Annotated in this window: 56 protein-coding genes and 6 pseudogenes (1 of these 62 running past the window's edge); 18 read left to right on the forward strand and 44 right to left on the reverse strand. The window is 48.7% G+C overall.

What is annotated here, in order from left to right; all coding sequences use genetic code 11:
• The 3 genes from IQ268_RS33425 to IQ268_RS16220 all read left to right on the forward strand — a co-directional run.
• The coding region (locus IQ268_RS33425; protein ID WP_193881049.1) for a PEP-CTERM sorting domain-containing protein at window positions 1-95 on the forward strand (95 nt) is incomplete at its 5' end.
• Window positions 96-277: 182 nt separating this feature from the next.
• On the forward strand, window positions 278-1,072 hold the full coding sequence (locus IQ268_RS16215) for an SDR family oxidoreductase (RefSeq protein WP_193881052.1): 795 nt from the start codon (window positions 278-280) through the stop codon (window positions 1,070-1,072).
• Between the two features lie 100 nt (window positions 1,073-1,172).
• The gene (locus tag IQ268_RS16220) at window positions 1,173-1,940 is read left to right on the forward strand and encodes an SDR family oxidoreductase (RefSeq protein ID WP_193881055.1); all 768 of its coding nucleotides are present in this window, start codon (window positions 1,173-1,175) and stop codon (window positions 1,938-1,940) included.
• Window positions 1,941-2,725: 785 nt separating this feature from the next.
• On the opposite strand, the gene IQ268_RS16225 is transcribed toward IQ268_RS16220, so the two are convergent.
• The 3 genes from IQ268_RS16225 to IQ268_RS16235 all read right to left on the reverse strand — a co-directional run bounded on the left by IQ268_RS16225 (window position 2,726) and on the right by IQ268_RS16235 (window position 4,485).
• A complete protein-coding gene (locus IQ268_RS16225) occupies window positions 2,726-3,148 on the reverse strand; it encodes a nuclear transport factor 2 family protein (RefSeq protein WP_193881237.1) in 423 nt (140 codons plus the stop codon).
• An 84-nt stretch (window positions 3,149-3,232) separates the two neighbouring features.
• Window positions 3,233-3,838 carry a pyridoxamine 5'-phosphate oxidase family protein gene (locus IQ268_RS16230; protein WP_193881058.1) on the reverse strand — a complete coding sequence of 202 codons (606 nt, stop codon included), beginning with the start codon at window positions 3,836-3,838 and terminating at the stop codon, window positions 3,233-3,235.
• A 44-nt stretch (window positions 3,839-3,882) separates the two neighbouring features.
• Window positions 3,883-4,485 (reverse strand): glutathione S-transferase family protein, encoded by a 603-nt coding sequence (locus IQ268_RS16235; protein ID WP_193881061.1) that lies wholly within the window; start codon window positions 4,483-4,485, stop codon window positions 3,883-3,885.
• Window positions 4,486-4,602: 117 nt separating this feature from the next.
• On the opposite strand from IQ268_RS16235, the gene IQ268_RS16240 reads away from it, so the two are divergent.
• Both IQ268_RS16240 and IQ268_RS16245 read left to right on the forward strand, forming a co-directional pair.
• Entirely contained in the window at window positions 4,603-5,199 is a 597-nt protein-coding gene (locus IQ268_RS16240) for a TetR/AcrR family transcriptional regulator (RefSeq protein WP_228035431.1), read from the forward strand.
• Window positions 5,200-6,239: 1,040 nt separating this feature from the next.
• Window positions 6,240-6,701, forward strand: coding sequence for a hypothetical protein (locus tag IQ268_RS16245; RefSeq protein ID WP_193881066.1), 462 nt, complete (start codon window positions 6,240-6,242; stop codon window positions 6,699-6,701).
• Between the two features lie 243 nt (window positions 6,702-6,944).
• On the opposite strand, the gene IQ268_RS16250 is transcribed toward IQ268_RS16245, so the two are convergent.
• Together IQ268_RS16250 and IQ268_RS16255 are read right to left on the reverse strand one after the other, a co-directional pair.
• Entirely contained in the window at window positions 6,945-8,378 is a 1,434-nt protein-coding gene (locus tag IQ268_RS16250; RefSeq protein WP_193881069.1) for a PepSY domain-containing protein, read from the reverse strand.
• A gap of 236 nt (window positions 8,379-8,614) precedes the next feature.
• Window positions 8,615-9,004, reverse strand: coding sequence for a hypothetical protein (locus IQ268_RS16255; protein ID WP_193881072.1), 390 nt, complete (start codon window positions 9,002-9,004; stop codon window positions 8,615-8,617).
• Window positions 9,005-9,216: 212 nt separating this feature from the next.
• On the opposite strand from IQ268_RS16255, the gene IQ268_RS16260 reads away from it, so the two are divergent.
• Window positions 9,217-11,148 (forward strand): heavy metal translocating P-type ATPase, encoded by a 1,932-nt coding sequence (locus IQ268_RS16260; RefSeq protein ID WP_193881075.1) that lies wholly within the window; start codon window positions 9,217-9,219, stop codon window positions 11,146-11,148.
• Window positions 11,149-12,142: 994 nt separating this feature from the next.
• Window positions 12,143-12,964 carry an SDR family oxidoreductase gene (locus IQ268_RS16265; protein WP_193881078.1) on the forward strand — a complete coding sequence of 274 codons (822 nt, stop codon included), beginning with the start codon at window positions 12,143-12,145 and terminating at the stop codon, window positions 12,962-12,964.
• Between the two features lie 140 nt (window positions 12,965-13,104).
• On the opposite strand, the gene gorA is transcribed toward IQ268_RS16265, so the two are convergent.
• On the reverse strand, window positions 13,105-14,451 hold the full coding sequence (gene gorA / locus IQ268_RS16270; protein WP_193881080.1) for a glutathione-disulfide reductase: 1,347 nt from the start codon (window positions 14,449-14,451) through the stop codon (window positions 13,105-13,107).
• Window positions 14,452-14,931: 480 nt separating this feature from the next.
• Here gorA and IQ268_RS16275 point away from each other — a divergent pair, with 480 nt between their 5' ends.
• Window positions 14,932-15,285, forward strand: coding sequence for a DUF3140 domain-containing protein (locus IQ268_RS16275; protein WP_228035432.1), 354 nt, complete (start codon window positions 14,932-14,934; stop codon window positions 15,283-15,285).
• Window positions 15,286-15,696: 411 nt separating this feature from the next.
• On the opposite strand, the pseudogene IQ268_RS32315 reads toward IQ268_RS16275, so the two are convergent.
• Window positions 15,697-15,906, reverse strand: a pseudogene (locus tag IQ268_RS32315) (ISKra4 family transposase); the annotation flags it as partial.
• A gap of 499 nt (window positions 15,907-16,405) precedes the next feature.
• Window positions 16,406-17,554: a sterol desaturase family protein gene (locus IQ268_RS16280; RefSeq protein WP_193881083.1), complete on the reverse strand. Its 1,149-nt coding sequence runs from the start codon at window positions 17,552-17,554 to the stop codon at window positions 16,406-16,408.
• Between the two features lie 743 nt (window positions 17,555-18,297).
• Here IQ268_RS16280 and IQ268_RS16285 point away from each other — a divergent pair.
• The 7 genes and pseudogenes from IQ268_RS16285 to IQ268_RS16315 form a co-directional block, all read left to right on the forward strand.
• Window positions 18,298-18,576 (forward strand): annotated as a pseudogene (locus tag IQ268_RS16285) (DUF4194 domain-containing protein); the annotation flags it as partial.
• Window positions 18,554-19,807, forward strand: a complete 1,254-nt coding sequence (locus tag IQ268_RS16290) for an ATP-binding protein (RefSeq protein ID WP_193881086.1) — start codon at window positions 18,554-18,556, stop codon at window positions 19,805-19,807. The pseudogene IQ268_RS16285 and the gene IQ268_RS16290, both read left to right, overlap by 23 nt.
• Entirely contained in the window at window positions 19,804-20,487 is a 684-nt protein-coding gene (locus IQ268_RS16295) for an adenylate/guanylate cyclase domain-containing protein (RefSeq protein ID WP_193881089.1), read from the forward strand. The genes IQ268_RS16290 and IQ268_RS16295 overlap by 4 nt, the downstream gene beginning before the upstream one ends.
• Before the next feature lie 464 nt (window positions 20,488-20,951).
• Window positions 20,952-21,191 (forward strand): hypothetical protein, encoded by a 240-nt coding sequence (locus IQ268_RS16300; protein ID WP_193881092.1) that lies wholly within the window; start codon window positions 20,952-20,954, stop codon window positions 21,189-21,191.
• Between the two features lie 79 nt (window positions 21,192-21,270).
• On the forward strand, window positions 21,271-22,326 hold the full coding sequence (locus tag IQ268_RS16305) for an SDR family oxidoreductase (protein WP_228035434.1): 1,056 nt from the start codon (window positions 21,271-21,273) through the stop codon (window positions 22,324-22,326).
• A 27-nt stretch (window positions 22,327-22,353) separates the two neighbouring features.
• Entirely contained in the window at window positions 22,354-22,542 is a 189-nt protein-coding gene (locus tag IQ268_RS16310; RefSeq protein ID WP_193881095.1) for a hypothetical protein, read from the forward strand.
• A gap of 127 nt (window positions 22,543-22,669) precedes the next feature.
• Window positions 22,670-23,407, forward strand: coding sequence for an SDR family oxidoreductase (locus IQ268_RS16315; protein WP_193881098.1), 738 nt, complete (start codon window positions 22,670-22,672; stop codon window positions 23,405-23,407).
• A 432-nt stretch (window positions 23,408-23,839) separates the two neighbouring features.
• On the opposite strand, the gene IQ268_RS16320 is transcribed toward IQ268_RS16315, so the two are convergent.
• A complete protein-coding gene (locus IQ268_RS16320) occupies window positions 23,840-26,113 on the reverse strand; it encodes an EAL domain-containing protein (protein ID WP_228035435.1) in 2,274 nt (757 codons plus the stop codon).
• Between the two features lie 257 nt (window positions 26,114-26,370).
• A pseudogene (locus IQ268_RS32320) lies at window positions 26,371-26,645 on the reverse strand (ISKra4 family transposase); the annotation flags it as partial.
• A gap of 87 nt (window positions 26,646-26,732) precedes the next feature.
• Here IQ268_RS32320 and IQ268_RS33430 point away from each other — a divergent pair.
• Both IQ268_RS33430 and IQ268_RS16335 read left to right on the forward strand, forming a co-directional pair.
• A pseudogene (locus IQ268_RS33430) lies at window positions 26,733-26,789 on the forward strand (hypothetical protein); the annotation flags it as partial.
• 30 nt (window positions 26,790-26,819) lie between these two features.
• Entirely contained in the window at window positions 26,820-27,233 is a 414-nt protein-coding gene (locus IQ268_RS16335) for a hypothetical protein (protein ID WP_193881101.1), read from the forward strand.
• Window positions 27,234-27,476: 243 nt separating this feature from the next.
• Here IQ268_RS16335 and IQ268_RS16340 read toward each other — a convergent pair whose 3' ends face one another.
• From IQ268_RS16340 to IQ268_RS16385, 10 genes and pseudogenes are all read right to left on the reverse strand, one after another.
• Window positions 27,477-27,767, reverse strand: a complete 291-nt coding sequence (locus IQ268_RS16340; RefSeq protein WP_193881104.1) for a hypothetical protein — start codon at window positions 27,765-27,767, stop codon at window positions 27,477-27,479.
• A 391-nt stretch (window positions 27,768-28,158) separates the two neighbouring features.
• On the reverse strand, window positions 28,159-30,306 hold the full coding sequence (locus IQ268_RS16345; protein WP_193881251.1) for a prolyl oligopeptidase family serine peptidase: 2,148 nt from the start codon (window positions 30,304-30,306) through the stop codon (window positions 28,159-28,161).
• A 538-nt stretch (window positions 30,307-30,844) separates the two neighbouring features.
• A complete protein-coding gene (locus IQ268_RS16350; RefSeq protein WP_193881107.1) occupies window positions 30,845-31,114 on the reverse strand; it encodes a hypothetical protein in 270 nt (89 codons plus the stop codon).
• Between the two features lie 8 nt (window positions 31,115-31,122).
• Window positions 31,123-31,314 (reverse strand): annotated as a pseudogene (locus IQ268_RS16355) (response regulator transcription factor); the annotation flags it as partial.
• A gap of 41 nt (window positions 31,315-31,355) precedes the next feature.
• Window positions 31,356-31,718, reverse strand: coding sequence for a nuclear transport factor 2 family protein (locus IQ268_RS16360; protein WP_193881113.1), 363 nt, complete (start codon window positions 31,716-31,718; stop codon window positions 31,356-31,358).
• An 81-nt stretch (window positions 31,719-31,799) separates the two neighbouring features.
• Window positions 31,800-32,219: a peptidoglycan-binding protein gene (locus IQ268_RS16365; RefSeq protein ID WP_193881116.1), complete on the reverse strand. Its 420-nt coding sequence runs from the start codon at window positions 32,217-32,219 to the stop codon at window positions 31,800-31,802.
• Between the two features lie 107 nt (window positions 32,220-32,326).
• Entirely contained in the window at window positions 32,327-32,728 is a 402-nt protein-coding gene (locus tag IQ268_RS16370) for a RidA family protein (RefSeq protein ID WP_193881119.1), read from the reverse strand.
• A gap of 96 nt (window positions 32,729-32,824) precedes the next feature.
• Entirely contained in the window at window positions 32,825-33,202 is a 378-nt protein-coding gene (locus IQ268_RS16375) for a hypothetical protein (protein WP_193881122.1), read from the reverse strand.
• Window positions 33,203-33,222: 20 nt separating this feature from the next.
• The gene (locus IQ268_RS16380) at window positions 33,223-33,510 is read right to left on the reverse strand and encodes a hypothetical protein (protein WP_193881124.1); all 288 of its coding nucleotides are present in this window, start codon (window positions 33,508-33,510) and stop codon (window positions 33,223-33,225) included.
• A 12-nt stretch (window positions 33,511-33,522) separates the two neighbouring features.
• Window positions 33,523-34,560, reverse strand: a complete 1,038-nt coding sequence (locus tag IQ268_RS16385; RefSeq protein ID WP_193881126.1) for a hypothetical protein — start codon at window positions 34,558-34,560, stop codon at window positions 33,523-33,525.
• A 129-nt stretch (window positions 34,561-34,689) separates the two neighbouring features.
• On the opposite strand from IQ268_RS16385, the gene IQ268_RS16390 reads away from it, so the two are divergent.
• Entirely contained in the window at window positions 34,690-35,022 is a 333-nt protein-coding gene (locus tag IQ268_RS16390) for a transposase (protein ID WP_193881128.1), read from the forward strand.
• A gap of 49 nt (window positions 35,023-35,071) precedes the next feature.
• On the opposite strand, the gene IQ268_RS16395 is transcribed toward IQ268_RS16390, so the two are convergent.
• From IQ268_RS16395 to IQ268_RS16510, 24 genes and pseudogenes are all read right to left on the reverse strand, one after another.
• Window positions 35,072-36,004: a zinc-binding dehydrogenase gene (locus IQ268_RS16395; protein WP_193881130.1), complete on the reverse strand. Its 933-nt coding sequence runs from the start codon at window positions 36,002-36,004 to the stop codon at window positions 35,072-35,074.
• Window positions 36,005-36,227: 223 nt separating this feature from the next.
• On the reverse strand, window positions 36,228-37,214 hold the full coding sequence (locus tag IQ268_RS16400) for an aldo/keto reductase (protein ID WP_193881132.1): 987 nt from the start codon (window positions 37,212-37,214) through the stop codon (window positions 36,228-36,230).
• Window positions 37,215-37,401: 187 nt separating this feature from the next.
• Window positions 37,402-37,587: pseudogene (locus IQ268_RS16405) on the reverse strand (oxidoreductase); the annotation flags it as partial.
• A 67-nt stretch (window positions 37,588-37,654) separates the two neighbouring features.
• Window positions 37,655-38,419: an SDR family NAD(P)-dependent oxidoreductase gene (locus IQ268_RS16410; protein ID WP_193881134.1), complete on the reverse strand. Its 765-nt coding sequence runs from the start codon at window positions 38,417-38,419 to the stop codon at window positions 37,655-37,657.
• Between the two features lie 60 nt (window positions 38,420-38,479).
• Entirely contained in the window at window positions 38,480-39,118 is a 639-nt protein-coding gene (locus IQ268_RS16415; RefSeq protein ID WP_193881137.1) for a nuclear transport factor 2 family protein, read from the reverse strand.
• Between the two features lie 60 nt (window positions 39,119-39,178).
• Window positions 39,179-39,451: an Atu4866 domain-containing protein gene (locus IQ268_RS33435; RefSeq protein ID WP_193881254.1), complete on the reverse strand. Its 273-nt coding sequence runs from the start codon at window positions 39,449-39,451 to the stop codon at window positions 39,179-39,181.
• Between the two features lie 477 nt (window positions 39,452-39,928).
• On the reverse strand, window positions 39,929-40,456 hold the full coding sequence (locus tag IQ268_RS16425; protein WP_228035439.1) for a nuclear transport factor 2 family protein: 528 nt from the start codon (window positions 40,454-40,456) through the stop codon (window positions 39,929-39,931).
• Between the two features lie 30 nt (window positions 40,457-40,486).
• On the reverse strand, window positions 40,487-41,389 hold the full coding sequence (locus tag IQ268_RS16435; protein WP_339383358.1) for a glucose 1-dehydrogenase: 903 nt from the start codon (window positions 41,387-41,389) through the stop codon (window positions 40,487-40,489).
• Window positions 41,390-41,547: 158 nt separating this feature from the next.
• Window positions 41,548-41,988 carry an RDD family protein gene (locus IQ268_RS16440; protein WP_193881140.1) on the reverse strand — a complete coding sequence of 147 codons (441 nt, stop codon included), beginning with the start codon at window positions 41,986-41,988 and terminating at the stop codon, window positions 41,548-41,550.
• 48 nt (window positions 41,989-42,036) lie between these two features.
• Window positions 42,037-42,996: a CPBP family intramembrane glutamic endopeptidase gene (locus IQ268_RS16445; RefSeq protein ID WP_193881143.1), complete on the reverse strand. Its 960-nt coding sequence runs from the start codon at window positions 42,994-42,996 to the stop codon at window positions 42,037-42,039.
• Window positions 42,997-43,081: 85 nt separating this feature from the next.
• Entirely contained in the window at window positions 43,082-43,882 is an 801-nt protein-coding gene (locus tag IQ268_RS16450; RefSeq protein WP_228035440.1) for a CPBP family intramembrane glutamic endopeptidase, read from the reverse strand.
• Window positions 43,883-44,089: 207 nt separating this feature from the next.
• Complete coding sequence (locus IQ268_RS16455) at window positions 44,090-44,755, reverse strand: hydrolase (protein WP_193881145.1); 666 nt, start codon at window positions 44,753-44,755, stop codon at window positions 44,090-44,092.
• Window positions 44,756-44,870: 115 nt separating this feature from the next.
• Window positions 44,871-45,707, reverse strand: a complete 837-nt coding sequence (locus IQ268_RS16460; RefSeq protein WP_193881148.1) for an alpha/beta fold hydrolase — start codon at window positions 45,705-45,707, stop codon at window positions 44,871-44,873.
• 39 nt (window positions 45,708-45,746) lie between these two features.
• Complete coding sequence (locus IQ268_RS32960) at window positions 45,747-45,869, reverse strand: hypothetical protein (RefSeq protein ID WP_255527211.1); 123 nt, start codon at window positions 45,867-45,869, stop codon at window positions 45,747-45,749.
• 85 nt (window positions 45,870-45,954) lie between these two features.
• Complete coding sequence (locus tag IQ268_RS16465; RefSeq protein WP_193881151.1) at window positions 45,955-46,923, reverse strand: zinc-dependent alcohol dehydrogenase family protein; 969 nt, start codon at window positions 46,921-46,923, stop codon at window positions 45,955-45,957.
• A gap of 77 nt (window positions 46,924-47,000) precedes the next feature.
• A complete protein-coding gene (locus tag IQ268_RS16470; protein WP_193881153.1) occupies window positions 47,001-47,387 on the reverse strand; it encodes a nuclear transport factor 2 family protein in 387 nt (128 codons plus the stop codon).
• A gap of 130 nt (window positions 47,388-47,517) precedes the next feature.
• Window positions 47,518-48,270, reverse strand: coding sequence for a glucose 1-dehydrogenase (locus IQ268_RS16475; protein ID WP_193881157.1), 753 nt, complete (start codon window positions 48,268-48,270; stop codon window positions 47,518-47,520).
• Between the two features lie 132 nt (window positions 48,271-48,402).
• Window positions 48,403-48,807 carry an ester cyclase gene (locus IQ268_RS16480; RefSeq protein WP_193881160.1) on the reverse strand — a complete coding sequence of 135 codons (405 nt, stop codon included), beginning with the start codon at window positions 48,805-48,807 and terminating at the stop codon, window positions 48,403-48,405.
• A 17-nt stretch (window positions 48,808-48,824) separates the two neighbouring features.
• Window positions 48,825-49,271 carry a nuclear transport factor 2 family protein gene (locus IQ268_RS16485; RefSeq protein ID WP_193881163.1) on the reverse strand — a complete coding sequence of 149 codons (447 nt, stop codon included), beginning with the start codon at window positions 49,269-49,271 and terminating at the stop codon, window positions 48,825-48,827.
• Window positions 49,272-49,414: 143 nt separating this feature from the next.
• Window positions 49,415-50,194, reverse strand: a complete 780-nt coding sequence (locus IQ268_RS16490; RefSeq protein WP_193881165.1) for an SDR family oxidoreductase — start codon at window positions 50,192-50,194, stop codon at window positions 49,415-49,417.
• The gene (locus IQ268_RS16495) at window positions 50,191-50,373 is read right to left on the reverse strand and encodes a hypothetical protein (protein ID WP_193881168.1); all 183 of its coding nucleotides are present in this window, start codon (window positions 50,371-50,373) and stop codon (window positions 50,191-50,193) included. Before IQ268_RS16495 ends, IQ268_RS16490 begins: the two co-directional genes overlap by 4 nt.
• Before the next feature lie 318 nt (window positions 50,374-50,691).
• A complete protein-coding gene (locus tag IQ268_RS16500) occupies window positions 50,692-51,249 on the reverse strand; it encodes a DsbA family protein (RefSeq protein WP_193881171.1) in 558 nt (185 codons plus the stop codon).
• Window positions 51,250-51,469: 220 nt separating this feature from the next.
• Window positions 51,470-52,099, reverse strand: a complete 630-nt coding sequence (locus tag IQ268_RS16505) for a response regulator transcription factor (RefSeq protein ID WP_193881174.1) — start codon at window positions 52,097-52,099, stop codon at window positions 51,470-51,472.
• A 12-nt stretch (window positions 52,100-52,111) separates the two neighbouring features.
• Window positions 52,112-57,671, reverse strand: partial view of a PAS domain S-box protein gene (locus tag IQ268_RS16510; RefSeq protein WP_193881177.1) — the 3' portion only. 1,070 nt of this gene lie beyond the right edge of the window; 5,560 of the gene's 6,630 nt are visible here — the last part of the coding sequence; the start codon falls outside the window, past its right edge; the stop codon is at window positions 52,112-52,114.

Consider the following 57,671-nt stretch of genomic DNA (forward strand, 5'->3'; position numbering starts at 1 on the left):
CACCCACTCCCACCCCTGAAGCCGTACCCGAACCTGCTACCGTTTTGGGCTTGGCTCTAATTGGAGGCGTATTTGCGCTGCGCCGCCGCGCCTAACGGCTTACTCTACAATTTCAAAGCGAGCGATACAAAGAGCGCCTCTTTAGAATAGAAGGGGCGCTCTTTGTGTTGTTGTACTGTGAGCGTTGCTGAATGATGTGTACATCGTTGGGCGGTCATAGCTCCGATCGCCCCTATGCTGGTTTAGCTAGCAATTTACTCACAAGGAGATTGGAACAGTGGATTTACAGCTAAGTGATAAAACAGCGTTTGTCAGTGGTTCTACGGCTGGAATTGGGTTGGCAATCGCCTCCGCCCTCGCCCAAGAAGGAGCTACGGTCATTGTCAATGGGCGCAGCCAGGAGCGAGTAGCATCCGCCATCGAAACCATCCAAAAAGCGGTTCCTGCGGCAAACCTTCAGGGAATCGTGGCTGACCTTTCTACCCGTACTGGTACAACAGAAGCCTTTCAACAAGCACCTCGAGTCGATATTCTTGTCAACAATTTAGGAATGTATGAACCAAAATCGTTCGCTGAAATTACCGATGAAGATTGGCAGAACATTTTTGAGGTCAACGTTTTAAGCGGCATTCGGCTATCGCGTCACTATCTACCGCTGATGTTTGAGAAAGACTGGGGACGGATCATTTTTATCTCAAGTGAATCAGCCGTCAACATTCCTGCCGAGATGATTCATTATGGCGTCACCAAAACCGCGCAGGTGGCGATCGCCCGTGGTTTAGCAGAAACAACCGTGGGAACCGGTGTAACGGTTAACTCAATATTGCCTGGGCCTACCCGTTCTGAAGGGGTAGAAACATTTGTGCAAAATCTGGCGGCCTCTCAGGGTACTGGAGTGAGTGAGGTTGAGAAAGAATTTTTTGAAAAGACACGCCCCTCTTCATTAATCAAACGGTTTGCGACACCCGCAGAAGTAGCGGCGATGGTCGCCTTCGTAGCCAGCCCCCTATCTTCTGCCACGAACGGTGCAGCGCTGCGAGTTGAAGGCGGTTTGGTACGATCGATTTTGTAGCACCCGTTTTCTCCCACCTTGCTTGATCGTCCGTTTCCCATTCATGCCCTTTCCCGTTCAAAATGGCTGTAGCCGTTAATGATGGTAGTCAATAGAACCAATGAGCGATCGCTGGACATTACTGGACAAGAAAGCCCTCATTAGTGGAGCCACCAGGGGCATTGGCCTTGCCATTGCCCAAGAGTTCCTGTCTTTGGGGGCAGAGGTGATGATTGTGGCTCGCAATGCAGAGGCAGTGCAGCACCAAGTGGCAATCTGGCAAGCGCAGGGATTGCAGGCGCATGGGCTGGCAGCCGATCTGGCAACGGCTGAAGGGCAGCAGAGGGTAATAGAGTCCGTGGCTCACACTCTGGGTGGCCTGGATCTGTTGGTGAACAATGTGGGAACCAACATTCGCAAGCCAGCCATTGAGTACACCGAGGCAGAATACACTTCTATCTTGCAAACCAACCTGGTCTCTATTTTTGAACTGTGCCGCATGGCTCACCCGCTGCTGAAAGGACGCGAGAACAGCAGTGTGGTGAATATTAGTTCTGTTGCAGGGTTGACTGCTGTGCGAACGGGGGCACCTTACGCCATGACGAAATCAGCACTGATACAGTTAACGCGATCGCTGGCTATTGAATGGGCAAGCGATCGCATTCGGGTCAATGCCGTTGCGCCGTGGTATATTCGCACACCATTAACAGAGCCAGTGTTAAGTCAACCAGAGATCATGAGTGCAGTATTGGCACGCACTCCAATGGGGCGAGTTGGTGAACCTGAAGAGGTGGCAGGATTGGTTGCCTTTCTCTGTATGCCTGCCGCCACCTACATTACAGGACAATGCATTGCGGTGGACGGTGGTTTTGTGTCGTTTGGATATTGATAGGAATCAAGCAGTTAACTGGAGCAAACCCGGTTATGGGCGATCGCTATCAATTTCCCGTTCTTTGGGAAGCGAGGGCAGCAGAGTAAACAGAACTAGCCAAAGTGTCAAAGCGATAACACTAAACATAGAAGCACTCTACAGCGTAAGGAAGTAATTTGACTGTACTTTAACCGAGGACGACTTTGTTGTATAGGGAGAGAGACCCCACCAAAGCAACAGTTGAAATAGTCAGCAAGAGGAAAAGCGTCATAAGAATAAACCTGAGTGTCATGGCTATGAGGTTTCCTTATAATTGCTCTAGCTCAAGCTAAACTCCTCTGCCAGGGTAAACATTCAACGGGGAGGTAAGTTCAACCTTCCGGTGGACAGCAAGATATGGCGTTCTCCTCCTTTGGGTCACTAAACGGCGACGGGCAAACAACTGCTACCCTTCAAAACCAGACGAGCGAACAGCGCAGGCGCAGGGCTGCTCTCACTCTGGGACAGAGTGTTGATAAATCATGAAGTCTGCCTCTGGACACAAAAACTTTAGGGTTTAGCTCAGCGCCGCGTGCAGTAATGAAACGATAAGTAACAGTTCATTACAGCTTGTTTCGAATAATTGTTTACTGTTCTTTTTGGTGAATCCAATGAGTATTCCTCTATAGGCTCCGTCCAATTTGCTGATTCTAGATGTACGAGATTTGACCTCAGGCAGAACCTCGATTGTAAACCAGACTGCTAACACTCTGGCGCTTGTGGGTTGAGACCATGGTATTGCTTTTGATTTAGCTTAATTAGGCTTAATTGGACGTGCCGTTACTGCCAAAATATTCCCGGTAACCGCAGATTTGATTGTCGCGCACGTCAAACGAGACCGCTACTCGATTTTTGTAAACTTCGCCTCGCATTTTTCCTTCGTCACGAAATTCAAACACAACCGTTGTTTCATTGCTAGTTACCCGATCGAGGGTAATAGATAGCCCTTCATTGAACGTGTCAGATACATAGTTAAAGAACGCGATCGCTCTTTCTTTGCCTACATTCATGCCGTGAAAAGCTCCCGTTGGAAACCAAAACGTGAAGTCATCGGTGAGCATCTCGATAAATTCGTCCCAGTTTCCAGTAGCTAGCCCCTGTGAGAAGTGTGCAAACCCTTGTAGCGCTACCGTCAGAGTGTGGTGGGATGCTTCTCTACCGCTGGAATAGGATGGGAAGGGTTCCATATCATTGGTTCGAGTGATGTAGTCCATTAAACCCTAAATTGGGGAGGGCGATCGCCCTCCCCAGATCTCAGCAAACAATCCTTACTAGGGCTGGCGTAAATGCGCCACCAGTTGTTCTAATTCTGCAATTCTGGTGTGTAAAGGAGCGGCGATCGCAGCCACCTCTGCTTCGGTGTAACGAACCGGAATGTGCTGCGGACAGTTCCAGTTCCATGCTTCGATGTGAAATAGAATGACATGTTCTACCTCTGCTGGATAGTCAGGCATTTTGAGACGTTCAACCCAATCGGGATCGGGATCTATCGCTACCGCCCGACCCCACACTTTCAATCGTCTTCGGTTGCGGTAATCCATTAAAAACAGGAACGCTTTGTCGTTCTCTGTTAAATTACCAACCGTGACATACTGCACGTTGCCTTTAAAGTCTGCAAAACCAAGCGTTTGCTCATCTAGCACCTTCAAAAAACCCGGCGAACCACCCCGAAACTGGATATAAGGGTAGCCGTTGGAACTCACCGTACCGAGATAAAACCCATCACGTTCAGCAATGAATTGAGCAATGTCTGGAGTGATGGTGTCGTTGGATGGCCCACTTTCTTCGAAGCGAGCATAGGTTTGGCGTGAGCCATATTTCTCTTGAATTGCTTTTACCGCTGGAGTAAAAGCAAGCTGTGTAAATTTGCGTGGCATGCTGCTGCGCTCCATTGCAACGGTTAAAGATAAACCAACTTTATTTATAAGCCAGGCATTCCTACAAAACCAGGAAGCTGTTTAATGCGGTCGATCCATGCCTGAATGTAAGGATAGGGTTCTAAGGAAATATCGCCATCTGTAGCCAGAGCAACATAGGGAAAACAGGCAATGTCTGCAATGGTTGGGCGCTCCAGTTCTAGCCACTTCCGGTCTGCTAAATGGGTGTTTAACACCTGAAGGACTTCAGCCGATCGCTGCTTTGCCAGATCAATGTTGACAGTGGGGCTTTTGAATAGATGGTGCAGCCTCGCTGCTTCAGGCCCCCATCGAATATCAGAAGCGGCAGAAGAGAGCCATTGAACGATCGCCGCTTGAGCGGCTGGATCTGAAGGCAACCAGGTTTCACCCCCATATTGCCGCGCCAGGTATACCAAAATGGCGTGCGAATCTCGCAGGATAACTTCACCATCCGTCAAGACGGGAACGGTAGCAAACTCGTTTAAGGTTTGGCGAAATTCGGGCGTTTTATGCTCTCCCGCTCTTAAGTTAACAGCCACCAACTCATGCTCTAACCCCAACAACGACAGCATGAGTCGAACTTTGTAGCAATTTCCCGACAGCTTGAAATCGTGAAGCTTCAGCATTGGTTTCTGTGTAGTGAATGGGGACAGGGTGCTATAGCTATTTTCCAGGGCTACTGGAAACGTGAGCTACTGTACCGAACGTTTGGTACACTCCAACTGTACCGATTGTTCAGTACAATGTCAATTGATTCAGTTCACATGAACGTGATGCTCAAAACAGAAGCGATCGCTCGTCTGGTAGATGTATTTCGGCAGTATGGCTACGACGGGACGAGCATGGCAAAAATTGCGGAAGCAACGGGGCTAGGAAAATCCAGTTTGTATCACCACTTTCCCGGTGGAAAAGAGGAGATGGCAACAGCCGTACTAGATTATTTAAGCCAATGTTTAAATACTGGACTGTTAGCGCCTCTCCAGCAGAGTGGAGAGCCGCTCGATCGACTTCGTGCCATGAACCGAAATATCGATCAGTATTACAATCACGGCCAGAAAGCGTGTCTGTTAGCCATGCTAGCGATGGGCGAATCGAGCGATCGCTTTCGGACACAGGTGAGCCACATCCTTAACAGTTGGATCGAGGCTATTGCCGAGGTTTTAATTGAAGCTGATTTTGAACCTGAACTGGCAAGGCAAAGAGCCGAAGATGCAATTATTCAAATTCAAGGCGCAATTATCTTAACGCAGGGTTTATCGACGACGGCTCCATTCAAACGAATTCTGAACCATCTGCCCGAAACGTTACTCCAACCAGTGATCCCCTCTGGTCTGTTGTAGCGCCAGATGAAGTTGTTTCCTGTCCTACTGGATTGTTTACATGGATGTTGGCATGTAAACAATTGAGCAACAGTGGAGCAATGAGGGTGGATAGCCACCACTGAAAGATGGGTACACTACTACAAGCAAGGGTAAAGCCTAACCGCTGTCCGTGCGTTAATGAGTGAACTAGCTCACAGGGACAGTTGTTTGAGATCACAACTTTTTTCTCGGAAACCTGCTGTGAACCTTTGAATCATTTTATGGAAACTGCAAACGTAATTTAAGGTGGCAATGATGGCTATTGAAATGACAATTGAATGGATGACTGCTGTTCAATCTATCTTAATTGCTGCTACTGGCAGCGTAGTGTTGTGTTACAGCCTGTTCTGCATGGTGCCTACCAAAAGAGCGTAGCGTTTATTTCAGGTTTTTTGAATAAGAGGATGGTTTAAGAGTGCTGAACGGTCACTCGAACTGCCCCCTTGTATAGTTTGCCGCAAGCGCAAAGCCCTCAACTCTGGCTTCGACGTGAGCGCTCAGCCGAACGGAGACTTTGACACAGTAATTGGCTCGGAAGTCCCCAATGTTGGAGATTTAAGAGGCGAATGTCGCCCATTGGATACGTTTTAAACTGCCTTCAAGGTTTTCTGGGTGTTCAACCAAACAGCCCCACTTTCTGTTTTGAGCGAAGCGATCGGCCCAACGTGTAAAACGACACTATATAAACCAATGAGTTCCTTACGTCATTCCATTGAAGCCTGGACATTAAAGCATTTGCCCCTGTTGCCCAAATTCAGGAGAGAGCGTCACATCCAACACTTAGAGCGTTGCATCATGATGCCATCTAAAGAAGAATACCATTGTTGAATAACGCACGGTGAGGTGTTCAGCACCTCGCTTTAACTCGAGCTGTGCTTGAAGTATTACTATGGCGATCGTTCGTTATCTCAGTTACTCTCAACATATAGCTACACCCTCCTATCCAATAGGTGTATCAAATGGCCAAGTCGAGCTATGATTGGGCATCGGTGTTTTAGTCAAGCTGAGGAGTATTCCTAATGCAGTCTAAAATTTTGTTGAGCCTGATTGCTATTCCTACCCTCGCTGGTTCAATGATAACTCTTGCTTTACTGCCGGGTCTGGCATCTGCGGCTGAGGCAATGCGTGCAAGCATACAGGCTAGCGCTTTAACTACTGATTCAGCTTCATGTGTGCCTATACCTGCCAGAATGGAGACATCTGGGTTCCGTCACTCTGATCCAGGAATCCTCATTGCTTCTTCAACGGATGGTTTAAGTGAGTATCCAATTCTAGACTTCAGTGCCGCTGAGAGTGATGCGGCGGCAACTCTTTTTGGTTGCGATTGTCCTGCCTGTATCAATTCATTGCGTCAGTTGCGTACTCAACCCGTCAACAATAGTGGTGAAGGACACTGTTGGTCGTCTTTACTGCGACGGCAGATATCTCCACAACAGATACAAGAGGCACTGCAACTATTAGATGCTGAAGAAGCCAATTAGAAAGCAATTGGCCGATGAATGTTGGGCATTGCTGAATTGGATGGATGAGTCGCTGAGCGGTCATAGCTCTGTTTGCTCCCCCTAAAACCCTCAGTTCTGAGGGACAAGGTTCGGACGTTCCCCAGCATTAGGGACGGGGGCACCCTCATATTATGATTTAGCAATGCCCAATTTTGATGACAGCCGATGAGCCAATCCACGACAGCAAGGGCAAGCCTGAAGGCTTGCCCTTTTGCTTTTGTATCAGTTTAATAGGCGCTGAAGTGCCGGAACCCGCGAGATGATGAGGTAATCCAGCAGCAGCACCGTTACTAGCGAGAACCCAACTAGCGGAAACGCCACTCCTAAAACGGCAACGATCGCCATTGGTATTTTCCATCCCTGCACATGAGTTGGCATTGCTGGTGTACCCAATCGACCTGCTGGGCGACGCTGCCACCACATGACTAAACCACTGACAGACAGCAGAATCACAACCAGGCAGGCAAACAGCATGAGCAGTTGGTTGGCTAATCCAAAATACTTGCCCATGTGAATCGCTACGCCCATTTCTACTGCCCTGGGTACCAGCCCATAATCCTGCCAGCGCACGTCGGCCAGCACATTTCCGCTGTATTGATCGATGTGCATAGTGACTTCCTGAGCTGGGTCATTGGGAAAGGCTGATACAGTGTAAACCCCTGTCTCACCTTCTGGGAAACTGACGCTAAAACCGGGAGGTGCTCCCTGCGCCCGCGCCAGTGTAATGACTGAATCTAAATCGACTGGGGTTTGGGGCGATGTTGCTTCACTGCCCACGGCAGCTCCGCCAGAAGCATGATTATGCCCTGACGCGACCGATTGGGGCATCGGTAGCTTTTCTACTGCCCACGGCACAACATGATCGCCATGTTGGTTTAGTGTTCCAGTTAACACGGTGGATTGGGGGACATCATCCCACATTTGCGCCGGGAACTGGCTCCATACCCGAGCAAAGCTATCGCCCCAAAAGCCCGACCACGGCAGTCCCGTGAGAATTAAAAAGCCGATCAACACCACGCCATAAAAGCCTGGTACTGCATGTAAGTCTCGCCAGAATACCCGCTTATTTTTGCTCCAAAAACGGGGGATCAGCGTGCCCCCAATGCGAAACCGCTGACGAGGCCACCACAGGTATAACCCGGTTATTAGTAACACCAGTGCCCAACAGGCAGCCAGTTCTACCAGGTAATCGCCCCAGCGACCGATTAGCAACTCTCCGTGAATTTTGCGGGCGATCGCCTGTAAGTTATTGTCTTCATCCCGATCGCCCAACACTTGAGCAGTGTAGGGATTGATAAACACCATGACGTTGCGCTCATCCGCCGTGGTTATTTGAATTTCAGTGCTGCGGTCGGGTGCAATGTTAGGCACCACCTTAGCAATGGTGGCATTAGGGTAGGCCGTTTCAACTGCATCCACCTGCTGAGTGTATGAGGCGATCGCCGCAGTGGGTTGCACCACCATTAAGTTGCGATACATCAGTACATCTAGCTGTGGTTTAAACAGGTAAATGATGCCCGTTGTTGCTAGCACCAGCATGAATGGAGTCACAAACAATCCGGCGTAGAAATGCCAGCGCCAGACGGTGCGATAGAATCGGTTAACTGGTGAACCAATAGAAGTGGGAGTATTGATCGTGTCAGTTGCGTTAGACATTGGAACCAGGCATGAATCACAGATCAGCCCAGACTATGACGCAGACCCAAAAAAATGTCAAAAGACAGGCTGTCATACTTAACCTGCACAAAGACCCTAATTTACCTGTTCAACCCTGTCGATTAGGAGCGATCGTTGTGCGGTGTGTTGCCAGACTTTTTCATTGTCATTTCTCGAATGATACAATCCCTGGTATTTATACTTCTTGAAGATGCAGCTACTGATTGGCAATCAAATCAATTATTTATTGGCTGCACGCAAACCCAGCGGACAGTATCATCCGATGCTCTTACATTGACTGTGACTAGTATCTGGTGTGAAGCGTAAATGTGATAGGTGTAAGGATGCGCTGTCGCTGTAAACCTGGCTCCTGGATCGCGCTGACGCATATAATCTCGAACGTCGTCTATCGGGTTATCCGCGATCGACTGCCAGTTCAACAGACGCGGATTGGTTGAGTCAGGATTACCTGTACACGCTCGCCAGTCATCCCCACCACGGTCGTAGCTATTCAAATCCCACACAGGAGGAGCATAGGGCAACTCATCAGCATCAGCAAAGGGCGCAGCCAAGGCGATCGCCGCAATTGAAAGCAAGCCAACAGCTACCGTCTTGAGTGGGTGCATTAGCGTCACCAATCCCAACCAATCAAGCTGAAACAATCTCTATTATAAAGAGCCGTTTGGCTGAGCAGCACGCTTGGAACCAGGTTCCGGTTTTGTGCAATTCACCATCCTGGGACATCGGTTTTTCCTGCTGCTGCCTGGTAGACCGCTGACGCTTGACCTTAACATCAATGTCAAGGTTTAGGGTGGAGACGTTATCTCGTAGAATCTCCATGTCCCTGAGTCTGCCAAAATCGCTACTAACATCGCATCCTATTCGTTTTTTATCGGCTAATCCAGAACTGCTGGCCGCGATCGCCTGTGCCATCCTTGTCTTTTTGGGTTGGCTAGCCCTGAACCTGAACTGGCTTGGGTTGGGGATCGCCATCCTGGTGGCTGCCTATGTCGTTGGCGGCTATGAAAGTGCCCGTGAAGGCATTTCAACATTAGTTATAGAAAGAGAGTTAGACGTTGATCTGTTAATGATTGTGGCAGCGCTAGGCGCAGCAGCACTGGGGCTATGGCAGCAAGACTATTACTTAATGGTTGACGGTGCTGTGTTGATTTTGATCTTTGCCATCAGCGGCGCATTGGAAGGGGTTGCCATGCGGCGGACAGAACGCAGCATTCGCGGTTTAATGAGCCTTGCCGCCGATACCGCCAGAGTGATTCGAGAGGGACACGAGCAAATCGTTTCAGTAGAACAGCTTCAGGTTGGCGATCGCCTGTTAGTGAAGCCAGGAGAGCTGATCCCAACCGATAGCCGGGTGTTAGAAGGGGAAAGTGCGATCAACGAAGCGCCCATCACTGGAGAATCATTACCCGTGGAGAAAAGTCCCGGTAGCGAGGTTTACGCCGGAACATTAAACGGTAGCGGCGCGTTAGTGGTAGAGGTTCATCAAGCACCAGAAAGCAGTCTGATCCAACGTGTGATTCGTCTAGTTCAACAGGCTCAAACCGAAGCGCCACCCTCTCAACAATTTATTGAACGCTTTGAGCGAGGGTATGCACGGGTCATTGTTGTGACAGGGCTGGTGTTGTCTATCCTTCCCCCTTTCCTCTGGCAGTGGGATTGGGAAACCACTATTTATCGAGCTTTGATTTTCTTAGTGGTTGCCTCTCCCTGTGCGCTGATGGCCTCAATTATGCCAACCTTGCTATCGGGTATTGCCACTGGTGCCAGACAAGGAATTTTGTTCAAAACAGGTGCCCAGCTTGAAGCGATCGGGCAAGTAAGGGCGATCGCCTTTGACAAAACCGGGACACTTACCACGGGGAACCTACAGGTTACCGATGTGATTGCGGCGGAAGGACAATCCAATACCACTGTATTAAGGATCGCTGCCGCACTAGAAACCTATTCAGAGCATCCAATCGGCGCGGCGATCGTGCTTCAAGCCCAGCAGCAGGGTGTGCAATGGACAGAAGTTAATGCGGTGCAAGCCGAAGCGGGGCAGGGTATTCGAGGCTTAATGAATCATCAGCCTGTTTGGGTGGGTAAAGCGGATGGTATAACCGATTGCCACTTGCCGCCTGAACTCGTCCGGCAAAGTCAACGTCTTGAAGCCTCAAGCTGTACTGTCGTATGGGTCGTGCAGGATCACACTGTCCTTGGCTTGATTGGGGTGGCCGATAGCCTTCGCCCCGGTGCCCAACAACTGATTCAAAACTTACGGCAGCTTGGTGTGGAATCGATTGTGATGCTTACAGGGGATAATCAGCGCACAGCCGACACCATTGCTCAAGCGATAGGCATCGATCAGGTTTATGCCAATCTGTTACCAGAAGACAAAATTCATATCTTGAAACAGTTACAGCAACGTTATCGCTCGGTGGCAATGGTGGGGGATGGGATCAACGATGCTCCAGCACTGGCACAAGCGTCTGTGGGGATCACGATGGGCATTACTGGCACAGACATAGCCCTGGAAACAGCAGATGTGGTGCTAATGGCCGATCGCCTCGACAAACTAGAACAGGCAATTCGGCTGGGGCGGCGATCGCAACGCATTGTCAAACAAAATATTGGGTTTGCGATCGCGTTTATTGCGCTGTTAATGGCAGCCAACTTTAGCGGCCAAATCAGTTTGCCCATAGGGGTGCTGGGTCACGAAGGGTCAACGTTGATTGTAACGTTGAGCGGTTTGCGGCTGTTGCAAGCATAGCGTTATCGATCGTTGTACTTTCAATCAATACAGCGGTTATTACGGATGTAACAACCCTAATTTTTCATCAATTGGTAATGCTCCATATCATCTGATGCGGCAGCAATTCAATACTGTGCGTTGCGGGATCACGCTTGTCGCCCCGTATTCACGGTTCATAGGGTCAATTGCAGGAGAGCCTGAGTTAATTCACGACAGTGTAAAACGCACGCTTCAGCCTCTACGTGAATGTCCTTACTTTGTATAGAAATGCAAACTTCGTTGGCGCTAAATTAAAAATTCTCAGTTTTGGTGCATCTCGTTGCTTGTTCTTATTTCGGGCTGAACCAGATCAAAAGGTCAATATCAAGTCTTGAAGCCGATAACAGCAGACAACAGCCGCAGCCGCCAAAGTTCTTAACACACAAGATTAAATGAATTACTAGTTAAGAAATGTAAAAATGTCCTCTTTCCATTAATAAATGTTGCAGGTCTCAAATCCAGGTGCTAACGTTTTGGACATGTAGGTTCTGGTTAATTACTCGTTGTCCGGGAGGCTGATCGCCATATGTTTCATTTACCCCCTGTTGCTACAACAGTCTGCTAAACCCCAGAATGCTTCGAACGGATGTTGGTTATCAGCTTCATTGATTTAGATTCCATACGATCGTTACAGCGATCACCGTTCTGCGAGATGTGTCTCTATTAGCCCTCAGTCTTTACCAGAGCACGATCGCAAGCTCCAGAATTACTAGCTATCTTCACCTGTTTGTCTGTTGTCCAGCATTGCATTGACTGGTCTTAGCAGCCAGCTTGACTCCGGCCTAGTGTGATTGATGATGTGTTCCCCCCATGTTGATCACGCCTGTCGTCAGGCTAGGTAGACTCATCATTTCAAAGACACACTCACCTTTGTTTTACGGTTTTGTCTCACGATGGACTGACTTCTCTTCAATGATTTGGTTTGTCATTGTTTCTCATAGATCGTGAGATCCCATTTTTGGAGAATTTGGCTATGGATATTCAGGGAAAAACAGCTCTCGTCACGGGCGCATCTCGCGGAATTGGGCGATCGATTGCCTTGGAGCTAGCACGGTGTGGCGTAACACGTTTATTGCTAGTAGCCAGAAATCAAACTCGACTGGCCGAAGTGGCTAACGAAGTAGCAGCCTTGGGGGTGGAGGCGATCCCGTTGGCGCTGGACTTAACTCAACCGATTGAAGTGAATATTGCGATCGCTAAAGCATGGCGAGATCACGGCCCCATTCACATCCTGGTCAATTGCGCTGGTGTAGCGCATCAAATGCCGTTTTTGCACTCTCGATTACCCCATCTTCAAGAAGAGATTGCCACTAATTTAATTGGTATGTACACGATCACGCGGCTCATTGCTCGGCGGATGGTGACCCAACAGGAAGGCATTATCATCAATGTATCGAGTCTTATGGGTAAAGTGGCTGCGCCTACAATGGCCACTTATTCGGCTACAAAGTTTGCCATTCTGGGTTTCACTCAAGCGCTGCGGGGTGAACTTGCTGCTCATAATGTTAAAGTGACCGCACTGCTGCCAACCCTGACGGATACTGATATGGCACGTAACCTGAAGTGGTTTCGATGGATTGTCCCAACCACAGCAGAGCAGGTTGCTCAAGCGCTGGTGAGCGGTTTACGTAAAGACGCTGCCGAAATTTTGGTCGGATGGCAAAGTTACCTGGCTGTCTGGTGCGGTCGAGTCACACCGTGGGTTTTAGAGCGGGTGGTGCGGATGTCAGCCCCATTGCCATCGCCACGAAATCGCTCCAGCAAACGCTGGGAACCTGGAACCGCACGATTCTAGAAGCAAGTGATGAGGTAGTGGGAGTAGCACCACTATCTTGTCTCTCGCGTTAGTTGTCTTCAAGGTGGTACAACAGGCCAATTGAATTAATTGGCTGGAGAGCGATCGCTCCCTTTTACTCTTTTGTCTTTTGATGTCGATTAGTTGTCGATGGCAAACATCTCCTCGGCTGATGTGGGATGAATTCCAATAAATTGATCGATCGCCTGTTTCGTTATCCCCTGTTTAACGGCCACAGCAAATCCTTGAATGATCTCAGAGGCATGTTCACCAACCAGATGGACTCCCAACACCCGTTCGGAATGACGATCTACCACTAGCTTGATCATTGATTTCTGAGGATGTTGGCTCAAACGGTAAAACAACGGTGTAAATTCAGTTCGATAGCACTGAACCCCATCTCCTAGCTGGTTGCGGGCTTGTGCTTCTGTGAGCCCTACACTGGCGGCCTCAGGTCGCGCAAATACAGCCGAGGGCACATGGTTATAATCAACCTGACGCGGTTGCTCTCCAAACACTGTATCAACCAAAGCCCGTCCCTCTTCATTCGCAACCGGAGTCAGCGCCAAACGAGCTGTGCAGTCTCCAACGGCAAAAATGTGGTCAACGTTGGTACGGCTATAATCATCCACAACGATCGCCCCCTTCTGGGTTTCAATACCAACCTGCTCTAACCCTAAATGCTCCAGGTTTCCTGTACGCCCAATTGCACACAGCACCAGATCAGCTGTAATCGTTTGAGGACAGTCACCTTCCAGCGTCAGATGAAACCCGTCCGAGTTTTTTTCAATGGCTTTGGTCGTGGTACTACAAAGGCTTTGAATACCTCGATCGATTAAATGGTCACGTACCGCATGGCGCAGATCATCATCAAAACCCGTAAGAATACAGTCGCTCTGATCCATCAACACCACATCTGCTCCAAACCCACGCATGATACTGGAAAACTCAACGCCAATGTAACCACCTCCAATGACGGCAAAGCGTTTGGGCAGGTGTTCAATGCCAAAGATATCTTTGGAGGTAACGGCGTGTTCAATACCTGGAATATCGGGTTTGCTGGGTCGGCTGCCTACTGCAATTAGAATATGGCTGGCAGTTACCTTGCGGTCTTCCAGTTCTAAGGTATGGGCATCAACCAGGGCTGCATGGCTACGGATGATTTCGACCCCAGCTTGCTGAAGCGCTTGAGCTTGCGATCGCTGAATCCGTTCAACTTCCTGGTTACGGGCGGCAACAAACCGTTGCCAATCAAACGACTGTTGCCCAACACTCCAGCCATATCCTTCTGCATCTTGCAGCCAGCGAGAAAAATCTGCCGCAAACACCATCAGCTTTTTGGGAATGCAGCCACGATTGACACAGATGCCACCGAGATGATCGCGTTCGGCGATCGCCACTTTAACCCCATATTTAGCAGCCCGCTTTGCCGCCGCAAGTCCCCCTGGACCTGCCCCAATAACAAAAAAATCGTAATCGTAAGCCATGAGTCAACCGTAATCTGTTGAAGCAGCGATTAATCAACCAGCGATTGCGACCAAATGACTTCAACCGTCACAGGTTTTGACAAAGTTGATTGCTGCACAATTTTCTTCTTTCAAGCTAATTGGACAGTATTTATCAATGGCTCTATCAAAAGTCAGATCAAGCAGGTGGCTCAGCAACTACGCCACAACGTTAACCCCCACATCAACCGATTCGGCCTCTATGCACCTGCTTAATGCAACCAACACTACTGCCAAAAGACAGAGGTGCATTGCTGCCTGAATTTTTACTTTAAAGAATATTTGAGACATTCAATTGGTGGCTCGACACCTGCCAGGAGTACAGCACACTTACTACTTTCAAACATCCTCTTAAGGAGATAAATCTGCAAGCGATCGCATCATTAGTTCTCTGCATAACTATCAGAATAACTATCAAAAAGAGCAGCTAGAAGAATTAGTGAATGAGATCTGCTGAATCCAATGACCAAGGCTTCAAATGGAACAATGACAGACGATAAGCAAGATACCATCCAGGAGTTTAGAGCCGCCGTCAACATGACACCAAAGCAGTTGAAGGAATGGCTTGAAACTGACCACTCCAAAGAGGTTGGTCAAAAAGACGGCAATACCGAATCGACCGGACACCAATCTGGAAGACGAATTGTTAATCTTCTAGAAAAGAACAAATCAGACTATACCGACGATGACCTGTCGCACATGAGAAAAGTAATTAGTTACGTTCATCGTCATGTGGCACAACGGCCTTCAGGCGATGTTGAAGACACGCGCTGGCGATATTCCCTGATGAATTGGGGACATGACCCGCTTAAATAAGAATCTCTGCCAGCTCCATTAGCAGCCAATTCTTGTACTCATAACAGGGTTGGCGTAGTCTAAGAGGCTGGTTTGAAAAGTATCAAATGTCTGTTTTAGGGCGTAGCATACCCTGTGGGAACAAGCTACGGGCATTACTTCTGCGTCTTTTTCTAGGGTTATTTGCCAAATGCTACGCCCCTACGGATGTCGGGCTACGATTAGACTTTTAAAACATCCTTTAATACTACAGTTGTAGATTGGATAGAATGTAGACACAGTAAAGGATACAAGCATTTGTTGTGACGCTCTCACAACAATCTGTCCTGTCAACAACTGCGACCTCAATTTCAACCGACGATGTCGAGCGATGGGCAGATGAGTTTGCTCAGTTGAACCAACGGGAGCATCCCACCTTCGTAAAAATAGTCCAATGGCAAGCTGTCCATTGAGGTAGGCACACCGCAAACTCAACATCGGATTGACAGAGGCAATCTCCCAACGAGCACCCGATATTTGCAAGCGTCGTCCTATCTGTTTGACTGCCAATTCAACGCATCCTGAACCAATCGAGCAGAGGTGTTCAGCTTGATGGTCGGCATAGTTGCCCATCCGAGTGCAATGTTTGGTGAGATAGGCTTCAGAATTACGCGCCTGTTTGCGCGTCTTCATGAACTGCCCATTGCGGACCCGCACGATGGGTGGTGTGGGAGGGGAGAGTTAAATGCTCTCCTCGACCTAATTAGTCACACTCCGACAACTCAACTGTTGAAAATGAAGTAGGTGTTGTCTGCAATTGTGGGTCTTTGTAGTTGTGGGTCTTTGTAGTTGAGCGTTGAATAGATGCGATCGCATTATTTATGAAAATGCCTACTAATGTGGTGCGTTTACTTATCAGCAACGCACCCGACTGGACTTCAACTGACCTCTCTCCAGAGTTACGGATGCATAACAATCCGAGTTGAACCGCACCAGATCGATGATGCGATCGTCAACTCTAGTTGGCAGTGCGACCAATTTGCTACTTATTGCGCGTTGGTTCCAACGAGGTTTCCCTACAGATCTGGAAGCGGATTCAGTGTTTCCAGTGAGCAACACTTAATTGACAGGTCACGTGAGCTTGACGACCTTTTGATACTGCTTATTTGTAGTATTTACTGAGTTGACTGGTGATGGGATAGAGGGTCTGACCCAGGTAGGTTCGGGGTAGTGGCTGGGTGGTGCCGTATTTGGCTGGCCAGTGCTTGCCAGGCAGGTGCATAGTTTTGAACACCCAGTCAAACAGGATGGTGTGGGCGGAGTAGTTGGTGTCGATAGCGGGGCGTTCAGAGCTGTGGTGCCAGTGGTGAAATTGAGGGGTGACGATGATGTATTTGAGGAAGCCGAAGGGTAGGTCGAGGTTGCAGTGAATCAGAACGGCTTGGAGAGCAGCAAGGGTAACGTAAAGACCCAATACTTGTTCGCCGACACCAAGCAAATAGAGCGGTAGCATGACCATGGCGCGCTCTGAAAAGACTTGGATGAAATGGCCGCGCGAGCCAGCGAGCCAATCCAGGTCTTCAACGGAGTGGTGGACGGCGTGAACGGGCCAGAGAAGTTTGACCTCGTGGTACAAACGGTGTTCCCAATAGAGGACGAAGTCGGCGGAGAGAATGACGAGGAGGAGTTGGAAGAGAACTGGGGTTGACTGGACTGAAGCTTGGAAGTCAGGGTTCACGGCCCAATGGAAGCGGCTAGCAGTATGGTTTGCGTAGATAATGATCGCGGAAATTGCCAGATGATTGAAGCAGAAGTAGGCGAGATCTAGACCCCATTCTTTGCGGAGGATGACTTGGTTCTTGTATTTGGGGAATAACTTTTCCAGACTCATGAAGATGAAGACAGAGCCCAAGAATGCCAGAATGAGCCAGTCGAGACCAAGGGATAGGTGGTGAGCTTCTGTGCCTTTTAAGGGAAGATTGTGGCCGCCGATGGCAAAGGCGATTGTGGTTAAGAAGATGCCAATCGTGCCGAGTAAACGATATTTCTTGAGTACGAATGTCAAAATGCCAAAAAACAAGGAGAAATACATGCCGTATTTTAGGAGACCTTGGAGAAAGGCAGCATCGTAGACTTGGCGCAGTTCAGTAGTAGTGAGATAGGCAGGGTAGAGGTAAGCCAAGACGGAGAGTAGGCTCAGGGCTCCGAGGAAGACTGAGCAATAGCCGCTAATTTTACCTTCGCCAAGGCGGAATTGCCGCTCCCGATCAAGCTCAACTTGGCGATCCTGATATTCATAATCATGGGTCATGATGAAGTAATTCCGCTGTTGAGATTGCTCACATCAAATGAATTCCATATTATATTTGTTGGGATTGTTGAGATATATCAAGTTCTAAGATCGCTTATAAAACTTTGTCGATACTGCTTTGCTAGAGGGGGTTCATCACTCTGACCAAGCAAGCTTGATTCAAAATCGAATAGTGACGGCGATACTGCCTTTCCTATATCCAGAGCCTGTCGATACGTTGGAGTTGTAGTTCCGTTGAAGGCAATGCTAAGCGTCTCCCTTATTACATTCAATGTTTCCCATTCCCTATCAAGACGTTGCCTAAATCTATCCACATCACTGTTACAGCAGTTCTCAATCGAGTAAGCCACAGTCTCGCCAAGATGGGTGTGGGGTGCAGGGTTTAAGGCGTGGTGATCAAAGGAAAATGGCTGTAAGTTCTGGGGACTTAAAGACTTGACCGTCAGTATCCATATCACTACTTTAGGCAACTTTAGTTACATAAAGACATTGTCTAATAGAAGGATACCCATAATAGAGTCTGTCTAACGGTTGCCAATACCTTTGCATCGAACCCAAGCGGTTCTGGTCAATCCGCTGCATCAGAATTTTTATACTGCCGTAGGATCAATGGATGACAAGGTGTAAGCTGTGTTTTAGAAATAAGCCATAATCTTTTTTAAGCAAATGTGCTATTTCAATTCATCCTACTTGCTTCTTAGTTGGGAGAATGACATGGAGTATGAACAGCTCAGTTACGACAGTTCGACTCCAGCGATGCCACTGGACGGTTGGTATTAAGTGTTGAAAAACTGCGGGATTTGTTACAACCTTACCTGCCTGAAGGGAACAATGAAGAAAGATTTCGGCGAGAGGTGGATGGTCTGGTAAAACAGGTGGTAGAACTCAGGTTTCTAAAACGCCTATCTGGACAGGATGAAAATTACGAAATACGTCCCATTCTCAAAGCCAAGATTGATGCTGAAATGTTGGAACTCTTGAAGCAAAAGCTAGACGCTTATGCAAACCCTCCTACCCCTTGATTTCATTGATCCATCTCATGATGCCTTGTCTGGCTTTCGCCTGCAACGCTTTGAAGTGCTCAACTGGGGGTCATTTGACCAGCACCCCTGGATATTGAATCTGCGGGGGGAAATTGCTTTACTGACTGGAGCGAATGGTTCAGGGAAATCAACCCTGGTGGATGGGTTGCTGACATTATTGGTGCCAAACAAACGCCGTAACTATAATCAGGCTTCCAGTGGTTCTGGGAAGAAAGAACGGGATGAAAAGAGTTATGTGCAAGGGGCGTATGGTCGGACTCGATCGGAGGAATCCTATGGGTCTAAACCAAGATTCCTGCGGGAGAAAGCGTCGCTCTCCGTTCTGTTAGCCTATTTTAGCGACCATACCAGCAAGCAAGATGTAACCCTGGCGCAGGTGCTGTGGATGGAGGATGGGTCTGCCCGCAAGTTTTTTGTCATTGCGGATGCTGAATTAGCGATCGCCACTCATTTTGCTCAATGTACACGGATTGCTGACCTGAAAAAGCAGTTGAAGGCGAGCGGCGTTGAAACCTTTGAAGAATTTGTCAAATACAGCCAGCAGTTTCGCAAACGCTTCGGCCTGCAATCTGAAAAAGCATTGGATTTATTTAACCAAACGGTCAGCATCAAAGAGATTGGTGGGTTGAACGATTTTGTCCGCAATCATATGCTGGAAAAAACGGACGTACAAACCAAAATCTGCGAACTGCAAGAAAGCTACGAGAACCTCACCATTTCTCACACGGCAATTCAAAAAGCGAGAAAACAACTAGAGGCACTGGTTCCCTTAACGGGAGAAGCAGAAAAATTCGCAAAGCTAAAGAACGATCTCGCAGTATTTCAGAGCTTTCAACGCATTGCACCTGCATTTTTTGCCAGTAAGAAACTCAACTTGTTAATACAGGAACTCCAAAGCCTTGATCAGCACCTGACTCAAACTAAACATCAGCGAAATGAGAGCGATCGCCTGCTCATAACCCTGCGTCAACAGGAAAAGGATCTCGATTTTGCAATCAAACAAGACAGCGTAGGACAACGTTTACAGGAACTTGCACGAGAAATTGAACAATGTCATAAAGAAGTCAACCGTAAACTTGATGTACTGATTGAGCGACGCAATAGTCTTACCTTGGTTTATCCTCCAACGAGAACTTTTGCGCCCTTCTATTGCCCTTTCAATGAGGTAAGTATTCAATGGAACCCGGTGAAAATGCAGATCCGTGCTTGAAATCAACCATGGATCGCTATATGACGGAAGAGGTTGCCGAGCAACTGCTCAATAACACTTACACGGAGTTGGCAGGAGGAACGCAGAAAGAGGTCACTGTTTTGTTTACTCATGTTTCCAACTACACTTCGCTAGCTGAGGGCTTGAGCTTATCTCTACTACACGGTTTGCTAAATCAGTTGTTTGACGTTCTGGTTAGTGCAACCTTTCAGTACCAGGGAACAGTAGACAAATTTATTGGAGCAGACTTGATGGCTGTCTATGGTTCACCCTTGCCGTTAACAGATCATGCGTGGATGGCAGTTCAATCTGCTTTGTTGATGCATAGGGGTATACAAACGTTCAATGAAGCCAGAACGTTAAGAAATCAAGCAACACTCGATATCAGAATAGGTATCAACTCTGGAGTTGCTATGTCTGGAAATATTGGCTCCAGTCAGCGAATGGAGTTTACGGTGATTGGGCATGAGGTCAATTTTGCAAAACACTTAAGTCAATTAGCCTACTATCCTGATGACAAGGTGTTGATCGGAGAGAACACGTACCAGCTATGCACAGAGCGATTGCAGGCAAGAGAAGTGGGTACTATTCGACTCAACCCGCAAGGCGCGGCTGCCAAGGTTTATGGTTTAGTTGGGAACGAGCTAATTATGCCTAATAATCCCGCTGCACCGGAATGAATACACCTGTGTTACTTGTGTACAAAAGTTGCCTTCTGGGGCGATTGGTGAGGGATTTATTCGTGTATATCATTTATGCTTCATATCAGAGATGGAGAGGAGTGCGAAGTTGATCCTGTAAAGGATTTCCTGTCTATCCCAAATTGTCATGCCATGATTCATCGGCGTTCCCCTCCAGTGACGCCGCTATCATTTGACGCGCGATCGAAAATTTTTCAAAACTCGTAAGTGATACGCCATTAGAAAGACGCGGCTGCTCAACGACCTCCTTAGGATTAAAGGGCTGAAGGTACACGCTCTCTTGGTTTGAGGCATTGATTGGTGCTATTGCAGATACGCAAGACGTTCCAGGTCTTTGTGCTGAACACGGAATTATTGCTGATGCAGCGATTATCCCAATTCAGATGATCAATGAGGCGTTTGAACGAATGAAGCAGGACGATGCGAACTATCGTTTGTGATGGATGGCGCATCACTCCGCCAGGAAACCTCAACCGTTTGATGCTCCAAAGCAATCTACACCTGAGCCAGAAATGCTAATTAATCAGATTCATCTCCCTCCGGAACAAATACCAGAACCAGCCTCTTATCCTGAACTTGAGCCTGTTCCTCCACCCGATTCAGAACCCGTTGCTGATGAACCCGATCCAGAACCAACGGGTCTTCCGCCTGAGATTGATCCAGAAGCACCGGCTCAAGGATAACAGCGTGCAACATGCACTCGTTCAATAAGCGTTCTGCTACGACGTTTTGTAATAATTTACCAGGATACGGAATTAAAAGATGGACTCCAAAGATACCTCGAAAAAAACTTCACGTCGCCAAGTGCTTGGTGGGCTATCGGTTGGTTTTGTTGCCGCACAAGCAGTACCCGTCTTCGCGCAGCAGCCGTCTACCTCGGCAAATCCACCAGGGACACCCAGCCAGGACACAACAACCCCAGCCGTTCCCAATCAATCTGTTCAGCAAAACCCGGTTGACCAATATCCGAGTCCTCCCTTTCAGCGCCAACCCCAAGAACCCCCTGGTCTTGCCCGTGAAATGACCCCACGTCCGGATCATGGTGAGACCAGTTATCAGGGCACCGGACGACTGATGGGGCGCAAGGCACTCGTTACAGGCGGTGATTCTGGTATTGGTCGGGCAGCGGCGATCGCCTTTGCGCGTGAAGGAGCGGATGTGGCAATTAACTATCTGCCTGTAGAGGAGCCAGATGCCCGTGAGGTAGTTGAGCTGATCCAGGCAGCAGGGCGCAAGGCTGTAGCCATTCCAGGTGATATTCGAGATGAAAACTTCTGCAATCAGCTTGTTGCCAGTGCCGTGAATGAACTCGGTGGACTCGATATTTTGGTTAACAATGCGGCTAAGCAGCAGTCGGTTGACTCAATTCTCGACCTCACGACCGAACAGTTTGACTCGACGTTCAAGACGAACGTCTACGCGATGTTTTGGATTACCAAGGCCGCTCTACCGTATCTTTCACCCGGCGCGAGTATTATCAATACCTCCTCAGTTCAAGCCTATGATCCTAGCGAGAACCTGCTGGACTATGCCCAAACTAAGTCGGCTCAGGTTGCTTTTACGAAGTCATTAGCAAAACAGCTTGCCAAGCAGGGCATTCGGGTGAACGCGATCGCGCCTGGCCCCTACTGGACACCGTTACAAGTCACTGGCGGTCAACCGCAAAGTGTTGTTGAGCAGTTTGGCAGCGACTCACCCATGGGTCGGCCTGGACAGCCAGCAGAACTTGCCCCCATTTATGTACTCCTTGCCTCGCAGGAGTCGAGCTATGCGACCGGGCAAGTGTATGGTGCAGCAGGTGGAAGCGGAAATCCTTAATACCCTGCCACCAATGATGAAGAGGCATTGACCGGACTCATCCTGCCTGTCCCGCATCAATGGCAACCAACCTATACAGCAACGCTGTCTGCTGTATTACGGTATGCATTTGCGCTTCAAGCTTCAATTCTGGGAACCGTTCGACTCGTCAAAGTTCCCAGAATTGGAGACTATAGGGGCGATCGGCACTATGACCGCTCAATGATTCATGTATAAACTCATACTTTGGAGGATTAGGCAAGAAAATGTCAGGTTTGTGTATTTAGAGTTCTTGTTGTTACGAATACGATAAGCACAGTCGAGAAATCAATAAAAGGATTAGGCAAGTAAAAGGACATCCATCGTGCTAAACGTAGAAGACAAAGTCGTGATCATTACAGGGGCAAGCAGCGGTATTGGTGCAGCCACCGCTAAATTGCTGGCAAAACATGGCGCAAAAGTAATCCTGGGGGCACGTCGCACCGATCGCCTGGAGGCAATGGTGAAGGAGATTCACAATGCGGGTGGAACAGCCGAATATCAAGCGCTCGATGTGATGCAACGCAGCCAATTAGAGGCGATCGTGCAATTGGCTCAGAATAAGTTCGGTCGAGTTGATATTTTGATCAACAGTGCGGGAGTCATGCCACTATCAGCCCTCGACCAATTGAAAGTTGACGAATGGGATCGGATGATTGATTTCAACATCAAAGGCGTGTTGTACGGCATTGCAGCAGCGCTGCCCGTAATGAAAGCCCAAAAGTCGGGTCAAATTATCAATCTCTCCTCCATTGGCGGACATGCGGTGTCTCCCACTGCGGCGGTCTACTGTGCTACAAAGTTTGCAGTTGGCGCAATCTCAGAAGGATTGAGACAAGAGGTAGGTGGCGACATTCGAGTCACGGTCATTTCGCCAGGTGTGACGGAATCGGAGCTGGCCGACAGCATCAGTGATGAAGCGGCCAGAAAGGGAATGCAGGAATTCCGCAGATTATCGATTCCGGCTGAGGCGATCGCCCGCTCCATTTTATTTGCGATCGAACAACCGGACGATGTGGATGTGAGCGAAATCATCGTCAGACCCACCGCCAGCCCTTACTAAGCCTTTCAAGCATCTCTGTGCTAGCCAGAGCAAATGTTGTTGACGTTGCTGGCTAGATGAATCGTGGAGCGGTCATGGCTCCGATCGCCCCCTACTTCCTCCGATTCTGAGTAACTTTAACGGTGCTGAATGGGCGTATGCATCGTTGAACGGTGATGACTCCGATCGCCCTCCGTACTCCAACTTTGGGAATTTTGACGGTTCGGACGTTTCCTAACGTTGAGGGTTTGGGGGGCAGATTCATATTGCGATTCAGCACCACCCATCTTTCAACCGTCTCACCCCAGAGCAATAGCCACTCCCCTGCTAGAACTACCTCGCAAATTCGACCTGATTGCTCAACCGGACGGGAACTTTGAAACCTAACTTGGCTCGAAGGCTTTCAGGGTTGGGGATAGCGCAGATGCAGCAGAGTCATGACTCATTGCTGAGTTAATCCTCTCCTAAATCCATCGTAAGCCGTTCTTTTAGCGCGGCAACCTTTTCCTTATTAAGGCGGTAAATTTCAGCGCCAGCCATGCCCACCAGATGACCTTGAATATAGTCAATACCGATCGCTTTAACGTACGCCAAACTGATGCGAACACTTTCATCAAACCCTTCTAATATGATTTGGGGTGGGCTTTGGTTATCAGTATGGACCAGTTCATGTACAAATTTAATAATGACTTCGCTATGTTTGTGGTGAAGAATTTCTCGATCAATCTTGATATAAGGCAGCTCTAGTTTAGTTAAGCGAGAAATTGAACCGTATCCAACTCCAAAGTCATCGATCGCAAATCGTATTCCCTTATTAACATATTTCTGCAACTCCTTTCTAGCTTTAAGCAGTGATTCTGGGTCGTTACCCTCTGCTAGTAGCTTCGTTTTTTCTGAGATTTCTAAAATTAGATTCTTCCTGAGAAAATCATACTTTTCCATCATTGAAAAAGCTTTTTCACGGTATGCCCTCCTCATCAAGGAGGCAGGATAGACATTAACTGATAATGGGACAATTTCATATCCCCGGTTCATCTTTGCTTGTTTTCGAGCTTCAATATACGTCTCAATGGCAGTTTCCAGGAAATGAATATCTAACTCAATAGTAAAGTGATCGCCCCAAAGCTCTACCGTCTGAAACAAGTCGGAAGGAGCATGTAATTTGTCTGGATCTCTAGCTAACGCTTCCCAACTGGAAATAGACAGATTGCTGAAGCAAAAGATTGGCTCAAAATGAACAATCATTGTTTTGAGGCGTTCATCAAACAACTCAAACCTGCGATTGTAGAAAGATAGGGGCACAAAACCATACGTTCTTTTTAGGTCGTCCAGCAATGCAGCTTCCACTAGTGACGGTTGAGCGATCGCTTGTTGGCTGGCGTGATAAAATGCAGCCAGAATTTTTCCATACGGTTCTTTCAGAAAATGAGAGTCTTGGAGGATACCGCAAACCACCATAAATTCGGCTTGTCGAGAGGTGGCTGGCAAAGGGATGACAACAGAAGCCTTGACACCCTCCTCAGTTTCTTCGCTATAAATTTTATAGATCCCATGATGAATTGGGTTGAAGATTTCCTCTACTGAAATCGTAGATAGAATAGTTGACTTCAACGTATCAAGGTAATCAGAGTGGTTTATTGCTTCATCTAGTTCACTTTGGGCAGACACTATCCAACTGTTTTGCCGCTGCTCTCGCAGTACAAACACAAATTCCGCATTGGATGCTCGCCGAATGGCATTCAGGCTATCCGTAGCAACGTTGGGATTGAAAGTTACATTAGCATCTACAGCCAGAGATTTAGTAAACGTCTTACTGCTTAAGTGATTAATTAAGTTCTGGATCAGCAATTCATACGGTTCTAGGAGGTTATGCAACGGGGAAAAACTTGGGCGTACTGACTCATTGTCATCCAGCGATTTTGAAGTGGATAATACAACCTCACCCAGATCAATCTTTGTAATTGGCTCCTCAGGTGGCGGCTCGTCTGACTGCGATCGAGCAATGATAATATCAAAGCCCATATCCTTCATCACAATCAGCTTAGGACTCATCGTAGGAACGACATCCCTCACGTTGCGCGAAACATACTCATGTAGCTCCAGTATTGAAATAAAACCGTCTGCATTTTCATCAGCCGCACCCGTCTCAATTCCTTCTACAATGTAGCGAGTGTAAACCGATAGATCTTCCCCCTGCTGTTCAAACGAATACTGGGTAGAGCTAGAGGAGGCAAGGACGACACGACCTTCTGCACCTAATTGAGTTTGCAAATCAACAAATCCATCATCTCGCGCCAGAAGAATTGGATCAAATGCTCCACTGAAACAACAATCTAAAATAATTCCTTGTCGTTTAGCACGGCTTCCATTCATCACTTCATGAACAAACCCTGCGGATACAGCCGTTGCCTTAATTAACTCATTTCTGTTGTTTTTGCGCGTCGTTTTGGTAGCAAAGTAAAGCTTTCCCTGCTCATCTTTGACACCATGCCCTGAAAAAAATAGGATTACCAGATCGTCTTTGCTGCGTGTAGAAAACAAAACCTCGATTTCTTCCCGCATCGTTTGTGGATCGGGGTTGATTAAGCTGCTAACTTCATCAAAACCACCCATTTTGGGGTGTTCAAAGACCCGCTGTAATGCCGCTATATCATTGACCGCAGCAGGAAGCGGATTAAACCCAGACTGGTAATCACTCACCCCAATTAGCAGCGCAACTTTCGCCATATCTGACCTACAAAACTTTTATGGTGCGGACGTAGCTTAACGAGCTACAGACGACTATACAAAGCAGAAAGCTTTCTATTCCTCATTTTTGTTTTACGTAAGGTAAAGACATAATAGAGGAACTATTCACCGTTTTTCTCGCATAAACAGCAAATCTTAAGAAGCATGACGCTGACTGTTACACTCGCATCTGTCCAAGTTCTGCTTGACTGACAAAACTGTTTGGGAGCATGTCACCTTTTCATAAGCAATAGTGCTTAGTCAGTAGGGAGTAGTGAACCAATTAGCCCATTGAGATAAGCACAGCGATGAGCTAACACTTGCGCGACATTCTCACGATTCCATTGCGCGCTGAAATTTGTACTCGACGACCAATCTGCTTGATGGCGGATTCCACAGCCCCTGAACCAATCGAGTACAGGCCTTCTGCTGCAAAATATTCGTAATTCACAATGCGGTGGCGATGTTTGAGCAGATACTCACAAAAATTCTTTGCCTGTTTTTGTCTGCAATCTTTGAACAAGGCAATCGCCTTTTTGATCCTCCAGACTGTCCACCGTGAGACTCAAAAAAGTTTTCTGCACCACTAAGGTCTGGCACCTTTGAATTTGTCGGCAGATTTGGCGACGATTTAATTCAAGGCGCAAGTCAAAACGATTTGCTCTACGGCGGTTTTAATTCCGATAGATCTTTAACCGATGGCGCATTGACCTACGAAGATGATGGATTTGATATTCTACAAGGCGGTAAAGGCGATGACCTACTTAACGGTGGCAGTGGCAACGATGTCCTTGACGGTGGCGGTTTCAACTACGATAGCAATCTCAATGTAACGGGTGTTATCGTCGATGATGGTACTGACATTCTAATTGGTGGTTCTGGAAACGATACTTTTGTCTTCAATACTCCCGAAACTGGAATTGATGTAATTAGGGACTTCACGGTGTTGGTGGATAAAATTCGAATCAACCAAGCCAATTTTGGTGCAACAGGTATTAGTGATTTCTCCTTCGACCAAACTAATGGTGCTTTATCCTTTGGCTCTCAGCAGTTTGCAACGTTAGAAAACTTTGCGACTTTACAAAACTTTGATACCAACCGCGATATCCAGCTTGTCTAACAGTGTGCGTTTCTCTGTTAGGGGGAATTGAAGGGTTCAAGGAGATTTTGGGGATAACCGTTAATTGACGTTACGAAATTATGTTTCTGTAAACCTTGTTGTGAAAAGGTTTCAGGCTTATTGCACTTCGTAACAGCAACCCTTCAATTCCCCCTTGTAAGATTGGGACAGGCTTCTAGCTGTTGTGGACAGGATACCCACCCTACACATCAATTAGGATTGCTGTGGTTTAGTCAACGTTTCTTAGGGAGTGGAAAAACGCTGACATCGAATAGCCTTAACGTTCCGCATATAATCCAACTCAGCTTCAAAACCAGAAGGGCAGAGAACATACACTGTATTCTCAGGTTGGCTGATAATCAAGCGGTAAGCGGGTGGAACACCTTCAGAACTTTCGATCGCTTCAATTCTGGGAATCGGCTGTGAATAGACCTGAGCCAGGGATGGAAAGTTGAACAGCAAAAACAGGCTGAGCAGGATGGTTGCTGAGGCAATTAGCGGAAAGCGTTGGAAGGTAGAGAGAATCTTGTTCATTGGATGATTTCCTCATGAGTTTCTTGAGTGATTATTTGATAGTTGTTGGGCAATGTTTTGCCTGTGCGAAGCACATATCGTCAGAGCCGCTTAAGCACTAAGGCACCTGTAGGGGGCTGTGTTCTGGTAAAGCTTGTTGGCTGGAAGAAATGTGCTGGACAGTACACTCCTCTGTGCGCTTCTCTCCTCGCATCTCGCGTTAGCAAGGATTTGACAGACACCTCGTCGTTAATGACAGCGCTCGTGCAGGTGACCGTGATATCCCGCGCTTCTCAATTGCCGCCATTGGCAGACGCTGTACATCCGCCCATCGCCAAGCCTGCGATCGCCAAAGGTATTAAAAGAAAGCGATTTTCATACCGCATGTTGTCCTGTGTTGCTTCATACCCATTTATTTCCCATCTCTGACCTCCAACCCCGTCCAGTGAGCCGCAAAAGCCCACATGTCCGCCGTTTCCTCAATGATCTTGTCGATGGGCTTGCCTGCTCCATGTCCCGCCCGCGTCTCAATTCGGGCAAGGTGGGGCTTGTCACCAATCTCCGCTGCCTGGAGCGCTGCGACATATTTGAAGGTGTGTCCCGGCACCACGCGATCGTCCGTGTCGGCAGTGGTGGCAAGGATTGCGGGATAGGCCCTGCTGGACTGGATGTTGTGATACGGCGAATAGCTCAAGAGGTTGTGGAAATCCGCTTCCTGTGCCGGAGACCCAAACTCGTCTACCCATGTTTTCCCGCTCGTGAACTGGTCGAAGCGGAGCATGTCCATCACCCCGACCTGGGGCAGCGCAGCAGCGAACAGATCCGGTCGCTGATTGACTGCTGCACCGATCAGGAGTCCGCCATTCGATCCGCCCTGAATCGCCAAGCCGTCTTGGGGCGTGATGCCCTGCGCCTTGAGATACTCGCCCGCCGCGATGAAATCGTCAAAGACGTTCTGCTTGTTCTGACGACGACCGGCTTCGTGCCATGCCATGCCATATTCGGAGCCACCGCGAATATTGGCGATCGCGTACACTCCGCCCTGTTCGACCCACCCCAGAGGCTCCGGCGAGAAAGCGGGAACCAGAGGGATGCCATATCCACCATAGGCATAGAGCAGGGTCGGTGCCGGACGGGTCACATCCTGGCGTCGGACGATAAACATTGGGACACGGGTGCCATCCTTTGAATTGTAGAACCGCTGTTCGACTGCGATCTGGCTGAGATCGATCGCCACTTTGGGTTGTGCCCACATCCGCGCCGTGTTGCTGGCGACATCGTATCGATAGATCACGTCCGGAGCGTTGAAGCTGGTGAAGACAAAGAAGGTTTCCGGGTCGCTCTGGTCGCCCTTAAACCCGCCAGCCGTGCCGATACCGGGCAGTTTCACCACACCATCAGCCTTGCCATCGAGCGTGTAGCGTCGAACTTCTGTTTTCACGTCAGCCAGATAGGAGATCAGCAACCGTCCGCCGACCAGCGACGCATTGAGCAGAACCGAATCCTGTTCCGGCACCACATCCGTGATCACCGGATTGGCAGCAGCAATGTCCATCATCATCACCTTGAAGCGCGGCGCGTCCTGACTAGTCGCGAGGAAGAACGTCGTCCCCACATTGCCGACGACACTCCATTGATGATCGAGATTATCGACCAGTTTGCGAGGCTGCCAATCAGCGCTCTGGAGATCCACCACGGTCAGTGTGTTGGTCGCTGAAATGGGCGTAGAAGCGATCGCGAGATAACGCCCGTCTTCGGTGATGCTCAAGGTATGCAGCATGTTTGGCTGATCTGGGGTGGCATAGACCAGTCGATCGTGTGCCTGGGGGGTGCCGATCGCATGAAAATAGACGGCATGGTTGGCTACATTCGCCTGGGACTCAGTGCCCTGTGTTGGTTCAGGGTAACGGCTGTAGAAAAAGCCAGATCCGTCCTGAGTCCAGGCGATGCTGGTAAACCTTGCCCATTTAACTTCATCGTCGAGTACTTTGCCCGTGTCCACGTCCAGTACCCGAATCGTGCGCCAGTCCGTGCCGCCATCCTGCACTGCGTAAGCTACGCGCTGACCGTCGTCAGATACCGACCATTCGGCAAGGGCGATCGCCCCGTCCTCTGCCCAAGTGTTTGGATCGATCAACACACGCCCTGCGCCATCCACGCTGTCACGGACATAGAGAACCTGTTGATTCTGAAGTCCAGAATTATGGAGGTAGAAATACTGCCCACCCTTTTTGACCGGAATAGAGAACCGCTCATAGTTATACAACTGTTTCAGCCGATCCCTGAAAATCTCTCGACCGGGCAGTGTATTGAGATGAGCATGGGTGACTTTGTTTTGCGCTTCGACCCAGGCAGCAACTTCCTGATCGTTGCGGACATCGTTTTCTAGCCAGCGATAGGGGTCAGCGATCGCCTGTCCGAAATGTTCTTCGACGACATCGACTCGTCTGGTTTCAGGATAGTTGATTGTAGTAGATATCATTGTTGTGAACTCCGTGCAAGCGGAGGCAAAATGGGTGGTAAAGAGTAGCGCGATCGCAAAAAGGATTGCGCGGCGCATTGATATTTCTATCTTTTGAAATGAGAGTCGAAATCCAAAGAGATTGAATTCCAGTAATTCTTGTCGTGATTTTGCAGTTTTGAACATGTCATCGACCTACGTAACCTGATTGCCTGACAAATCTTTCAACGTAGGTTGGGTGGGGCAGGGCAAAACCCAATGCCTGTCTTGATCCTGTTGGGTTCCGCTGCACTTCACCCAACCTACGATCTATCTGCTCACGGGCAAAATCGACGGCAGCCCTGATATCTTCCGCGTCAACACAGCATACTCCGCCATTCATTATCCTTTGTGATTGAAGGTAAGTTTACGTGAACAACTCACGCTTAAAAACAGCCTTCCAAGCCACTTCTGGAAGTTCGCTCAATCGCAATCGAGTTACAATGTCGTTTTCATCGGTTTCAAACACGATACGGTAGTTGCGATCGCTCGGTTGGTATATGTAAGTCAGGCAATGGACACCCTGAACATATTCATGCGGTTACACTTCAATACCTTATAAAGGTAAACACGAACATTGCATCAACGTATCACCCAGTCACATCACTGTTCGATTGCTAAATTTCTGTTTTAGCAATGAGCGGAAGTTTTTCTTCTTGACAGGTTCTTGCAAAGCTTCTGAGAGCGATCGCCACAGTTGGGCACCTGCCTCTCGAATGTAGCAATCATCATAACCTGCTTCTTTGGCGATCGCTCTATATTCTTTACCATTCCAAGAGTGATGAAACACCACTACTTTGACAGAGGTTAGTGTTCCTGGTGGTAAAATTTGCTCTACAACTTCCAGTGCTTCTTCAGAAGTCATCATTGAACCTCCTAAATCAGCCCTTGACGGAAAGCAACTACAGCAGCCTGTACACGATGGTCAACTCCAAGTTTGTTGAAGATACCACGGACATGAGTTTTTATAGTGTTGTGGCTCAGATATAGATGGGCTGCAATTTCAGAATTACTTTGACCTTCCGCCATGAGTTTTAAAACTTCCAATTCACGAACAGAGAGGTTGTGAGTAGGCGTTAAAGGCATTGAGGAGGAATAGTTTGTTCTTTTCATGAAAACCTCTGACTTTTTTTGATGACGAAAGCCCTTAATTCGACCATCTGACCGTCGCGAAAACGCCAGATGTCGCAGTACGAGTAATCATCCGCCTTCCCGTTTTCGTCTTTCATTGTGATATCGCCAATTGCCGTGACGAAATCACCTTCAGCGATGAAGTGAGCGACTCTAAACTTGGGCGGCTCTACGTAGGTCGTTGCCATCCATTGACGAACGGCTTCTTTTCCGTTCAGGGTTCTGTCGCCTACAAATATCCATTCCGTGTCGTCGGCGCAGAATGACAAGAATCCTTCATAGTTGCCTTTGGCGATCGCTGCATTTGCCGCTTCTAAGATGGCTTTATTGTTCTCTGACATCTGAATCTCTTCTGTACATACCCGATGAAACGCTCGCTCCAAACAGGTTTTAGCTCGTGAGCATTGCATATTCTACTGGCTCTATTGTTTCCAGGGGAGCGGCGATCGATAGGGGTTTTCGCGCATATCCAGGACTTCCCAAGTTGTAGGATTGACTTGCCCTGTAACTGAGATTTCGTACCGTTGCTGTAAATCTCGTATTGCAGAAGCTGTAATTTCACCAAAGATGCCATCGACGATCGCACCATTTGGATTGCCTAATCTTACGCCTGCGGCTCCTAAAAAGCCATTGTCTGAAAGAATTTGCTGCAACAGTTCCACGTTTCTACCACGATCTCCCTGGCGCAAGGTGGGTAAGGTTAAATCAGTGTAGGCAGTTGCGATCAAAACGGGTAATGGTTGCTGTGAAGAAATGCGGTGTGCGATCGCGGGATGAGTAAATGAACCTCCAAGCAATCCTGTAGCGATCGTGAGTAATCCGAAAATGGTTTGAAGTTTCATGATTGTCCTCCTGATGGATCAGTTTTAGTTGGCATCAATTTCGTGTTGGAGTGATTACTCCATCTGCTTGCTCCGATCGGTGTAGAGCAGCGCTGTCGCTGATGCGATCAAGGAACAATTGCAGTAACGCGGATTTCAATTCGCATCGTTGGCAGTCCAAGAGCCGCGACTCCTACCTGTGTCCAAATTGGGGCATGGTTGGGCATGTAATGGCGATATAGCCTGACCATCACCTCATTAACCTCGGGGGGCAACCCGCCAACATGGTAAGAATTGACATGGACAACGTGCTCCCAACTTGCACCAGCGGTTGCCAAGGTTCGCTCTACGTTCCGAAACGCCTGGGTGATCTCATCCGCAAGCGATTCGGGAATTTGCAGGTTGTCATCCCAACCACCTTGTCCAGATGTCTCCACGCGATCGCCAATTTTTACCGCTTGCGAGTAATGCAATTCATTCAACATGTATTCCCCATAACTGGGGGTGACAAAAAACTCGGGCTTATTCATGGTGTTTCTTTTCTTCCAAATTCTTACAACGATTTGTCAAATTCTTGTGCAGAGCGAGTTCGTAGGGTCATCCGATTTAGGCGCTAATGTTCAAAGCTAATGTTCAGAATTCACTTGCCATGTAATTACAATGAGTTCTGCTTGCAGTAAGACAACTAATAGCCACGAAAGCACTTGTAAAAAGGCTTCCATCGTCCAGTTCTGACTCTGAACCTCCCAGATCATCCAAACAATAATGAATCCAACCACCAACCAAGGTGCGATCACTAAAGAATTCCGTCTGCGATAGAAGCGGATCGCCGTCTCCCGCCAAAATGGGAAGGTACTGAAGAGACAAACGAGGTAGGATACTCCTGCACTGATGAACAGGCTGGTTTGAAGACCCGAAGACAGATTTGGGTATCCAAGAGCGATCGCTGTCAGGCAAACTCCGAGCGCGAGGTACAGGAAAGTAAACCAGGTAAATCGTTTCATTGTTTCTTCTCCGGTGAAACTTATTCTCTGTACCAGACACGCACACATTGAAAGCAATTGATTGCCAGTCCCTGACTGATCATCACTGGGTGGAAAGCATTACTGGTCGTCAATCCGTAGACATCATCACTGGTGCCTTCAATCCGATCGGGTAAAACAACGGTTTCAACATTGATCACCTGTATCGTTGCACGTTCGATCCACTGATTGACAGCACTTACAACCTCAGAGAAGGACTCATAATCGGAAGCTCCGCCGAAGGGGCCTCGTTCAGTAATCCGAGGCGCGAAATCTTTGCACTTAATCATTTTATCCATCACCTAAAACTGTAGAGTTGACTTAGAGTCTTCGTAAATAGTCGCTCCCGCACTGCGGAGTTCATCCAGGAACCATTTGGTATCCGAGAGTAGTTCGGGTAGGTAAAGCCCAGGAGGGGCAGGAGAACGGTCGTTCAGTCCCAATACTGATGTGAGAGAAAGAACAACGCTGAGACCCGTGAGTGAGACTGCGCCATGTTTGAACTCCAGCATCGATCGCGATCGCTTCGTTTGACCATCGGTCTCGCCCTCGATCTCGACAACGATCTCGGCAGCCGCCTCACCGCCCCGACGGCGGCTGGATGATTCATCAGTTACCAAGTCGAAGCGTACATCCGATGCTCCGGTGGCGACCTGGAGGCTCACGATATCGAATGTGGAAAATGCGGTGGCATCGAGCGAGCGATCGTCGATTGATGCGACCTTGCCCTTGGCAGCATCGCCAGACAGCCATACGCGCCGCCCACCCTGAAATACTAGTGAGGCGGGAGCAGCCCCGTGTACCCGCTCCATGTCTTCATGCGACGCTGGCCCGGCTGGATCTTTCTCATCAAGGATTGCTCCGAGCCTGATGGATTGGATGCTCTTGAAGCTTTTGGCACTATTCAGTGCCAGAAACGTGGCTGCACCCGCCAACCAGTGACTGGCGAGCACGACGGGTGCTGCGGTCGCACGATGTGCGAACAGCGCCAACTCGGGGCCGATTTCGGTGAGGGCAGCGTTGATGTTCAGGTAAGGAACACCTAAATCCTGGGCGTAGCTCAAGCCATTGAGTCCGGCTTCAGGAGCCAACATGACCACAGCAGCGATGGCGACATCATCACCGAGACCTAAGTGGGGCTTATCAAGATCGATGGCAACGGCTTCGGCAGTGCCCACTTCATGGGCAATTTTGCCTGCCGCTTGTAGGTTTCGTCCTCCGACGAGCACTGGAACGTTGGGGTGCATCTTGCGGAACCACTTAACGGCAGTGCGCCCCACGAAGCCTGATCCTCCGGCAAAAAGTACCTGTCCTAAAGCCACCTTATTTTCAAGTATCATCCTGTTTCTCCTATTTCGTTCAATATTGACTTTCACTTTCAGCACAGATTAAACTCTGATCCGTTTTATCAGCCCATGCCAGCAGCTACCATCACCGGAATTGTGGGCAAGTTGAAAACGACGTGAACAATGACAGCAGTCCAGATCGGAGCGATTGTTTTGATGGATAACTCGGCGGTTCATCATGCTTCAATCGTGAGCGAGGCAATTGAAGCGGTGGGCGCAGAGGTTGTGTTTTTGCCCCCTTATTCTCCCGACCTTTCCCCGATTGAATTATGTTTGTCGAAACTCAAGCAATTGTTGCGTTCAGCGAAGGCTCGAACTCGTGGAGCACTTGATCAAGCGTTGACCCAAAATATCAACGAGTGCATTTTCGAGGATGACACTCCTGGGCTGGTTTGCTCATTGTGGCTTATTCATCTGATAACTGCTTTAACTGTGGTGGGGATTCGAGATCATTGAACACCTGTGCGTGCACGGCGGGCTTGAAAGCGGACTGGAGAACGTTGGCTTATTGCGCGGCGGCATCCAGAACGGCCTTGCCGTGGAGTTGGCGGCTTCGCAGGGCTTCTACAACCTCGTCCACGTCACGCCAGCTGCCGCGCCACACGATCCCAGGGTCGATGACACCCGCGGACACCTTTCCCGCGAGCCAGGAGATGCCGCGACCGACGTTGGTGCTGTCAAGTAGGAAGAACGTCACGAGCGATCGGTTGTCCTGACCCTGACGACTGAGCAGCGCACCGACGGGGAACACCTCGGGATCTTCAGTGACATGACCCACCGCAACTAGAGTGCCGTTGCCCGCGAGCGCACTGAACGCCTCGACCAGCAATGGCCCACCGACTGTATCGACGACACCGTCCAGCCCATCCGGCAGCCTACCCGGAGCGACAACTTGGTCAGCACCCAGCGCCCGAAGTGCCTCTCCATGGAGCTTGGGATCGCCAGTCACCGCGATCACCTCCGCTCCACCAAGACGTGCCAGCTGAACCGCAAACCGTCCCACACCACCAGTCGCACCGGTCACGGCGATCCGCCGCCCGAGCAGCGGACCGATCCGATCGAGTGCGGACAAAGCGCTCACCCCGGCCACGGGCACCGTCGATACTGCCCCCAGATCAGCACCGTTCGGTACGACTCCGAGGGTACGGGCATCAACAGCGCGGAGTTCGGCCCAGCCACCGTTGAGTGCCAAGCTGACGACCGGGGTGCCGATCGGAGGACCGCTGCCGTCGAGGGCGGCGCGCTCGACGATGCCAGCCGCTTCCCACCCCGGCACAGTGCCGTCGGGTGCCCCAGCGACGCCATCCTGTAGATCCCCGAAGTTGACCGATACGGCGACGACCCGCACCAGCGCCTCGTGTGGGACGGGTTTGGGCGGCGGGATCTCGCCCAAGCGAAGACCGTGGGCGGTCGAGTGATCGACAATGAGTGCAAGCATATCAACTCCGTTCATTAGATCTAAGGGCAATGACGCGGTCGAATGCGCCGAGTGGATGAAGACACTGATCTGTGGTGTTATAAAGCATTCGCGATCTGGTGGTCATAGGGCGCAGGTCGTCCCTTTGTCGGGCAGCTCGAGGTCGATGAGGTAGTCGGTGGCGATCTCATCGACGCAGGCATTGCCAAAATCAGGATAAGGTAGTGTTCATTTTTGAATGCGTTTACTGATTTACACTGCTCATATGTCGAGGTGCATAACGTTCTCCAACAGCAATTCCTTTTGGTGCAACTACTTCGATACGCTGGAGGTCTTCTGGTGTAAGGGTAACGTCTGCTCCGGCTGCATTCTCTTCTAAGTATTTGCGACGTTTCGTGCCTGGGATCGGTACAATATCTTTACCCTGAGCTAAGAGCCAAGCCAGAGCAAGCTGACTGGGCGTGATGCTTTTTTCAGCCGCGATCGCCTTCACTTGCTCGACCAATTGCAGATTCTTGTAAAAATTTCCACCCTGAAAGCGGGGAGATTGGCTGCGAAAATCGCTTGGATCTAAATCTTCTGGTTTGGTAATTGCACCAGAGAGGAAGCCGCGACCTAGCGGGCTGTAGGCAACAAAGCCGATCCCCAATTCGCGCACTGTGGGAAGAATTTCATCCTCTGGATCGCGGCTCCATAGCGAGTATTCTGTTTGCAATGCGCTGATCGGATGAACGGCTTGCGCTCGTCGAATTGTAGCTGGAGCTGCTTCTGACATACCAAGATAACGAACCTTACCTTGCTGTACCAGTTCTGCCATTGCTCCGATTGTTTCTTCGATCGGTACAGTTGGATCAACCCGATGTTGATAGTAGAGATCAATGGTGTCAATTCCCAAGCGCTGCAAAGAGGCATCACAAGCAGAGCGCACATAGTCAGGTTTGCCGCTCACGCCTAGAAATTGCCCATCTGATGTGCGAACATTACCAAATTTGGTAGCAACAATTACTTGATCACGGCGATCGCGGATTGCCTTTCCAACGAGCTGCTCATTTGTGAAGGGACCATAGATATCTGCGGTGTCAAGGAAGTTGATGCCGAGATCAATGGCATGATGAATGGTAGCGATTGATTCTTGATCATCAAAGCTGCCATAGTACTCAGACATGCCCATGCAGCCCAACCCCATCTCTGAAACTATTAGTCCTTGATTACCTAGCTTTCGCATCTGCATGATTACTTCTCCGGGGATAATCTCCTAAAACATTGAATTCACGTTGATATAACTCGTGATTCTCAGATAATTCTTAAACTGATCCTTTCAGCGTCTCTAGAATCATCAACCGTAGCGTTTCTAAATTTTGCGTTCCTTTGTATCTCACACGGATAAAGAATGTAGGCGTTCCCTTGACTTCCGAGATTTAGCTCATTTGTCCAATCGGTCGAACAATGATTTCATTCACATCCACCTCTGCGGGTTGCTCGATCGCAAAGGCAATTGCACGTGCGATCGCATCTGCTGGAATCACCGTCTCACGAAATCCCTCCACCCACTCCGCTGCTTCAGCATCCGTGATCGTGCTGGCAAGTTCAGTTTCCGTCACTCCAGTTTTCTACATTCAATATAGGAAGTTTTTCTCTGTTTTAGTTTCCTTGTGTTTTAGTCAGCGTGAATTAAAGAAACATACCGCCAGAGACTTCAATTCTCTGAGCATTTACCCAGCGGTTATCTTCAGAAAGTAAAGATGCGATCGCACCTCCAATATCATCGGGAAGACCAACTCGCCCTAACGCGGTTTGCGAAGCGAGGAAGTCGTTGATTTCTGGATTGTCACGGACTGCACCGCCCGCGAAATCTGTTTCGATCGCGCCTGGAGCCACAACATTTACAGCAATCTGTCTGTGCCCTAGTTCTTTTGCCATATATCGAGTCAGCACCTCGATCGCGCCTTTCATGCTGGCATAGGCTGAGTAGCCCGGCAGCGTAAAACGAGCAAGCCCCGACGAAAGATTCACAATCCGTCCGCCGTCCTTGAGCAGGGGCAACAGCTTTTGGGTGAGAAAGAAAACGCCCTTGAATTGGAGGTTTATCAATTGATCGAAATCGTCCTCGGTGGTTTCAGTAAAGGGCTTATAGATCCCAATTCCTGCATTGTTTACCAGAAAATCAAACTGCTCGGTCTGCCACTGATCTTGAAGTGTCTGTTTGACCTGTGCCGCAAATTCATCAAAGGGTTTTGTGCTGGAAGCGTCCAATTGCAAGGCAGCGGCTTTACCGCCCATTTCTGCAATCTCAGAGACAACGCTACTTGCTTCTGCCTCGCTGCTGCGATAGGTCACAATCACATCGACTCCTTTTTTAGCAAGTGCCAAAGCCGTATTTTTGCCCAGTCCTCGGCTCGCCCCTGTGATCAATGCGATCTTCGTGTTGTTTGTCATGCTTGTTGTCCTTGTTAAAGTTGCGGAAGTCTCTCTAGCTCAGCGATCTAGCGACCAGCACTAATTTCTCGGTGAAACTCTTGTCCACAAGTCGTTGAACTCTTGCATATCCAGAAAGGCGATCGCTTCAATTGCTTTGCCATCCTGCATTCTGAAATACCAGGTGTAGGTGTTCCGATAAGGTCTGCCGTCCCCGGCGGTCGCCTCTCCATCCCACAGGGCAATGACCATATCGCCATCTGCCCAGATGCCGCGCACGGTTGGTACAATTGGGGTCGATAATCGGGCACTGGTTGGGTTGATAACTTGATCGAGTAACGCTTGCTTGCGATAGGTTCCCGCAGTTGCGCCAGTGCCCGTAATCGTCCAGGTTGCTTCTGGGGCGAGCAGGTCGAAGAAGTTGCCAGTTCCGTTGCGCCAACCGTCAAAAGACTGCCAAACGATTTCTTTGTTGCGCTGTTCGATCACCTGAGTCTCTGCGTCTGCTTGATTGGGCTGAGTTGCCTGAGCCAAATCTGCGATCGCTGAAAACTGATTGAGGGCAGGCTGTTTATTCAATGAGGTCGAGTCATGACTTGGCTCAAATGCAGTCCCATTCGACTGAAAACCTGCCTCATCCGTGCGAGCTTGCGTCATTGCCGGAACAACCAGCAGTCCGATCAGCCCTGTGCCAATGAAAACTTGACTTAAATAACGCATTCTCTTAATCTCCTAAAATTTTTATGCAATTCGAGTCATCGTTGCTCTCTGTTGATGGGCTTATCTTTCTCGGTAAAAAACATAGCCGCCGTGATAAAGTACGCCGTCACGAAACTCACCATCGGCGGTAAATCCAGTGTCGTCCCAGTAATTAATGCGATTTCCTGTGATTTCATAGCGTCCCTGATACGCGCTTTCTCTGTCACCGCGAGCTTCGTCGTAACGGTTGTTGGGTAGAAGTTCATGGCGGATATAGCCATCTTGCGTGACCCACATTCCGATATAACGATCACTTGTTTGGGAGGCTTCTGTATTGGCTTGATTTGGATTCATGGTTTGGCGATTAATAGAGGTTTGAAGAGATGGAGCAACTGACGGAGATTCAGTAGCGGAAGCTTCTACGGAGGATTCTGGTGCAGGTGCTTCTGCCGTAAATTGAGAAGTACAGCTTATTAATGCAAAAGCTCCCAAACTGAGCATCACTGTCAATGGTTTGAGCATCGACTGTGTTTTCATACAAGACCTCCTTTGTCTCAATAAGGCTTAATACTGATCAATGAGAGACTGTTGTACTCGAATAGTTTCATCCTATAAGCAAGAATCAGGAGGTTAAATGCACAAGCCTTGCAGATGATTGCCTGATCCTCTCAACTAGGGTGTTACTCAAGGAAAATAATTCTTATAATGAGCGCAACAAACCTGTTCATCAGTCAGGAGTTCAGCATGACGATCAAGGCACTCAATCACAATCTTGCGATCAACGCTTCTCATGGTGATTGTTCCTTGTAGGTGATTAAAGCTGATTAGCAGTTAGACTGCTTTTAGGATGTCTGCCTGTACGACTTGGGCAAGCTGCTCCATATACAATCGCGCCCATGCGATCGTGTTTTCTCTCAATCCCACCACCACAACACCTCGCATATCGAGTTTTGTGCCGTTGGTATGGTTGCCTTGCCAGTGCCACTCCGACCAACCCAACTCATCCGCGATCGTATGGGTGATTAATTTTGCCTGGATGTCAGGAACTTGAGCGAAGAGAGCAGTCCAGTTCTTTTGTACCTGTGCTGCACCCGTGAAATTTCGTTCTGGATGAACGGGATGTTCACCTACGAAGTCATGAGCAAAGCAGTTCACGAACGTATCAATGTCATGAGCATTGATTGCTGCTTCCATCTTGAGTAGAACTGAGAGATTGCTTTGAGTAGGAGTAGTGTTCATTTGCATATCGTCAATCTTTGCTATTGCCTCAATCTCAATCAATGCTTCTGGAGAGGCGAGTGAAGTAATGCCAAGACCAGTCAGTGCTGGACGTAATTCTCCTAGATGTTTCGTAGTCATATGACGGAGTGTTAGCTGGTTTTATAGGTTTCACTCTCTTGCAGAGATACCGCCATCTACAAAAGTAGGAGTACCAGTTGTGAAGCTTGCCTCATTGGAGCAAAGCCATAATACAGCCTTGGCAACCTCATTTGGATTTCCTAACCGCTTCATGGGTACACTGTTATTCATTTCCGCTTGACGTGTGGCGTTGCCGCCAAGATAGCGATCCATCAGGGGCGTGTTAATTGGACCGGGAAGAACAATATTGACGCGAATATTTCTGGTGGCATACTCGATTGCAGCGGCTTCAGTCAGTCCCATTAGCGCATGTTTAGAGGCGCAATAAGCAGGGATACCAGGTACCGCACGCAGCGAAAGCGTTGAGCCAGTGTTGACGATCGCGCCACCGCCCTGTTTGAGCATCTGTGTAATCTCATGCTTCATGCATCTCCAGACTGCCGTAAGGTTAACCATCATTACTTCATTCCAGCTATCGAACGTGTATTCATGTGTATTCGCGGGTTGCTCGTTATTACCGGCGATGCCTGCATTATTGAACGCTGCATCCAAACGACCATAGGCACTCAATGTCTGCTGGAAAAGTGCATCGATTTGCTCGGGTACCCTGAGATCGGCACGAATGAAGCGTCCGTCTCCCCCAACTTCCTTCACCATTGCAACTGTCTCTTCGCCTTCATTGGTTCGCCGACCTGTGACGATTACGTTTGCCCCTTCGCGGGCAAACGCCACTGCTGTGGCACGACCAATTCCTGAAGTTGAGCCTGTAACCAAAACAACTTTTCCGGAAAATCGTTGATTTGTAGGTGGAGCAACAGTGGGAGCGGCTTGCTGAGCCTGGACTTGATTTGCACCCGTGATGCCTGCCACTGTTAAACCGGTCACGGTAGCAGCACTGCTGACAATCATCTGGCGACGTGTTTTAGATTCCACGATTCGTTCTCCTATTAGCGATAGTCAAAAAGTTTTCAAATTATTTATTAGATTCGGCAAATAGGTTTATTAACTGACGAGATCACCGACGACTCTTCCGATGGCTTCAATGGATCGCTAGCTTTCTGATCGATTCTCGCTCTTAAAAATTGTCCGAACTATTGTTTCAACACCACAGTATTAAAAATCTTGTCGTGCCATGTCTCTTGTTTATCCACAAAAAACCAGAGATAGCCTAGCCCAAAGATTAGACCACTCAGGAAGTACCCCAACGAGCCTCGCAGACCAGCCATCAAAAAAGACAATGGATGCCCATCGGGTTTAACTACTCTGATGTTCATCACTCCCATGCCAATTGAGCGCTCTCGCCGACTCCAAAGGTAACCAAAATACAAAAAATGCCCAAACATGGGAGCGAGCGAAAACCCAATCACACTCGGAGCCACAATTAACCCTGGTACAGGTATCCCGCTATTGTTGTAAGCTCCGATGACTGCTCCAATGGCAACCGCTGCTAGTGAATAGATAATTGAGAGAATGGCTTGATCAATCAACCATGCAGCAGACCGTTGTAAGAAACTCGCCTTATTATTCATCATGATCAACTCTTTTGATCCATTTGCTTATGGTTTTACGAACTAACGAAATCACCGATGACCTTTCCGATGGCTTTGGGAAACGGGTTCGGATGCCTCGTCGCGTTTGAACACCTTGTAGGCGATCGCCAGAAACACAGGTACTGCAACCAGCACTGATATCGCCCCGTAGGTCGCGTGGTACTCGCTGACTGTGAACAGAGCCGGTGTGGTCACGGCACTTCCAGTGATGTTGATCAGGAGGATGCCGCCGATGTTGTTTGCGAAGTGTACGCCGATGGCGAGTTCAGTGGTTCCGTCCACCAGCGAGACCACAGTCCACACCAGACCCGGAACGAGGAAGTAGGTGACAAAGATTGTGAGCCAGCCGCCTGCGATCGCCTCTGGGTTGAGGAGGTGCGGCACGGTAAATATCACGGCTGGCACAATCGCCAGAAAAACGCGGTTGCTCCAAATGAGGCTTGCACCCTGCACGATGTATCCGCGAAAGAAAAGCTCCTCGGTGGTCGTCTGGATAGCGGTGAGAACCAGTGCGATCGGGACGAAGAGCGCGAACGTCGTAAGGTCGGAGTTAAAGGAGAAGGTATCCGGGTAGAACAGATACTGCCCCAGCCCACCTATGAGGCAGAACGGCACGAACCACGCCACGAATCCATGACCGACCCGATGCCAGTCTATCCGCTCCCACGCCGTAACGAGCGTCCGGGGGTGGCGGCGGTGGACGAGGGAGACAGCGATAAGGACTCCCACGAGGAAGAACAGGAAACTCGCCATGACAAACAAGTAGTATTCCACGGGACCGAGCACCGAGGGGTCTGCCTGGCCGCCGAGCGCGAACGCAACGAGTACGCTGGCACCACTACCGACAACCAACCACGCAAAGAGGATGATCACCAGTCCCAGAGGATACCGCCACCCCCGATGCTTACCCCACCGGGCAGCCTCCACGTAGGTAACTTTTTTCGCTTCTGCCGTGATTCCCTCCGTTCTTTCAGTGTTTTGCATCTCCATCTCCGTTTCCTTTATAGATAAGTTATGTAGTGCTTGGGCGGGTTGCTGTTCACAGTTGCCGATCGTTTCAGGATTTGGCGGCGAGTCAGCCCATGCCAGCAGCTACCATCACCGGAACCGTGGGCAGGTTGAAAACAATGTGAACAACGATGGCGGGCCAGACCGAGCCGCTACGGCGTAGCAGTTCAGCACCGACGAGTCCCATTACCAGGGCTGCGGGAAAAACGATATTGATGCCGTGCATGAGGGCGAAGATCAGGGCACTGCTCACGACCCCGAAGACTGGCCCATAGCGCAGCAACACATTGGCAATAACGCCCCGGAAGAGCAGTTCCTCGCCGAGCGGTGTGAGGACACCGAGAAACAGCGTCGCCAAGATTAAGGACAGCACCCCGCCACTGCCACCTTCGGCGTAAATGGTCTGAGGGGTGGAGCTGTCTCCAGTGATAGCGATGTAGACCAGAACCGCCAACCCCTTGACCATAAAGGCAACGAGTCCTGCTCCGACCCCGATGAGCAGCCACCGCCGAGAGACCCGGCGAACACCGAAGGCGCTGAGGGAACGGATGCGTAGGCGCACAGCGGCAGCAAACCCGGCGATGCCAGCAACACCAGACAACGCAGTGAAGATCAGTCCGTAGATCACGGGATCGAGTCCGAGCCGCGAGAGTTGCGAGCCGATTCCGTACCCGACCACGCTAAAGACAATAAGACCCACAATGCCCTCGGGCAAGCTTGGACGTGGGAATCGGTTGCGTGCAGGTTGAGTAGAGGAGCCAGCGGTGGTCTTTTCTGGCTCCTGCGGGGAGTTAGAAGACACTTTGAACATGGTCATTAACCCCTGGATTTTCTTCGTTTTAGCTAGCTTGAGTGTAGTGAGTTCCAACACTCAACTTCTTTCGGATTCTTACGGTGATTTATCAGATTTTTATGGACTTAGCGAATCTGTTTTGGCGTTATTTCAGCGAGGCGCTTGGACTGTTGTGTCAGATGGCTTTGACTGGAGAAGCCAAACACAGGAGACAGCATTCTATCTTTTTCAAAATTCTGCCTCCTATTTTACTTGTTGCTTCTGTAGAGGAAACCTCAGGTATTAATGTCCACCTGAGGTTGCTAGAGGGGGTGTTGCAAGGAGCTGAAGTTCCCATGCAAGAGCCACCGCACTCGCACCGCCATGCTCAAGAAGAATCTCTGATACACCCGCAGATGTTTCTGTGCGTGCCCAGTCCCGTTGCCATTCAGCAAGTACAGCCATCCAGTTGATTGGAACTGCACCCGCCTGAACCATCCGGCGAACCGCCATGTCATGAGCTTCCGCAGTAACACCCCCCGAAGCATCGGTAACGATGAATACTTCATAACCTTCACCCAGCGCCTGGATTGCTGGCATTGCAAGACAGATCTCGGTGTAAAGCGCCGCAAGTATAAGTTGCTTGCGGCCACTTTTCTTCACTACATCTGTAACGTTTGGATCTTCCCAAGTATTGATGAAAGTGCGGTTAATCGGTTTTTGATCGGGAAAAACATCCTGTAGTCCCTTGATAATGTAACCCCCTCTCTCTTCAATGACTGTGGTAAAGATTGTGGGTACGTTGAACACCTTTGCCGATTTAGCAAGACCAATCACATTGTTAATGATCATCGTAGGTTCATGGCTGTTCAAGTTGGTGAACTGGTAAGGCTGGTGGTCAATCAGTACCAGGATGCTATCTTCTGGACGAAGCAGTCCTTCTAGTCCGATTTTTGGATTTTTAGACATCGCTATAAGTCTCCATTCAATGTTTACTTTTCAGACACGCTCTAGCATGTGAGCCTACCTCAGCAGGGAGAATCACAGAGCTTTTTCTTAGGCTAGGAATCCGGCAGGTCACTGATTATTTCTGCTGAAGAAAGTCCAGCAACAGGGGATTGACCTGATCAGCGTGAGTCCAGTTGATAGCATGGGGGCCACCGGGAATGACAACCAGTTGGCTGTTTTTAATCAGCTTTGGCAATCTTGCTGCGGTGGACTCCAGTGGCAGAATGCGATCGGCATCGCCATGAATAATCAGAGTCGGTACATCAATGCGGGGCAAATCATCGCGGAAATCGGTGAGCCAGGAAGGTACACAGTCCAACGTTCCCTTGGCAGAAGCCCCTGCTGCCACATTCCAACTTGCCTGAATCGCCTCATTGCTGATGCGGTTTCCCAGCAGCACATCCACATTGAAGAATTCTCTGAAAAAGGCAGAGAAGTAGGCTGGACGGTCTTCAACGATCGCTTTCATAATGCCATCGAAAACGCTTTGATCAACACCCTCTGGATTGTCGTCTGTCTTTAACAGAAACGGTGGAACGGGAGCCATCAGCACGGCCTTCTGCACCCGCTCTGAGCCGTATTTGCCAAGATAACGTGTGACTTCACCCGTCCCCATTGAGAAACCGACCAGCACGGCATTTTGCAAGTCAAGCTTGGTTATGAGTGTGTTCAAATCGGCGGCGAAGGTATCGTAGTCATAGCCAGATGAGGGCTGACTGGAGTTGCCAAATCCTCGACGATCGTAGGTAATGACTCGATATCCTGCATTCAGTAGAACTAAAACCTGCTTCTCCCAGGAATGTCCGTTCAATGGAAATCCATGAATCAGCACAATCGGTTGACCTGTCCCAAGATCTTCGTAGTAGATGTCGATGGTTGCAGAGTTTTCTTGACCAACGGTGATGTAAGGCATGAGAGGTTTCTCCGTTGTAAATTGATGATATGTTTTTGTCTATTGCATCACAATGGTTAGGCAGCGATCGAGCATTGTCTTAATAATGCTGCGTGAAGCAACTTCAAGCTGGGGCAAGCATCCATTGCCTACCACCACTTTAGAACGACAAGAATCTTTCATTTTTCTCCTGTTCCAATCAATATTGACCTTCAACACACAATCAAACTCTGATCTGTTTAGCAATTACCAACGCCGTAAAGCTGGTCTAATTTTCTGTAAACTTCAGCACAACTTTGCCCCGTGTTCCTCCCTGCTCTAGATGCTGATGCGCCAGAACGACCTGATCCCAAGAAAATACTGAATCAATTACCGGGCGAAGCTGATGACGCTCAATGAGTTTTGTCAAAGACTCTAATTTTGCTCGGTACTGGGGTGAAAAAACAAAATGAATCGTCAGATTCTTACCCCATGCTTCAAGAAGCGATTGCGGTATTGAAACGTCTACAATGCTTGCAAGCCTACCAAAGGGACGAATGATTTCTAGACTACGCCGAATGGTTTCTCCGCCGATCGTATCTAGAACTAAATCCACACCCAGTCCATTTGTTTCTTGACGAATGACTTCTACATAATCTTCATTTTTGTAATCAATTACCCGATCTGCACCCAGTTCTGTCACGAAATCTCGGTTTCTAGAACTACAGGTCGCAAAGACGTATGCCCCTATTGCTTTGGCGAGTTGAACTGCGATCGAACCCACTCCACCCGCACCCGCATGGATGAGAACGGTTTCACCAACTTGTAGATTGCCCCTAGTCACTAGACAATCCCAAGCCGTTCCGCCTGCAAGCGGAAAAGAAGCGGCTTCAATGTGCGATAGATTTGCAGGTTTCAATGCCACAATCGCTGCATCAGCCACATGATACTGAGCGTAGCTACCGAATTCTCCAAAAATTTGCGGCGAGTAATACACGTTGTCTCCCACCTTGAAATCAGTCACAGCTTCGCCAATTGCCTCAATCACCCCTGAAACATCGACTCCAAGGATGGCGGGTAATGGAACTAGTTCCTTGTAATCACCACGACGAGTTTGGTAATCGACTGGGTTAATCGAGGTTGCACAAACTCTCACCAACACCTGATTTGCCTTCAGTGTTGGTATGGGAACCGTTTGAATCTCAAACTTCTCAGCATCACCAAACGCAGTTAATACGGCTGCCTTCATAGATTCCATCTGTGCCAACTCTCCTTGATTCAGAATAAACAGTGTCGTTGTACAAACCGGACTTCACACTACCAGTACTCAACTGTTCAGAACATCGTGTTATCATTAGCCGACATTTCCGGGATGGTCTGTAGCACGTCCCAATGCTCGACTATCTTGCCTTTATCATCCAGGCGGAAGATGTCGATGCCCGCCCAGTCGTTGTCGCCCGGCCATTGTTGGTAGCAATGTATGACTACATAATCGCCTTCAGCGAAGACGCGCTTAAACTGGACGCACTTGCCCGGATATTCTTTCGCCATCCTCTCGAAATATTCGATGAAAGCCTGCTTCCCGTCGGCCACCACCGGGTTGTGCTGGATGTACACGTCGCCGACATATTTCTCGATGGCTTCTGCGGGCTGACACTGATTGAACATCAGGTCATAAAATGCTGTGACCGTCTGTTTGTTCTGCTCAAGTTTATCCGTCATCCGTTCCACACCTCACATTACCCAAAACGCCTAACGGCTCAAAGCAGCGGAGACAAAGAAACTCGAACGCAGCGCTAGCGACTTGAAACCGTCTGCTGCATGGTTAGCTGGCTATGGACACAGCACCTACTTAGATTTGTGCCATGCCACCATCGACGAATAGCTCAATGCCGTTGACAAAGCTGCTGTCATCGGAAGCGAGAAAGACAACGGCTTTGGCGATCTCGTCGGGCGTGCCAACTCGTCCCAATGGGATATTGTTGGCTTCGCTCTTCACAAATTCTTTCATCTGCTCTTCACTGAGTCCGAAGAGATTGTAAGCGGGAGTCGGAATGGTACCAGGGCTGACTGCATTCACGCGAATCTGGCGGTCTTTGAGGTCGAGTATCCAGTTGCGAGCAAACGATCGCACGGCAGCTTTGGTAGCGCTATAAACGCTGAAGGCTGGGATGCCTCTGATGGAAGCAGTTGAGGCATTCAGGATGATGGAAGCGCCGTCTGGCATCAGCGGCAGTGCCTTCTGCACAGTGAACAGTAGACCCTTGACATTGGTGTTGAATGTTTTGTCAAAGTGCTCCTCGGTAATTGAACCCAGTGGAACAAATTCGCCACTGCCAGCATTCGCAAAGACCACGTCCAAATGACCTTGCTCTCGCTCGATCGTGGCGTAAAGCCGATCGAGGTCTGCCAGATTTGAGACATCGTTCTGAACGCCCCTGACGTTCTTGCCAATCTCGTTTACAGCCGCATCAAGTTCAGTCTGACGACGACCCGTGATAAAGACATACGCGCCTTCAGCAACAAATTGTTTGGCAGTGGCAAGACCGATGCCGCTGGAGCCACCCGTCACGAGGGCGACTTTACCTGAGAGTTTTTGTGACATGGTGTTTTCCTGGTCGAGTTTAGGGATTTTTAGTTTCTCGCTATGAGATCGATCGCTCTTCACAGGGAATCGCTCAAAGAGACACTGAGCGTCAGGTAAGGTCTATCCGCTCCAGAGATGCTCTGAGAGCATTCAACGCTCCAACGCGGCATCCACGTTATAGCAGTGGAACGACATGACCTTGCCATCCTTGAGATGAAACACGTCGCAGCAGGGCACATTGAAGGTCTTGCCTGTGGCGGGGATGACGCCGTCGGCGATGTGGAAATCGCCCTGATGAGTGCCTTGCAGCTTGAGCTCGACCACGACCACGTCGTCTGTGGCGTACATCTTTAGCAGCTCCCGATGCATATCGGGGAAGGCGGAGGCGAGAGCCTCGATCGGTTGGCGTACATCCTGACCGTACCACCGCTCTCCTGACGCCTCATTAAGGAAATATCCTTCGTCATGGAACCTGGAAGCGAACTTGTCCGCGTCCAGGTTCTTGGACTCGGCAGCCGCGTAGAGTTCCCTGATAATATCTTCGTTCGTCGCCATCTCGGTTTCTCCTTTTGTTAATGTCGGTTGATGCTTCTTATCGAACCGGTGGTGCGCTCAACCGTCACACAGCCTTGCGCTGCAGCAGCCATCAACCGAGGCAAACGCGATACATTGTGTGTATCATTTACAGCCCCCCGGATCGCGCTTCTCGCGTCTTCCAAATCCGTAACGTCGAGCTTTACAGCCCGCGCCGCGAGCGGATATTTCTCGATCAAATCCTGCAAAACTTCCGGCTTTCGTGCCGTCGCTACGACGTGGTCGCCAGACACAATATAGTTGAACGCCTCAATATCGTGTTCAATACTTTCCAGATGATTTGTCATAATCTCTGAGAGCTTCACCAGAGCAGCCTTGCTATGAGCCAGACCAAATTTTGGAAAGAAGATTTGCACGTCATCAGTAAAAAGATCCAGAACGGTGGAATCTCTGGCATCCACCTTTCTAAAGTACAGGTTGACCATTTCTATTCGAGGATTTGAGCCTAGAGTTGAAGATGTTTGAGTTCAAATTGTCATTTGAATCTCCTGTAATTGTGAATGTTCTAGATACCTCAGAGTCTTACCGTGTGAGCGAATGGGGTGCGAGATGTCTGATCGTCGATCGACTACTGCGCTACAAACCCACCATCTACCATCAACGTTTCACCTGTTGTGAACGATGCCATGTCAGATGATAAAAACAGAACTGCATTTGCGACTTCAAGCGGTGTTCCAATTCGTCCGATCGGGTGAAGTCCTGTCATGTAAGCTTTGGCTTCATCCTGCCCACCTGTAGCTGCTTCAAACATATCTGTTTCGATTACCGCTGGTGCAACGCCATTGATGCGAATACCCGCTTTGGCATATTGGAGTGCAGCAGCTTTTGTTAAGCCTACTACTGCATGTTTACTCGCGGTGTAGAGGGGTGCGCTAGGATATGCAACTACTCCAGTCGCGGATGCCATATTAACGATGCACATAGTGCCGCCAGAGGCGATCGCACCACTTCCCTGTTTCAACATCTGAGCAATTTCATATTTCATCGACAACCAAATGCCTTTGACATTGACGTTCATCGTGCGGTCATATTCCGCTTCTGTTTGCTCAATCAATGAGGGATTTTCGCCGGACACTCCTGCATTATTAAAGGCAATATCCAGCCGACCAAACACGTCAACCGCTTTATCAATCATTGCTTTAACATCGGCTTCTTTCGTGACATCTGCTTGCACAAAAATAGCCTCTCCGTCAGCTTCCTGAATCAGTCGAACCGTTTCTTCACCTTCATCCGTTCGACGACCCACTACCACTACCTTTGCTTGTTGTTGGGCATAAGCGATCGCTGTTGCTCTACCGATTCCTGATGTGCCTCCAGTGACTAACGCCACTTTATCTTGCAGTATCATTCTGCTTCTCCTGTTTCAATTTCGTCAGATTGTGTCGGATAAGCATGCCTCAGCAACTCAGTGACTTCTTGCGCGATCGCAATCAGGGCATGATTAACTGAGGAGCTGCGAAGAGAATACGTCTGAGGTGTATCTTCATGCCCGGAATTATTTTTGCCTTTTACTAGTAAATGCGTCATAGAACTATCCTCAATGAAATACCGATTTTTAATTGACTAAATCAATACCCAGTAATTCAGTGGTTGGCATGGTTCAAAAAGCGGCAATTGTGTTCAGCGAAACAGGCAAAACCTAGGGCGTGTTTTAAAACTCCCGATTGCTCGGTTACATTGTGCTTTTCGCCCCCTAAATCCCCTAAGATTGGGGACTTTGAACGGTTCGAAAGTCTATAAAGTTGGAACTTCCAGGATTTAAAGCACGCCTTAGCCATCAAAATTTGATAACTTATAGCAACTACAGACAAGTCAGATATGAATTGGGAGTGAAGATCGGGGAGCTTAATGACTTGCAGCAATCGTGGCTGCCATCAACTCCGTCGCGTTCCAGTGGCCGATATACCGAATTCCATTGATAAACAAAGCTGGGGCAGTCGTCACTCCACTCTGTATTCCACTTTCGATATCTTCATTGATGCGATCGATATGCACTTGTTTAGACAAGTCTTTGAGAAATTGAGGAATATTAAGCCCTAAATCATTGGCGTACTCTACAAGATAACCATTCTCCAACTGTTGTTGATGGGCAAACAAAGTGTCGTGCATTAACCAAAACTGTCCTTGGGCAGCGGCGGCTTCGGCAGCTTCGGCAGCCCGTTGAGCATGAGGATGAATTTGTACCTGCGGAAAGTGGCGGAAGATCAAGCATAAATAATCCTCTCCAAAGGAAGCACTAAGCTCTCGTTTGATCCCTGCAATCAGCTTGTAAACGTCCGCACTTCTAGGGTCTTGATAGTCTCCATACATCACCAGTACGACCCTGGCACTCAGCACACCTTGCATCCAATCTTGGGTTGAAGGCGGGACAAGTAAGGATCTGTGGCTGCAATCGTTGTTCATTTTTCTACATTTGCAGCAAGCATGAACCTTGCAATTGACTTACTCAATCCGTTGTCTGCATCTCTATTGGCATACATTCAATATAGGAAATCACCTTCAGGCTGTCGTCTATAGCGAGTTAAAAATTTTACAGTACAAATTGATAGAGTAACCCTGCCATCGCAGAGTAGAAGGCTGACTCTAACTTAAGTTAGAACCTCAATTCGATCGAAAGTACACCCTATAAACTGACAATGCCGCGTTTAACGGCAACAATCACAGCTTGAGTGCGATCGCTGACATCCAACTTATTCAAAATCCGATTCACATGCGATTTGACCGTACCTTCACCAATCCTCAAAGCTGCCGCAATATCCGCATTACTCATTCCCTGTGCCAGTGAGCGGAGTACTTCTAGTTCTCTTTCACTCAGTTCTGGATTGCTGAGGCGCTGTGCCAACTTCGCTCCCACATCAGGCGGAATATATTGCTGCCCCCGATGAACGGTACGAATCGCATTCAGAAGCTCGTCCGGTTCAGTTTCTTTCAACAGATATCCTTTGGCTCCTGCCTGCAATCCCCGATAAATATCTTCGTCACTGTCATACGTGGTCAGTACAATAATTCGAGCAGATTTAGCAGCAGCACAAATTGCACCAATGGCAGCAACTCCTTCCACTTCAGGCATTCGCAGATCCATAAGCGTGACATCCGGTTGGTGTTCCTCAAATAGAGCGATCGCTTGTTCCCCATTTTCGGCTTGGGCAATCACCTGCATATCTGGATCACGGTTAATAATCGTGGCTAATCCTTGCCGAAAAATGGCGTGATCGTCCGCAATCAGAACCCGAATGGTCGTGGCTTGGCTCATCGTGATGCTCACTCAAGGGTTGACGGTGACAATAATTTCTGTGCCTTGTCCAGGTTGACTTCTAATCGTGAGTTGTGCGCCGATGCGCTCAGCCCGTTCGCTCATGCCGAGTAAGCCAAACCCCTCAGAGGATGGAATACTCCCAACTCCAAAGCCCTGCCCATTGTCTTTCACGCGCAAGCAAAATTGATCGCGATCGTAGACTAGCTCTACTCGAATTTCGTCAGCATTGGCGTGTCTGGTCGCATTGGTTAATGCTTCCTGTCCAATCCGCAGTAAGTTATTCTCGACTTCAGTCGGTAAAGAATACACTGCACCCTCGATCTCATAATGTAGATTGGTATCCATTGCGGCAGTTCTGAGTTGGGCAACAAGACGATGTAAAGCGTTCTGTAAACTGCCTTCCTCCAAAAGCTGAGGACGGAGCGCAACGACCGATCGCCGCGCTTCAGTCAGTCCAGTTCGTGCCAATTCTTTGATCAGGTCTAGGTGCGCCTGGGTTGCTTCTACATCATCCGTTAGCACTTGGTTTGCGGCCCCTACCTGAGCCAGAATGCCTGTAAACGACTGAGCGAGTGTGTCGTGAATTTCGCGTGCCATGCGGTTGCGCTCCTCTAAAATTGAGGCTGCTTCTGCTTGCTTCTGCGCCGTAATATCTCGCACCAGCCAAATCACCTGATCGTGGCTGATTGGGGCAATGCGAGCCGAAAACCAGGCTTCTCGTCCATTTAGAAACGCACCATACTCGACCGTGAGGATTTGTTGGGTTCTCAGTACCTGCTGAATATAACCTAGAAACTCATCAGCTTCTTCCCTTCCGAGTTGATGCATAGTTTTACCAATCATCTCCTCAAAGGGGTGCCATAGCAGATCTGGTTCCAGTACCATTATTTCAAGGAATCGCCCTTCATCAGAGAATACAAACAATGGATCGGGAATTGCCTCAATTAGAGTCCGTAGCTTTGACTCTGAGACTTGTAGGGCTGCTTCTGCTTGCTTGCGATCGTCGATATCCGCAATCACCCCTTCGATGTAGTCATCGTCTGCATTCAAATAACAAGAGGAAAGTACCCAAAACACTGTCCCATCTCGTTTTCGCATCTGGAATTCATAGTTTCGCAGTTCCCCATCACGCTTCAGCAACTCATGGGCTTGTAGGCGATCGCTGGGATTCATAAAATAGTCGATGCTATGTTCCAACCCAATGATCTCCTCTGGTGAATCAAAGCCCAACAGATTGGCAAGGCGTTGATTGGCATTGAGAATTAATCCATCCGAGAGGCGGTTTCGGAAGATGCCGACCTGCGAGTTGTCAAAGATAGTTCGGAACTTAGCTTCACTGCGTTGTAAAGCCTCTTCTGCTTGTTTACGCTGGGTGGTGTCATTGCCCACCGATAAGATTTCAACGACCTCTCCCTGGTCATCGAAGATGGCTTGATTCGACCATGCCATCCAAACTCGCCGACCGTCTCGGCACAGGTTTTCACCCTCGACTTGCGGGTACGATTGAGGATTACGAAGTAAATCGTGGATCATGGGTCTCACATCACGTCCAGAGAGTTCGGCTTCTGGAATGATGGTTTCAAATAAGGTTCGCCCTAAAATCTGATATTCTTCATAGCCGAGGAGTTTCACCCCATAATCGTTGATGTATCGAATCCGTCCTTGCGTGTTATAGCGAATGATGACTGAATTCGCGGTTTGTAGCAGGTTGCGGTAATTGGCCTCACTTTGTCGTAACGCAGCAGTTCGTTCTGCGACCTGTTGCTCTAACGTGCAGTTGTAGTCGGCTAGGAGTTTCTCGGCTTGTTTGCGCTCTGTAATGTCCTGAAAGGTAGCGATCGCATGAGTGATATTGCCCTGTTGATCAAAAGCTGGTGTTCCCCGTGCCTCAAGTAGAATTGTGACATGATCTCGACGAATTTCTATATCTTCAGTCCTGATGCGTTCGCCCCTTAATGCCCGCACAATAGGCAATCTCTCCGCTGGATAGATTTGATCCGTTCCCGCTACATAAAGCTGATAAGCCTCTGAGAGCTGCTCCGGTGCTATGGAAGCATCAGTTTCTTTGCCCGTGAGTTGATTGCCGCATTGGTTAGTATAGTAAGGGCAACCTGCCGCATCCACGATCGCAATTCCTACCGGAATCGCTTCGAGGAACTGAGTGATCTTGCTTTCCTTAGCCTGTAGCTCTGAGTAAAGGTTGGCATTTTCGATGGCGATCGCGGCTTGAGTCGATAGTAGCTGCAAGACCTGCGATCGCTCTGGTGTAAATACTCCAGCTGCTAACCGATTTTCTAAATACAATACACCGACCAGCTTGGCTTGATTCAGCAGCGGCAAACAGAAAACAGATTGAGGCTGGTTCTGTTGAATGTATAGCTCATTGATAAAAGCACCTTCACGAGTCGCATCATTTAAGGTGACAGGCTTCAGAGTCCGAATCACATATTGAATGATTGATTCTGGCAATTGATCGGCAATTGGAATAGACTGCAACACTTGAGTCGCACAAGCATTCTCATCGGTATTAAGTTCACAAACCGCTTCAATCGACCAGTCTCCTGAGTTTTCTAAAATTAGACATCCGGTTTGTGCGCCAGCGTTCTCAATTAAAGTTTGCATCAGCGATCGCAGCAATTGCTTCAGTTCAATTTCACGAGAAATCGCCTGTGAAGCTTTCATCACTGCTGCTAAATCGAAAGCAGTATGAAAGGGATTAGTGATAGTTTCAGCAGTAATAGGAATTGATGTAGAAGCGGGTCTAGGCGACTGAGTAAAGAACTGTGGATAGCGAGTTTCTAAGTCTTTAACTTTAGCGGTTGCGCCCCAACGATCGTAGCAATAGTGCGCCTCTTTCATGTAAGTTTGAGCAATTTTTTCTCGACCTCGCGCTAGATAGTGTTTAGCCGCTAATTCATAAGCTAATGCTTCTTCCTGGAGATACTCATTTTCAGCAGCACCTGCGATCGCCCGTTCATAGAGTTCCTCAGCCTCAAAGAATTGCCCTGAGACTCGTGCTTTCTCTGCTTCGATCAAATGAAATTTATGTAAATAATTCATTGGGGCATGACTCGCCCATTTTTGCATCTTTTCTTGGTTAGAGCTAACACAACTTAGCCAAGCTGCTTTTTCAGAGTTTGAAGCCTCAAGCAATAGGCTCAAAAGCGTCAGAGAATGATAGAAACAGAATGTAGGTAGAACCGTTATTGCTGTCGTCTCTTCAAAATGTTGCCTTGCCAAGATAGCAGTCTGTTCAGCTTGATGGTGCTCTTCAAATAGATAACACAACATGACCTTGTGCAAATAGAGTATTTGAATTGCAGTTCCATCTTTAATTGCAATAGCGTGTGACAACGCCTCCTCTTCAGTACATAGCCTACTAACTAAGCGGCTGGGATTATCAGCTGTGTCTAGCAAATTAAGAATGGTCTGCCGCAATATTGCCAGCCAATTTAAGGGGCTTTCTCGTCTGATTTGAGCGATCGCTTTGCTGTAGGTTGCTGTTTTTTGTTCCAGTTGGGTGAGTTCTTCTCCAGCAAGAAACGAGTAATAGCACACGTAATATGCAGCATAACCAGCAGTTTCAAAGTCTCCAGTTTTCACTCCGTTTTGATAGGCATCAGCCAGCATGGGTATTGTGTTCCTAAGATGCACCTTCCAGTGCATGATATGGACATTCGAAAACATTAAGGTTCTAGCATTTCCTCTGGCATTCAATCGTTCTGCCAAATTGAGAGCCAATTTGCCGAACTCATAACCGAATTCAATGTCTTGAACAACTCCACATAGAACAAACCCGTAACCAGCATAAAACAGTGATGACCAGACAGCATTCCCGTAGTTAATTGATAAATTTACAGTTTTGCAAGTAATCAGCATGAATAGTGCTGGTGACCTGATAAATGCAGCAGACCTCATACTCGCCAGGATTGACATAGCTGCCAGCGGTTCTGGTGCAGTCATCTCTGGTAAATTAATCAAGTTTTCGATTTCTCGTTCAGCGAGTAGTGCAGCCGTTGACTCCAATTCCCTTTGAATATCTGCCTGACTTGGATTTTCTAGTAAATCTATTCCCAAGAGCTTCAACGCTTCCAATCCAGTTGTTAGTGCTTCTTTCAGGTTGCCCTGAGACAAATATCTTTGAATTCTGCTATTGTAAACCTGCACTTTATCAACCACTGTTTTGCCACGATCAAGTACCACTTCTACCAACTGTTTCATCTCATCAAAGCGACCCTGGAGATACGCTGCTTCTGCTGCTTCTGAATACAGCGCTAAGGTCAGGGCATACTCACTCTGCCAACTCTCTGTATCGAGAAGTTGAAGACCTGTAGTGAAATACTTAAAAGCTGCTTCATAAGCCGTTGCTGTTTTTGCTTTCTGACCTGCCGTTAAATTCAATCTGGCAATTTCAGTTCGTTCTGGTTGAGCAGTGACAAGTTCCGTTCCTTGATCGAGATGATCCACAATAGTAAACAGTCGATCGAATCGTTGCTCCGGTGAAGTTTTTTCGAGTAAATTGCGACCGATTTGGAGATGAACCACTTGTTTGCACGACTCATCAATTAGGGCATAAGCCGCTTGCTGAACGCGATCGTGCAGAAACTTATACTTTTGAACCAGCAAGTCTTCGTCCAAGTCAGACAAAGGCTGAATTAATCCAGCTTGTATTGCTTCTAATAAATCCTGAAAAATTGCTTTCGGTGATTTTTCGCAAACGATCGCTAACGTTTCTAAATTAAATTCAGACCCAACACAAGCAGCGATGGAAAGAACCTGCTGTGTTGCTTCCGGCAATTTCTGCAACTGACGCAGCAGCAACTCCACCACATTATCAGTGATATCTTGAGCTTCAATCTCTGCCAGGTTCCACTGCCAGCTCAATTGTTGGGCATCGAAGGTCAACAGGTTTTCGCCATACAGCAGCTTCAAAAATTCACCAACAAAGAAAGGGTTGCCCTCGGTTTTACGCAACACGACTTGGGCTAAGGAACGAACGATATTAGGATTGCAATGTAACGTCTCAGCCACCAGTTGAGTCAACGGTTCCAGCGTTAAGGGAGTCAGGGTGATTTCTTGAAGCGCTGCCCCCTGATTTCGCAAGCTCTCTAGCGTTAAGACCAAAGGATGCGTTGGAGTCAGTTTGTTATCTCGGTAGGCTCCGATCAAAAACAGATATTGGATTTGCTCATCCAGTAAGATGAGTTCGATTAACTTCAACGTCGCAGAATCGATCCACTGTAGATCGTCTAAAAAGATGACCAGGGGATGCTCTTCTGCACAAAACGCCCGCACAAACCTTTGAAACGTGAGATTGAAGCGATTCTGTGCCTCAGTTGCTCCAACGTCGGGCACAGGGGGCTGCTTGCCAATAATGAACTCAACTTCGGGAATGACATCTATGATAATTTGTCCGTTGCTTCCCAAAGCAGTGAGTAGACGTGATCGCCATACTTCCACCTGTTCATTGGGTTCACCCAATAGTTGCTGCACCAATTTTTGCAGGGCATCGACGATCGCGCTGTAGGGAATATTGCGCCGGAATTGGTCAAATTTACCCCAGATAAAA

The sequence above is a fragment of the Oculatella sp. LEGE 06141 genome (assembly GCF_015207605.1).
In the GTDB taxonomy this organism is placed as follows: domain Bacteria; phylum Cyanobacteriota; class Cyanobacteriia; order Elainellales; family Elainellaceae; genus Oculatella.

Coding starts and splice junctions, on each gene's coding strand:
- IQ268_RS16220 (WP_193881055.1), top strand. CDS start 1,173: ATGAGCGATCGCTGGACATTACTGGACAAGAAAGCCCTCATTAGTGGA.
- IQ268_RS16225 (WP_193881237.1), bottom strand. CDS start 3,148: ATGGAACCCTTCCCATCCTATTCCAGCGGTAGAGAAGCATCCCACCAC.
- IQ268_RS16230 (WP_193881058.1), bottom strand. CDS start 3,838: ATGCCACGCAAATTTACACAGCTTGCTTTTACTCCAGCGGTAAAAGCA.
- IQ268_RS16235 (WP_193881061.1), bottom strand. CDS start 4,485: ATGCTGAAGCTTCACGATTTCAAGCTGTCGGGAAATTGCTACAAAGTT.
- IQ268_RS16240 (WP_228035431.1), top strand. CDS start 4,603: ATGTCAATTGATTCAGTTCACATGAACGTGATGCTCAAAACAGAAGCG.
- IQ268_RS16245 (WP_193881066.1), top strand. CDS start 6,240: ATGCAGTCTAAAATTTTGTTGAGCCTGATTGCTATTCCTACCCTCGCT.
- IQ268_RS16250 (WP_193881069.1), bottom strand. CDS start 8,378: ATGTCTAACGCAACTGACACGATCAATACTCCCACTTCTATTGGTTCA.
- IQ268_RS16255 (WP_193881072.1), bottom strand. CDS start 9,004: ATGCACCCACTCAAGACGGTAGCTGTTGGCTTGCTTTCAATTGCGGCG.
- IQ268_RS16260 (WP_193881075.1), top strand. CDS start 9,217: ATGTCCCTGAGTCTGCCAAAATCGCTACTAACATCGCATCCTATTCGT.
- IQ268_RS16265 (WP_193881078.1), top strand. CDS start 12,143: ATGGATATTCAGGGAAAAACAGCTCTCGTCACGGGCGCATCTCGCGGA.
- gorA (WP_193881080.1), bottom strand. CDS start 14,451: ATGGCTTACGATTACGATTTTTTTGTTATTGGGGCAGGTCCAGGGGGA.
- IQ268_RS16275 (WP_228035432.1), top strand. CDS start 14,932: ATGACCAAGGCTTCAAATGGAACAATGACAGACGATAAGCAAGATACC.
- IQ268_RS16280 (WP_193881083.1), bottom strand. CDS start 17,554: ATGACCCATGATTATGAATATCAGGATCGCCAAGTTGAGCTTGATCGG.
- IQ268_RS16290 (WP_193881086.1), top strand. CDS start 18,554: ATGCAAACCCTCCTACCCCTTGATTTCATTGATCCATCTCATGATGCC.
- IQ268_RS16300 (WP_193881092.1), top strand. CDS start 20,952: ATGGCGCATCACTCCGCCAGGAAACCTCAACCGTTTGATGCTCCAAAG.
- IQ268_RS16305 (WP_228035434.1), top strand. CDS start 21,271: ATGGACTCCAAAGATACCTCGAAAAAAACTTCACGTCGCCAAGTGCTT.
- IQ268_RS16320 (WP_228035435.1), bottom strand. CDS start 26,113: ATGGCGAAAGTTGCGCTGCTAATTGGGGTGAGTGATTACCAGTCTGGG.
- IQ268_RS16340 (WP_193881104.1), bottom strand. CDS start 27,767: ATGAACAAGATTCTCTCTACCTTCCAACGCTTTCCGCTAATTGCCTCA.
- IQ268_RS16345 (WP_193881251.1), bottom strand. CDS start 30,306: ATGCGCCGCGCAATCCTTTTTGCGATCGCGCTACTCTTTACCACCCAT.
- IQ268_RS16350 (WP_193881107.1), bottom strand. CDS start 31,114: ATGATGACTTCTGAAGAAGCACTGGAAGTTGTAGAGCAAATTTTACCA.
- IQ268_RS16360 (WP_193881113.1), bottom strand. CDS start 31,718: ATGTCAGAGAACAATAAAGCCATCTTAGAAGCGGCAAATGCAGCGATC.
- IQ268_RS16365 (WP_193881116.1), bottom strand. CDS start 32,219: ATGAAACTTCAAACCATTTTCGGATTACTCACGATCGCTACAGGATTG.
- IQ268_RS16370 (WP_193881119.1), bottom strand. CDS start 32,728: ATGAATAAGCCCGAGTTTTTTGTCACCCCCAGTTATGGGGAATACATG.
- IQ268_RS16375 (WP_193881122.1), bottom strand. CDS start 33,202: ATGAAACGATTTACCTGGTTTACTTTCCTGTACCTCGCGCTCGGAGTT.
- IQ268_RS16380 (WP_193881124.1), bottom strand. CDS start 33,510: ATGATTAAGTGCAAAGATTTCGCGCCTCGGATTACTGAACGAGGCCCC.
- IQ268_RS16385 (WP_193881126.1), bottom strand. CDS start 34,560: ATGATACTTGAAAATAAGGTGGCTTTAGGACAGGTACTTTTTGCCGGA.
- IQ268_RS16390 (WP_193881128.1), top strand. CDS start 34,690: ATGACAGCAGTCCAGATCGGAGCGATTGTTTTGATGGATAACTCGGCG.
- IQ268_RS16395 (WP_193881130.1), bottom strand. CDS start 36,004: ATGCTTGCACTCATTGTCGATCACTCGACCGCCCACGGTCTTCGCTTG.
- IQ268_RS16400 (WP_193881132.1), bottom strand. CDS start 37,214: ATGCAGATGCGAAAGCTAGGTAATCAAGGACTAATAGTTTCAGAGATG.
- IQ268_RS16410 (WP_193881134.1), bottom strand. CDS start 38,419: ATGACAAACAACACGAAGATCGCATTGATCACAGGGGCGAGCCGAGGA.
- IQ268_RS16415 (WP_193881137.1), bottom strand. CDS start 39,118: ATGCGTTATTTAAGTCAAGTTTTCATTGGCACAGGGCTGATCGGACTG.
- IQ268_RS33435 (WP_193881254.1), bottom strand. CDS start 39,451: ATGAATCCAAATCAAGCCAATACAGAAGCCTCCCAAACAAGTGATCGT.
- IQ268_RS16425 (WP_228035439.1), bottom strand. CDS start 40,456: ATGACTACGAAACATCTAGGAGAATTACGTCCAGCACTGACTGGTCTT.
- IQ268_RS16440 (WP_193881140.1), bottom strand. CDS start 41,988: ATGATGAATAATAAGGCGAGTTTCTTACAACGGTCTGCTGCATGGTTG.
- IQ268_RS16445 (WP_193881143.1), bottom strand. CDS start 42,996: ATGGAGATGCAAAACACTGAAAGAACGGAGGGAATCACGGCAGAAGCG.
- IQ268_RS16455 (WP_193881145.1), bottom strand. CDS start 44,755: ATGTCTAAAAATCCAAAAATCGGACTAGAAGGACTGCTTCGTCCAGAA.
- IQ268_RS16460 (WP_193881148.1), bottom strand. CDS start 45,707: ATGCCTTACATCACCGTTGGTCAAGAAAACTCTGCAACCATCGACATC.
- IQ268_RS32960 (WP_255527211.1), bottom strand. CDS start 45,869: ATGAAAGATTCTTGTCGTTCTAAAGTGGTGGTAGGCAATGGATGCTTG.
- IQ268_RS16465 (WP_193881151.1), bottom strand. CDS start 46,923: ATGGAATCTATGAAGGCAGCCGTATTAACTGCGTTTGGTGATGCTGAG.
- IQ268_RS16470 (WP_193881153.1), bottom strand. CDS start 47,387: ATGACGGATAAACTTGAGCAGAACAAACAGACGGTCACAGCATTTTAT.
- IQ268_RS16475 (WP_193881157.1), bottom strand. CDS start 48,270: ATGTCACAAAAACTCTCAGGTAAAGTCGCCCTCGTGACGGGTGGCTCC.
- IQ268_RS16480 (WP_193881160.1), bottom strand. CDS start 48,807: ATGGCGACGAACGAAGATATTATCAGGGAACTCTACGCGGCTGCCGAG.
- IQ268_RS16485 (WP_193881163.1), bottom strand. CDS start 49,271: ATGGTCAACCTGTACTTTAGAAAGGTGGATGCCAGAGATTCCACCGTT.
- IQ268_RS16490 (WP_193881165.1), bottom strand. CDS start 50,194: ATGATACTGCAAGATAAAGTGGCGTTAGTCACTGGAGGCACATCAGGA.
- IQ268_RS16495 (WP_193881168.1), bottom strand. CDS start 50,373: ATGACGCATTTACTAGTAAAAGGCAAAAATAATTCCGGGCATGAAGAT.
- IQ268_RS16500 (WP_193881171.1), bottom strand. CDS start 51,249: ATGAACAACGATTGCAGCCACAGATCCTTACTTGTCCCGCCTTCAACC.
- IQ268_RS16505 (WP_193881174.1), bottom strand. CDS start 52,099: ATGAGCCAAGCCACGACCATTCGGGTTCTGATTGCGGACGATCACGCC.